Origin of the sequence: Prevotella merdae (genome assembly GCF_900290275.1) — a bacterium.
GTDB classification, from domain to species: Bacteria; Bacteroidota; Bacteroidia; order Bacteroidales; family Bacteroidaceae; genus Prevotella; species Prevotella merdae.
This window is the reverse complement of sequence record NZ_LT985326.1, coordinates 115,344-173,014: the sequence shown is the minus strand read 5'-3', so window position 1 is coordinate 173,014 and position 57,671 is coordinate 115,344. Positions and strand designations below refer to the sequence as shown.

Genomic DNA, 57,671 nt, shown 5'->3' with positions numbered 1-57,671 from the left:
GCCGACAAGCCGTTGGTGTTGAAGGGTAGTGTAGTAGATGATGAGGGCAAGGGTATTGCCGGAGTTGTGGTGAACAATGGACGTGAGTTCTGCCGAACCGACCGTAATGGTATGTGGCAACTTGCTACCGATACGGCGGTAAGCAAGTTTGTATCCATATCTACACCTTGCGAGTATGTACTGCCGCAGACTGATGGTATAGCATGTGGATATTATATGCCAGTGGCCAAGGTAATTGAGGAGGGACGTAAGGCAAGCTTTGTGCTGCATCGCCGCGACTCTGTATCCAACCGCTTTCACTATATAGCCATAAGCGACCCTCAGATACTTAATGCGCACGATATGAAACGCTGGCGTCAGGAGACGGTTACAAGTATAATGCACACGGCATCCAACTTGCGCAAGACGGGAGATGTGATTGGCATGACGTTGGGTGATGTGGTGTTCGACAACATGAAGTTGTATGCACAGTACAAGCAGTCGATAAAGAATAGTCGAATGACCTTCTTCCAATGCATAGGCAACCACGACTTTCAGAAGGCATACGCCGACCTTCACAACTCGCAACTTGGTGCACCGCATTATGCCGAACAGATGTTCGGTGAGTTTTTTGGTCCGACGTGCTATTCGTTCAATATAGGCAAGTGCCATGTTGTTACTATAAAGAATATCAACTATCGTGGTTCGTGCAAGTATGAGGAGGAGATAACCGAGGAGGACTTGCGCTGGCTTGAGCGCGACCTTAGTTATGTGCCCAAGGATGTAATGATAATTCTCAATATGCATGCGCCTGCATGGAACTCCATGGAAACTATCGACAATATACTCAATGCACAGCGTCTTGCTGAAATATTAGAGCCTTACGAGGCGCATGTCTTTGCCGGACACACCCATTTCTTCGAGAATGTGGAGGTAACGCCACGTCTTTATCAGCACAATATAGCAGCTGCCTGTGGTGCATGGTGGACAAGCAATCTAAATCGCGATGGTGCTCCTAACGGTTATATGGTTGCAACAATAGATGGCACATCGATGAAGTGGCAGTATAAAGCTACCAACTCTAAGTCGGTATTACAAATGCGAGTATACAAGCCAGGCGAGTTTCGCACGCAAAAGAATTATGTGGTTGCTAATGTATGGGAGTGGGACCCCCATTGTCGTGTAGTGTGGTATGAGGATGGAAAGTACAAGGGACGTATGCAGCAGTTTACAGACAACGACGAGGCTTTCTTGCTGACCAAACCTCTTAAGCATCAGCTTGCCAAGACACGTCACCTCTTCCGTGCCCGTCCTTCGTCTAAGAAGTATCGCACAATAAAGGTTATCTTTATTAATAGGTTCAACCAAACCTATACTTATACTATCGTTAACAGAAACAACCGTCCGTTCTTGCTGGAGTAAAACTGTTCTACTTTTTAGCAAGGTGTACTGCCTAGGTAATAGTGGTAAAGTGTCAGTTGTTAAGTTATTGCGTAAATAAGCAATAGCTTAACAACTGACATTTCTGTTAGTCTACATTTGTAAATGTCAAAATATTATTGTAGTTTTGCACTCGCATTATTTTGTAAAAATTTCAAATTACGTAATTCGACAAATGGAAAATAAAAAAACATACACTTACGACGAGGCTTTCAACGCCTCGTTACAGTATTTCGCTGGCGACGAACTTGCTGCACGCGTATGGGTGAACAAGTATGCCATGAAGGATAGCTTCGGCAATATATACGAGAGTTCGCCTGAAGACATGCACTGGCGTATAGCCCGCGAGATAGCGCGTATTGAAAAGAAATACGCCAATCCGATGACCGAGCAAGAGGTGTTCAATTTGCTCGACCACTTCCGCTACATTGTTCCGGCTGGCAGCCCAATGACTGGTATAGGCAATAGTCATCAGGTGGCATCGCTTAGCAATTGCTTTGTGATAGGTGTTGAGGGAGATGGTGACTCGTATGGAGCTATCATGCGACTTGACGAGGAGCAAGTGCAGCTTATGAAACGTCGTGGTGGAGTAGGACACGACTTATCACAGATTCGCCCGAAAGGTTCGCCTGTTAACAACTCGGCACTTACCTCTACCGGACTTGTACCTTTTATGGAGCGTTATAGCAATTCTACACGCGAGGTTGCTCAAGATGGTCGTCGTGGCGCATTGATGCTCTCTGTAAGCATAAAGCATCCTGAAAGCGAGGCTTTTATCGATGCCAAGATGACAGAGGGAAAGGTTACCGGCGCCAACGTTAGCGTAAAGATAGACGATGAGTTTATGCAGGCTGTCGTTGACGATAAGCCATACATACAGAAGTTTCCTATCGACTCAGACAAGCCGTTGATGTCGCAGGAGATATCTGCCAAGCAGTTGTGGAAGAAGATTGTGCACAATGCATGGAAGAGTGCAGAGCCTGGCGTTCTGTTCTGGGATACAATTCTGCGCGAAAGTATTCCCGACTGCTATGCCGACCTTGGCTTCCGTACAGTTAGCACCAATCCTTGTGGCGAGATACCGCTCTGCCCTTACGACTCATGCCGTCTGCTCTCTGTAAATCTCTACTCTTACGTGGAGAATCCATTTACGCCTGAGGCAAGCTTCAACTTCAATCTCTTCCGCGAGCATGTAGCTAAGGCACAGCGCATGATGGACGATATCATCGACCTGGAACTTGAGAAGATTGACCTCATAATGGATAAGATAAAGCACGACCCACAGTGCGACGACATCAAGCATGCCGAATATCATCTATGGGAGAAGATAAAAGACAAGAGTTCAAAGGGTCGTCGCACAGGTGTAGGCATAACAGCCGAAGGCGACATGATTGCTGCTATGGGCTTGCGCTATGGCACACAGCAGGCAACCGACTTTAGTGTTGAGGTGCATCGCACATTGGCTCTTTCGGCCTATCGCTCATCTGTAACAATGGCACAAGAGCGTGGAGCCTTTAGCATATTTGATGCCCAGCGCGAGAAGAACAATCCATTCTTGTTGCGTATAAAGGAAGCCGATGAACAGCTCTACAACGATATCATGACCTACGGACGCCGCAATATTGCATGTCTTACCATTGCTCCTACCGGTACTACATCGCTTATGACGCAGACTACAAGTGGTATTGAACCTGTATTTATGCCCGTATACAAGCGCCGCCGCAAGGTAAATCCAGGCGACCCTGAGGTGCATGTCGACTTTGTGGACGAAGTAGGCGACTCGTTTGAGGAATATATTGTATATCACAAAAAGTTCCTTGAATGGATGCGCATCAACGGCATTGATACCGATAAACGATATACTCAGGAAGAGATTGACCAGCTTGTGGCACGTTCGCCATACTATAAGGCAACAGCCAATGATGTAGACTGGTTGATGAAGGTGCGTATGCAGGGAGCCATACAGAAGTGGGTCGACCATTCTATCAGCGTAACCGTAAACCTACCAAATGATGTAGACGAGGATCTTGTAGACCGTCTCTATGTTGAGGCTTGGCGTTCTGGTTGCAAGGGATGCACTATATATCGCGATGGCAGTCGTTCGGGTGTACTTGTTTCTGCATCTAAGAAGGACAAGAAGAAGACCTCGGCTCCTGCCGTTAAGGAAAAGCATGTTGTTCAGGTAGATGGACGTGTTGTTACCGAGACTCGTCCTAAGGAACTTGAGTGTGATGTTGTGCGTTTCCAAAACAATAAGGAGAAATGGGTGGCATTTATAGGTTTGCTCGATGGCTATCCATACGAGATTTTTACTGGTTTGCAAGACGACGAGGAAGGCATTGCATTGCCTAAGACAGTTACCAAAGGTCGCATCATCAAGCAGACTGGACCTGATGGCAAGAAGCGTTACGATTTCCAGTTCGAGAACAAGCGTGGCTATAAGACTACGGTTGAAGGTCTGTCAGAGAAGTTCAACCCTGAGTATTGGAATTATGCTAAGTTAATCTCCGGCGTATTGCGTTATCGTATGCCAATCGACCACGTTATTAAGTTGGTTGGTTCGCTTCAGCTTAAGGACGAAAGTATCAATACCTGGAAGAATGGTGTTGAACGCGCCCTAAAGAAATATGTTGTCGATGGTACCGAAGTCAAGGGACAGGTTTGCCCAGTATGCGGACAGGAGACTCTTGTATACCAGGAGGGTTGCCTTATCTGCAAGAACTGCGGCACGTCGCGCTGCGGATAAAGTCATGTTTATTTTTAGTGTCTACAGCTTACCCCAAGCCGACACTGCTCTATATAATGCGGACACCGCAAACCAGACAATATTGGTTGTTTGGTTTGCGGTGTCCGTGTTTTTTATACTCGTATCACTTGCTCCAAGCGGTGTATACACAAAAAGCATAACTTTTACCTGCTCATTTATTTTGCATTACCGATTTTATTCATTAGATTTGCAGTATGGAACACGTAAAGATTGCTTTTATAGGATTCGGCTACCGTGGCAAACAACTGTTTAAGCTAATGAGTGGCATCGATTTCTACAATATAGTGGCGATTGCCGATAAGTGCGCTATACAGTATCCGCACAACGTTGCTTTCTATCAAGGCAGCGATGCCTACGTGCGTATGATAGACGAGCATCGACCCGACCTTGTGGTTGTCACATCGCCGTGGCATCTGCATGTAGAGCAGTCTATGGCATGTGTTGAGCGTGATTGCGATGTGGCGTTGGAGATAAAGGGAGGCTTGGCAATGGGCGAGTACGACCCTCTTATACGCCTTGCACACCAAAAAGGACGCAAGATATATCCTATGGAGAACACGCTGTTTATGCGTGAGATTCTTGCCGTTAAACGCATGGCCGACGAAGGCGTGTTGGGCGACATTATATATATGCGTGGCGGCTATCGTCACGATTTGCGCAATATAATGCTCGACGACCACGGTAATCTCGGTGGACGCATTGGTACAGAGAGTGTATGGCGTAGCCGATTCTATACTAGTAGGAATGGCGACCTATATCCCACGCACGGACTTGCCCCGCTTTGCCTTATACTTGGTGTTGGCAAGCGCGACCGACTTGTTGCTCTGACGTCGTTTGCAACCAAGGCTGTTGGTATGCGACAGCGTATGATCGAGCTTGGCAATGGCGATAGCCCCGATGCCGCAAACATATGCCTTGGCGATGTCGTGTCTACACAGATAGAGACCCAATGCGGATCGCTTATATCCTTAACCCACGATACTTCGCTGCCACGTCCACGCAGTTTGGACTTTGAGGTACAAGGCACACGTGGTGTATGGGATGGAGTTAACCGTCGCATATATATCGAGGGCTTGAGCAAGCACGAAACGTGGGAGGACGATGCCCCTTACATAGCCCGTTACGAAAGCGCTTACTGGCAAAGATGGGGCACTGAGGCCATTGTGCAAGATTGCCACCACAAGGGTATGGACTATGTTATGCTGCGTGCTATCGAGGACGACATGCTTGGCAACAGCATATTTCCTGCCTCTATTGACGACCTCGCGCTGTGGACATCCATATCGGTACTGTCTGAGCAATCGATAAAAGAGCAAAGAAGAATTGAAATGAAATAGTAGAACCTTTAAAAATCAGGAGCCATTATGAACCAGAAAGTTATTGTGTCAGGAAATCTCGAGCGCGACCTCGTTAATGCTATAGCCGAATGCGAGCACGACAAGATATTTATTCTTACCGACCAGACCACACACGACATGTGTCTTCCAAAGCTTCAGAACTTTCTCTGCCTTAAAGGGGCACAGTCTATAGTGATAAAGGCAGGCGATACTAACAAGACACTCGACTCGCTTGCCGAGGTATGGACGGCTCTTAGCCAGGGTGGCGCAACACGCCATTCGCTGATGATTAACCTTGGTGGCGGCATGGTTACCGACCTTGGTGGCTTTGCGGCATCTACCTTCAAGCGTGGCATCGACTTTATAAATATCCCTACCACGTTGCTTGCCATGGTCGACGCATCGGTGGGAGGAAAGACTGGCATCAACTTTGGCGGACTGAAGAACGAGATTGGTGTGTTCTCCGACAGCAAGTTTGTCATCATCAACACACAATTTCTTGATACTCTAGACCACGACAACATCTGCTCGGGCTATGCCGAGATGTTGAAGCATGGTCTTATCTCGGACAATAAACATTGGGCAGAGCTTGTGGGCTTCAACCTTGCCCAGCCCGACCTTGCCCAGTTGCAGCGTATGGTAGCCGAATCTATAAAGGTCAAGGAGCGTATTGTTACCGAAGATCCTCATGAGCACGGCATACGAAAAGCATTAAACTTAGGCCATACTGTGGGCCATGCACTCGAGTCGTTTGCCATGAAACACGGTCGTCCCGTATTGCATGGATATGCCGTGGCTTACGGTATGGTGTGCGAGTTGTATCTTAGTGCGCGCAAGACAGGCTTCCCTACCGACAAGATGCATCAGACGGTGAGGTTCATTCTCGACCATTATGATCGTCTGCCTTATACATGCGACGACTATCCCGAACTGCTCGAACTGATGCGTCACGACAAGAAGAACACGTCGGGCATTATCAATTTCACGCTGCTCGGAGGTATTGGCGACATCCGCATCAACCAGACTGCAACTAAAGAAGAGATAGAAGAAGCTCTCGACTTTTTAAGAGAAGCATAACAATAAATCAACAACTATGGATATAGAAAGAATTAAAGAGATACGACTGAAGCAAGACGGACTGTCGAAGACTCTCGGTATGGAGTTTCTCTCTACCGACGATCCCGACACTTGCCAGGCCAAAATGAAGGTTGACGAGCGCAATCGTCAGGTGTTCGGATTCCTTAGTGGTGGTGCCACACTTGCACTTGCCGAGAACTTGACTGGTGTGGGTTCTATGGCTTTATGTCCTAATAAAATATGTGTGGGGGTAAATGTAAGTGGCAGTCATGTCAAGGCTGTGCTCGAAGGCGACACCGTTACCGCCACTGCACGCATACTGCATAAGGGCAAGACATTGCACCAGTGGCATGTGGAAATTTGCAATGAAGAGGGCGAACTTATTTCGTCGGTTGAGGTTACAAACTTTGTAATGAACCCGTCAAAATGAGTTTCGTATACTTCCGACTGCCACATACAACGCAAGTCTACCGCAATCGACTCAACAATGAGCCTGAAGAAATAGCGTCGCTCGCCGAACTCAACGGGCGGCGCGGTTTTGTTATTGCCCCTTTCGATACATCTGCCCAGTGTCCTATATTGCTTCTTGATGCCGAATGGGAGCCCGTTGACATTGCCGACGATTGCAAGCAGGAGGCTCATCTAATTGATGCCGACTACGAGGCTGAGCGCGACAGATATGCCATCGACTTTGAGAACTTTCATGCTCAGTTGCGTGATGGAACGTTCCAGAAGATTGTTTTGGCACGAAGTGCACGCCTAAAGGCCACTGAGCACATACCGGCATTGTCGCTCTTTGCACGTGCCTGCAATAAGTATCCTCGATTGTTCGTGGCCTTGTTCAGCACAAAGCGTAGCGGCACATGGCTTATTGCTACACCCGAGATTCTTGTAAGCGGCAAGTGTGGCAACATGCAAACAATGGCGTTGGCAGGTACTATGCGCTTGAGTGGCAGCCAATTGGGGTTTGACGTTTCGGGCAGTGGCATAGGCAAGGACGATATCCACTGGAGCACTAAGAATATTCAGGAACAACGCTATGTCGAGACCTACATCACCGAGTGTATAGAGCACTACACTTCCGACTTCTCGGTATTTGGTCCCTACACCTCGCGGGCCGGCGACCTTGTGCATCTTAGGTCGGACATAAGCTTCTGTCTTAACGACACAGCCCATATAGGCAACTTACTTAATGCTCTTCATCCTACGCCTGCTGTATGCGGTATGCCCAAGGCCGATACACGCGACTTTATTACACACAACGAGTCGGCTCCGCGCGATTATTATAGCGGATTTGCCGGAACACTTGACCCCGACGGCGACACCAACTTGTTTGTTACGTTGCGCTGTATGAAGATAGACGGGCAAGACAATACCCAGTCTGACCAATACACATTATATGCTGGTGGCGGATTGCTTAAGGACAGCACGTGCCAGTCGGAATGGGAGGAGACGGAAGCCAAGATGAATACTATGCGACAGACTTTCAAACTTTGAATCAATATATGTTCAGCAATAAAGATAATATCAACATACTAACATCCCTGCTTATAGAATATGGGGTTAGCGACGCTGTGGTGTGCCCAGGCAGTCGCAACGCTCCTATTGTACATAATCTTAGCCAGTGCCAGTCTATCCGATGCCATCCCATAACAGACGAAAGGTCGGCTGGCTTTTATGCTTTGGGCATAGCCCAAGCAACGCAACGTCCTACCGTAGTGTGTGTTACATCGGGTACTGCTTTGCTAAATCTGGCTCCTGCTGTTGCCGAGGCTTATTATCAGCATGTACCTCTTGTAGTGGTGTCTGCCGACCGCCCATCTCAGTGGATAAACCAACTTGATGGTCAGACTCTTCCACAACCAGATGCTCTTGGACGTTTTGTACGCAAGGCGGTGTCGTTGCCTGAGCCTCACATCATGTCTGATATTGATGACGGGCTAAACACGTCTGATAGTGATAAGCGTTGGGAGGAAGAGTGTTGGATGTGTCGTCGTTTGGCAAACGAGGCACTTCATAGTGCCACTTGTCGTCAGTCGGCTCCAGTACACATTAACGTGCCTATCACCGAACCGTTGTTTACGTTTGATGTGGCAGAGCTGCCTGTTGCCAAGCGGTTCCGACTTATGGAGAAAGTGAATCTCCTTAATCAGCAACGCCAATTGTTCGAACGCTTCTTTGGTGCCAACCGTCCTATGATTGTAATAGGACAGTTGGCTTATGGCATTATTAGTCCAGAGACAATACGCTCGCTGTCACAGCACTATGTGGTTATGGCCGAACCGCTGTCTAATCTCTATTATCAGACCATACACTTTGATGAGGCTGTTAGGGTGGTTGATGGTCTTGGACAAGACCAAAGTGCCAAGTATGCTCCCGACTACATCATATATATTGGCGACACTCTTGTTAGTAAACCCACACGTCGCTGGCTGCGTTCCACCAAAGCCGCATCGTGCTTCATCACTCCTGATGCTCTCGACCTTCACGACCCAATAATGACTCTTGAGGATATTGTGGAATGTCAGCTTGAGGATGTAGATCTGCTCTTGTCAAGCTTCTGCGATATATACGACAATCCCGAGGACTTTGAGGACGACGAGGATATTATGGCGCACGAGGATAGTAGACATGCTTTCTACTTGCTGTGGCAACAATTGCTCGACAATTGTGCCGAGCATGCCGAGGCTTACGAGCCTGCCTTCTCGCAAATGGCTACGGTGAAGTATTTTGAGGAGCAACTTGCCGACCTTGATACTGATATCTGCGTTCATTATGCCAATAGTTCGGCTGTGCGGCTTGCATGTATATATGCCCAGCATTATGTATGGTGCAACCGTGGTGTAAATGGCATAGAGGGATCGCTATCTACTGCGGCTGGTTTCTCGCTTGCTACCGATGCTCTGACGGTTTGTGTTATTGGCGATCTCAGCTTCTTCTACGATCAGAATGCTTTGTGGAACAGCTGTATCGGAGGTAATCTGCGCATTGTTCTGCTTAACAATAACGGCGGAGGTATATTCAGACAGCTTAAGGGGCTGGACAAGAGTCCGGTAGCAAACTCTTTTGTGTCGGCTCATCATGAGACAACAGCACAAGGCATATGTACACAGAACGACATTGGATACATATCGGCCAAGGACATGAACGAGATGCAAATAGGTATCGTCACGCTGTTGACAAGAGAGACAGATAGACCGATGCTGCTTGAGGTGTTCACGGATGCCGAGGAGGACATGAAGGCCATGGCGAACTACTTTGCTTCGTTGACATAAGGCCATGTTTTTGTTTTAAAGACATAAGGACATGAGGACATGTTTTTTGTTTTAAGACATAAGAACATAAGAACATGTTTTTTGTTTTAAGACATAAGGACATGAGGACATGTTTTTTGTTTTAAGACATAAGAACATAAGGACATGTTTTTGTTTTAAGACATAAGGATATGAGGACATGTTTTTTGTTTTAAGACATAAGAACATAAGGACATGTTTTTGTTTTAAAGACATAAGAACATGTTTTTTGTTTTTAAAGACATAAGAACATGTTTTAAGACATAGAATTATAATAACAAAAACCTGTTCTTATGTTCTTATGTCTTATAAAAACTGTTCTTCTGTCTTCAAAAGATGTTCACGTGTCTAACAAAAAATGGGAGTTTATTATATATAAAAAATGGAATACTATGGATATAAATAAGCTTGTAAAAGAAGTGATAGATTGTGCTTATAAGGTAAGGATGGAGCTTGCACCTGGTTATCTGGAGTCTGTCTATAAAAACGCAATGTTGGTGGAATTAAAATTACGTGGACTAAAATATGAAACGGAGAAGCTGATAAAGGTGAATTATAAAGGTTTTGTTGTTGGTGACTTTAAAGCTGATATTGTCGTGGAGGACTGTCTTATACTTGAGCTTAAGTCTGTACAGTGTCTTCAAACTGTTCATTCTGTTCAGCTCGTCAATTATCTTGTGGCAACTGGCATTGATGATGGACTTTTGATTAACTTTGGAAGTGAGAAAATAGAAATAAAACATAAATACAGAACTTATACACCACAATTCAAATGACCAAATCCGAATGTTGGACATGAGGACATGTTTTGAAGACATAAGAACATAAGGACATGTTTTTTGTTTTTAAGACATAAGGACATAAGGACATGTTTTTTGTTTTTAAGACATAAGAACATGAGGACATGTTTTTTGTTTTAAGACATAAGGACATGAGGACATGTTTTTTGTTTTAAAGACATAAGAACATAAGGACATGTCTTTTGTTTTAAAGACATAAGAATATGTTTTAAGACATAGAATTTTAAGAATAAAAACCTGTTCTTATGTTCTTATGTCTTTAAAAAAAATCTGTTCTTTTGTCTTCAAAAAAACTGTTCTTCTGTCTTAAAAACAAGTTCTTCTGTATAAAAATGTAGAATATAAATATCAATAAATACGTCAAAATATGGAAAAAAGAAAATGGTCTCCCGTACAGGGATTTGACTTTAAGGAAATCCTCTTCGAGGAGTACAACGGCATTGCCAAGATTACCATTAACCGTCCGCGTTACCGCAACGCCTTCACTCCTCGTACCACATGGGAGATGTCGCAGGCTTTTGCATGGTGTCGCGAAGCACAGCACATAAGTGTAGTGATACTTACTGGTGCAGGCGACAAAGCATTCTGTTCGGGAGGCGACATGCATGTAAAGGGCAGAGGCGGATATGTAGGCGACGATGGCGTGCCACGTCTTAATGTGCTCGATGTACAGAAGCAGATACGCTCACTGCCCAAGCCTGTCATTGCCATGGTTAATGGCTATGCCATTGGAGGTGGTCATGTGCTGCATCTGATGTGCGATCTTACCATTGCCAGCGAAAATGCCATCTTCGGGCAGACAGGTCCTAAGGTTGGCTCGTTTGATGCAGGTTTCGGCGCAAGCTATCTTGCCCGCATCGTAGGACAGAAGAAGGCACGCGAGATATGGTTCCTTTGTCGTCAGTATTCTGCTGCCGAGGCAGAGCGCATGGGAATGGTAAACAAGGTCGTTCCATTCGACCAACTTGAGGATACATGCGTAGAGTGGGCCGAGATAATGATGGAACGCTCGCCACTCGCACTACGTATGATTAAGGCAGGACTTAATGCCGAACTCGACGGACAGGCTGGTATTCAGGAACTTGCAGGCGATGCCACAATGCTGTATTATATGCTCGACGAGGCACAGGAGGGTGGACGCGCTTTCCTCGAGAAGCGCAAGCCCGACTTCAGCAAATATCCTAAGTTGCCGTAATAGGCAATATACAAGTCAGGGTGTCTTACCCTGATTTTTCAACATGTTTGATGCTATCCCAAAGTATATTATATTAAATGGTCAAAGAATATATATTAAATGGTCAGAGAATATATATTAAATTGGCATTTAATATAATATACTTTGGGAAGCTAATCTGCCAAGGGACTCATCACATAAAGAAAAGTAATTAAAGACATGGCAGTTTGAGGAAATAATCGTAAATTAGCACTTGAAAACCAAAGCAAAGGAATTATGGTAGAGATAAACGATAGAAAATTGCCTGTAGGCATCCAGTCTTTTGAGGAAATCAGAAAGCAAGGATGCCTGTATGTTGACAAGACAGATATTATTTGGCAACTTGCCAACAGGGGGAAAAAGTATAATTACCTAAGCCGCCCACGCCGCTTTGGCAAGTCAGTGCTGGTAGATACACTCGAATCCTACTTCTTGGGAAAGAAGGAACTGTTCGCGGGATTGAAGATAATGCAGCTGGAGACAGAATGGGTGAAGCGTCCTGTCATAAGGCTGGATATGAGTCGTGCAGGAGCAGAGCCTGAAACATTGCGCTCTTATCTTGATAATGCTTTCAGACAATATGAAAAAGAATATTCATTGATTCCTAATCCTACAGATAGTCTTACCGACCGCTTCAATGCCATAATTGTTGGTTCGTATGAGCAAACCGGACATCAGGTTGCCATTCTCATCGATGAATACGACTCTCCATTGCAGCATTCTTGGAAGACTCCTCATCACGAAGCATGCACCTCTATCTATCGTGAGGTTTTTGCCATTCTCAAGGCAGATGACAAATACGAAAAGTTTGTCTTTATCACCGGCATCACCAAGTTTACGCAAATCTCTCTCTTCTCTGTGCTAAATAATCTGAGCAACATCAGTTTTGACCCTGAGTATGCAGCCATCTGCGGTATAACGAAGGAAGAAGTGCTCCGAGATTTCAAACCCGAAATCAGCAGATTGGCATCAAGAAATGGATGGACTACAGATGAAGCCGTAGCACAGTTGACTGCCTATTACGACGGCTATCATTTCTGTTATGAGAATATGGTGGATATATTCAATCCGTTCAGTCTTATCAATGCCCTCGCTGATTCCAAACTTAAGAACTACTGGGCGTCGTCGGGCGCAACCTCTTTGCTTCCAAAGTTTGTGGATGATATAGAAATAAGACTGAAAGATTTTGATAATTGTCCGATAGATAGCGACACCATAGAGACTTCAGATGTAACCGGTGGCGGAGCGGAACTATTTCTTTATCAGTCTGGTTATCTTACGATAAAGGGGTATATCGAAGGGATTTATTTGCTTGGCATTCCAAACTATGAAGTTCGAAAGGCTCTATATAAGATAGTATTGCCAGCCTTGACATTGCAAACGAATGCACAAGTAATATCAACCCAAAATATGTTGTTGTATTCCCTAAAGCTTGGTAATCTGCCCGAAGCCATGAAATGCTTGAAGGCTCTTATAGCTGATGTGCCTTACAGTAACAAGAAGCTTGCCAGCATGGATATGGAGGAGCGCTACCGCCTTATTATGAGCACCATATTCAATGCCATCGGTTGCCGTGTTGAAGTAGAAAAGATGATAGCTACGGGTAGGATAGATATGGTGGTAGAAACCACCAACTTCGTTTATGTTCTCGAACTGAAGCTTAGCAATAACGGTGGCATAGATGCTGCCACAGAACAGATTAGAGCAAAGCAATATGCCGAACCTTTCAAGGCAGACAAGCGAAAGGTGATAGCCCTTGCCATTGAATTGGATGATAAGGGAAAGGGATTGGTTGATTGGAAGGAAGTGTAAAGAAATACAGCCAACTGAGGAAACAGTAGGAGGGTATGGCATCCTTGCCATACCCACTAAATAAATCAGCTTGGCAATCATGGCAGAGAGGATATGGCAGGGATGCCATATCCTCCTACATTTAGTCTGCATAGATGCAGTCTTCTTCTATATACTCGTCTAAATTTCTGTAATCATCTTCCGTAGCCTTTATGATATAAGAACCAGCGAGTATAGCCTGTATCTCCATTTGTAAGACCTTCATCTCGGGCTTTATATATTCTTTCTTTTTTATAGCGTTCAAAGTGTCGTGTTTTATATAACATCACGCCAAAGACTGTTCGCCTGCAGATAATAAAACTTTATATTCTGTTTGCTTTTTCTCGCTAATTTAAATCTTACAAATATTAAAACGTTGGAAATATATTGTTTATATGCAATCATTTCACTATTTTTGCATTTTATTTGATTTAATAGGAGGATTAGTATATGAGTACAATTACCATAAACAGTGATATCTATCAAAAAGCTGAGAAGATACTAATTACATTATGGTTAAAAACAGTTAATAACCGTTGATAATCCTATACCTTATACGTTAGTATAATAAAACCCCAAGGAAAGATATCTGGTTGAAACAAAAATTTAGAATGCTTATGAAATATCTCTTAACCCAAATAGCGCTCTTGCTATTCGTTTGCTTAGCACCGCTATCAGTATGCCATGCCGACACCTTCAAGGGAAAGGTTGTTAATGCCGAGACGGGAGAACCTCTTGTCGGGGCTAATATTAACAGTGAGATTAATCCACAGCCTGGTTGGTCGGTGCAAAATTCTACTGAGACCGACAGCACTGGTTGCTTCTATCTCAATAGTGGTTGGGAAGGTAGAATAATGTTCAAGTTCAGTATGATTGGCTATAAGAGCACCCGCAAGGTAGACTATTCGTATGGCGAGGAGGTGAAAGACACAACCGACCTTGGCACAATACGCTTGCAACCTACAGCACTTATGCTTCAGGAGGTAGAGGTTAAGGGACATATTCCGCGCATAACAATGTCGGGCGACACCATTGTGTTTAATCCAGATGCTTTTAAGCTGAAGGAAGGAGCACGCCTTGACGAACTGATTAAGAAGTTGCCTGGTGTGCAAAATCGTGACGGCAAACTATATTGGAACGATAAGCCTATTCGTCTTATGATGAATGGCAAGGACTTGTTTGGGGGCGACCAGATAGTGGGAGAACTTCCTGCTGAGGTGGCTAACAAGATTAAGTTGTACGACCGCAAGTCGGAACTGGCGCGACATACTGGTAGCGATGAGGGAGAAGAAGACCAAGTGCTTGACATACAGGTAAAGCCTGGATTCCTCGACAAATGGTATGGAGAGGTTGAGGCGCAATACCAAACAAAGAAGCGATATATGTTTGACGTGAGGGCAAGCAAGCTTAGCGACCACGACCCGCAGATGATATATGCCCAAGCCAACAATGCCAACCGATATATCGACCGAACTATGCGACAGACTATGAACCGTAATATTGACGGCGATGGCAAGAGTCAGTATGGCTCGTACAACTATCAGCACAACTGGAAGACAAAGGGAGCCGAGAACTTCGACAACAACCGTATCGACTTTAGCGCAAACCTCGGTCATAGCGATGGTTGGAACACCTTTAACCAGTCTACCGAGACATTCTTCCCTGATAAAGACCGCACATTTGCCTTGTCGCGTAAGCATCGCAACAAGCATAATGTTACGCCGCAAATCCAAGCGAACCTCTTTGCCTATACCGACTCGCTCAACACCATAACCGTCAAGGCGCATGCCACATACGCAAAGAGTCGCACTACGAACCAAACAGATGCAGCATCATACGGATATGAGCCAGACAAGTTTAAGTATCATACACTCGATGCCGCACTTGCAGCAAAGCCTGGCGATGCTCTGTACAACCAGCTTATAACACGCAGTCGCAACTATCAGACAGACGATGAGCAGACACGCCAACTCGTTGTCGACTATGCCTGGGTTCATTATCTTGGCAAGAAAGGCTCGTTCTCGTTGTCGGGCAGAACAAATCTCAACGGCAACAATAGCGATACATATATCAACCGCAACCTGGAGTATCTGCGCGAAGGCAGCAGCGAGAAGCAGTGGCAGTACTACGATTATACCAAGCGTAACGTAAGCACATCGCTTAAAGCCGGGGTTGACTATTGGTTTGGCAAGAAGGTGTACGTCAACATAGCCGACAACCTTATGTATACACGCACACGTGTGGGTCGAAACTTCTATGCCGACACCGACGAGCACAACGTAAGCAATAATATGCCAACAACACTCGACGCCAACAATGCTTTGCATTATCTGCTGCATACATGGACCAATACCGTGACGTTGAAGTCGACCATAACACCGTCGAAGAAGCTGATGATTATGCCTAAGCTCGATTGGACAGTGAACCGCGAGAGTACCGACTATCAATATGGTAGACTCGACACCGCAGTCGTGCGCATAAGCCATGCCATAGAGCCGTCTATCTTCCTAAAGTGGAAGATGAACCGGGTACGCAGTATGGACCTATCGTTTGCCTATAACACCACGGTGCCCGATCTTATCAGTACCTTTGGCTATCGCAACACAATAGACCCATTGCAGATATCAGAAGGCAACCCATTGCTGCACAACTCGCATAGTCATACCACAACCTTTGGCTATCATCGTATGTGGTTGCGCAAGCAGATAGTACTTGGCGTTAGTGCGTCGTACCGCAAGGATATCAACCCTACGGCAACACTTTATAGATACAATTCTAATACAGGTGTGTACGAGTCGAAGCCAATGAATGTAAGGGGAGGAGACGAGTGGAAGTTTGGTTTCAATTACGACCAAGGTCTTGGTGTCTACTTCCGTATTATGAACAAGTTTGCCTTGTCTAAGTCGCAGTCGTACGGATTCCTCACAATCGTCGACAATGCCGACCCACAAGCCAAACCTGATTTGAACCATCAGCGTCTGCTTGGTGTAAACGAGAATTTGGAGTTGACGTACGAGACGGAGAAGCTTAGTTTGACTCTCTTCAACGACCTTACGCTCAACCGTTATCGTTACGACGACGCCTCGTACAATAGTCGTCCAGTATACAATAGTGCAGGAATAATCGCCCGTATCAAGCTCTCGCCGGTAGAGTTGTGGATAAGATTGGCAGACGATTTCCGTTCGGGATATCAGACGGCAGAGATGAACGGACATAAGTTGATGTCGAACGCAAGCATCAACTACAGTTTCTGCAAGAACAAGTGCCGTCTCTCGTTGTGGGTAGACGATATATTCAATAAGGATATATACTACGAAAGTGAATACTCGGCATATCAACGTGTGGAAAATTCGGCTAACTATTTGCATCATTACATGAACCTGACGTTTACGTATAGGTTTGATGCAAAGGGGAAGAAGAAGTAAAAAGAAACAAAGCCCCACCCCTAACCCCTCCCCCATAGGGAGGGGAATGAAATGTATTTGTAAATAAAAACTTGGCGTGTTAGACCAGAAAAGCATACTACTCCCCTCCCTATGGGGGAGGGGTTGGGGGTAGGGCTTTTGGGTCTTTTTCTTTTATTCTTCATCCTCATCCTCATCATCAAACCCAAACATTGCAGGATCAACAAATGCATCAAGGGCACGGCGTTCCTTCTTAGTAGGTCTGCCAGTACCGCGTGCACGGTCTACAAATCCACTAATGCGACTCATTTCAAGCAATTCGTATTGCTTGGCATCAGTCACATTCTCGTAAACCTCAGGAATAAGTTTGGCACCTACACGTTGCTCTATAGTCTTCAATATCTTGAACGAGTAGGTTATAGGCGGTTTCTTTACACTAACCACCTCGCCAGCCTTAACCGTATGACTCGGTTTGACGTTTACATTATTAATAGTAACCCTGCCATTCTTGCAGGCATCGGCAGCTATGGAGCGAGTCTTATATATGCGCGCTGCCCATAGCCACTTGTCTATACGTGCTACTTCAGCCATAAGCCTTATTGTTTTTTAGCCTTCTTTCCCAGTTTGTTATACTGATTCATTGTGATATTCAGTCCGGCAAGCACAAAACTCTTTATAATATCAACAGTCTGGTCGATAGAAGGCTGTAGTGTATTCATATCCTCCTCATCGTATTTGCCAAGCACCCAATCTACCTGCTGACCCTTTGCAAAGTCGGCACCAATACCCATACGCAGACGTGCATACTGTTGACCAATGAGTTGCTGTATATTGCCAAGTCCGTTGTGTCCGCCATTAGAACCATTACCCTTCAAGCGGAAATCGCCAAGCGGAATAGACAGATCGTCTACAACAACAAGCAAGCGTTCCTGATCTATATTCTCCTTTTGCAGCCAATAGCGCACAGCGTTGCCGCTAAGGTTCATATATGTTGTGGGCTTTAGTATAAACACCTTACGACCCTTTATTGATGTCTCAGCCACAAAGCCATAGCGCTTGTCCTCAAAGGTAGCGCCTACAGAACGAGCAAACTCGTCAACCACCATAAATCCGGTATTATGTCGAGTGTTTTCGTATTCGTAACCAGGATTGCCAAGACCAACTATTAAAAACTTATCCATTGTCTAAAAGAAATAGTAAGGGCTTATAAGTACCCAAATGTCTTATAAGCCTAAATGACAAAAAGCGCACGTGTCAATGCAGACTCGTGCGCTTTTCTTATTATTACAATTTGCTAATTGTTTGCTATTTATTAATCCTGAGCGGCAGCAGCAGCCGACATAGCGGCACGTGTCATCTTGATAGAGCATACGATGACCTCCTTGCTTGTAGCAATCTCAAGACCCTCGAAGCTCAACTCGCCAACCTTGATGCTCTTACCAATCTTAAGGGCAGTAACATCGATCTCGAGGTGCTCAGGAATCTGCTGATAAGGAGCAGTAACGTTGATCTTACGGATAGAGAGGTTCATACGACCACCATCGCGTACACCCTGTGCAAGACCTGTGAGCTTAACTGGGATACCAATTGTGATAGGCTTCTGATCGTTAACCTCGAGGAAGTCTACGTGAAGAACAGCGTCAGTTACTGGGTGGAACTGAATCTCCTTAAGGATAGCTGTGTGTGACTCGCCGTCGATAACGAGGTTGATAACGTAGATGTGAGGAGTGTAGATAATCTTGCGAAGCTCAGCCATAGCGATAGCAAATGACATAGCTACTGGCTTGCCATCCTGCTCGGCGAGACCATAAAGGTTGCAAGGTACAAGACCTTCCTTACGCAATGCTTTAGAAGCTTTCTTTCCAAGGTTTTCACGCTTCTGACCTGTAACGTTAATTTCTTTCATAATTGTGTTACTCTAAATTAAGTTGAATAAATAATGTTTATGCCTTAATTCGCCATCACACGAGAAATATTGAATTTTCTCAAATTCTGTATAGATGTGCTCAAAAAAGCGGTGCAAAGGTACTGATTTTATATGGAACTAACAAAGTTTATAGAAAAAATGTTTATTATTGCCGTGTTTTTTTGGTAGTTCACCCATTTTTGTCTATTTTTGCAGAACGAAATGTAAAGCGAACCACAATAAATCGAAAATAGAGACACATTATAATAATATAGAAGGATGATTAATCGAGAATTGATAAGAATAAAGATAGTTCAGTTGACCTACGCATACTATCAAAATGGTAACAAGCTAATGGACAGTGCCGAAAAAGAATTGCTCTTTAGCTTGTCTAAGGCATACGACTTGTACAATTACCTCTTGGAATTAATCGTCGCCATAACTCGTGAAGAACGTCGAAGAGTCGAGGTTGCATCGCAGCGAGCACAGCGTGATGGTTCTACTATGCCATCACAGAAATTCGCTTACAACAAGTTTGCCGTTCAGCTTGAAGAGAACAAGCAGCTTGCAGAGTTTGCCGAGACACAGAAACAATCGTGGGACACAAGTATCGAGTTTGTGCGCAATCTGTGCAATCAGATAGAGCAGAGCCAGACATATGCTGACTATATGGCCGACAAAGACAGCTCGTATGAGGCCGACCGCGAGGTGTGGCGCAAGTTATACCGTCAACTCATTCGGGAGAATGAGGATCTCGACCAACTGTTAGAGGAGCAGAGCCTCTATTGGAACGACGACAAGGAAATTGTAGACACTTTCGTGCTTAAGACTATCAAGCGTTTTGACCCGAGTACAAATTCTAAGCAGGAACTATTGCCTGAATACAAGGATCAGGAAGACAAGGATTTTGCACAGAAGCTATTCCGTGCCACCATTCTCAACGCCGACCAGTATCAGCGTTATATGAGTGAGACATCACGCAACTGGGACTTCTCTCGTCTTGCATATATGGATGTCATTATCATGCAGATAGCCATTGCAGAGATGCTGACTTTCCCAAACATACCTATCAGCGTAACCATCAACGAGTATGTTGAGCTTGCAAAGCTATACTCTACACCTAAGTCGGGTGGCTACATCAATGGTATGCTCGACGCTATTGCCCGTTATCTAGTATCAACAGGCAAGCTTATGAAGACTATAGAGGATCGTCCACAGCGTCGTCCTGCTCCACGTCGTCAGTCAACACCGCGTCTTAACCGTGCTCAACAAGCTTTAGAGGATGGTGAGGTTTTGCGTACACGTTATGCAGAGCAGCGTGCTGAAGAGGAGGCTAATGCTAAAGAGGATATCTCGGAGGAATAATAATCAGGAACTTTAAGTTTACGTGGTGGTGCCATATGCTCCACCTTATTATATAGTAATAACAAACTAAAACAACAATAATAAAATGAATGTAATGTTACTGCAGGCCCAGGCTCAGGGCGGAGGATATGGTATGTTGATAATGATGGTTGCTATCTTTGCAATCATGTATTTCTTTATGATTCGTCCTCAACAGAAACAGCAGAAGAAAATTCGTGAGTTTCAGAACGCTCTTAAGGAAAATGATAAGGTTGTTCTTGGTGGTGGTATTCACGGTACAGTACGCCGTGTAGACCTTGCCAATGGCGTTGTTGAGGTAGAGATAGCACGTGGTGTTGTCGTTACTGTCGACAAGAATGGTGTTTATGCCGACTCGGCATCACAGCCACAGAAGTAATATATAAGCCGTTTTGATGGAAAATCGCTTGACGCAAATATACAGGTTGGTCAGGAACTTCTTGTTCAGTTCGGTGAACAAGGAGTTTCTGATTTTTTTGTTCTTTCTCGTATTGAGCTCTATCTTCTGGTTGATGATGACGCTCAATGAGACGTTTGAACAAGAGGTTGGTGTGCCCGTGCGTCTAGTCAATGTGCCAAAGAATGCTGTCATTACTACCGAGATTGAAGATACGGTACGTGTTACTGTACGCGACAAAGGCTACTCGCTTGTAATGTATATGTATGGCGACCGATTGCAGCCAATAAATATTAACTTCTCTACATACGCCAACCGTCAGACTGGTTATGGCATCGTGCCTGCTGCCGACTTGCTTAAGATGGTTAACCAGAAGTTTACCGGAGCCTCTAAGGTGCTTCAGGTAAAGCCCGACCGTCTTGACTTCTATTTCAACTTTGGTATATCTCGTCGTGTACCGGTACGTATGTCAGGTCAGGTTGTTCCTGGACGCTCTTATTATTTGGCACGTACAAAGTTCTGGCCTGATGTAGTTACGGTTTATGCCTCAAAGCGTGTGCTCGATTCGCTGAGATACGTTAAGACTGCGCCTATAAACATAGTCAACTTTGGCGATACCGTTATACAGAATGTGGCGCTTGAGAAAATTAAGGGTGTTAAGATTGTGCCAAATATGGTGCGCATAGGTCTTTATCCCGACATCTTGACCGAAGAGAGCATCGAGGTTCCTATAAAGTCAATTAATATGCCCGAGGGTAAGGTGCTGCGCACTTTCCCGTCAAAGGTTAGAGTTAACTTTACTGTAGGCGCAAGTTTGTTCCGTCATATCAATGCCGATCAATTCTCGGTAGTTGTCGACTATAACGAACTAATTGCAAATCCATCTGACAAGTGCTCGATTATACTTAAGACGAGTCCGCATAGTGTACGCAATGCGCGCTTGCAGCGAAGTCAGGTAGACTATCTTATCGAACAGCAATAAAACTATGAAGATAGCAATAACTGGTGGAATAGGCTCAGGCAAGAGTTATGTATGCCGTCTGCTTGAGCAGCATGGTATAAAGGTATACGATTGTGATGCAGCTGCAAAGCGCCTTATGCGCACTTCGCCACAACTGCAACACAACCTTAAGCAACTTGTTGGCGATGATGTATATTCGGCTGATGGACAGTTGCAGAAGCGTGTGCTTGCCGACTTTTTACTTGCAAGCGAGAGTAATAAGATAGCTGTTAACAATGTGGTGCATCCTGCCGTAGCCGCCGACTTTAACGCTTCGGGAATGGAATGGCTTGAAAGTGCCATTTTGTTTGAGAGCAAATTCGATCAACGTGTTGATTTCGATAAGGTAGTTTGTATAGCTGCACCACAATATGTGCGCATTCAACGTATAATGAATCGCGACAACATATCAGCCGAAAGGGCAGCAGAATGGATTGCAGCACAGATGCCGCAAGAAGAAATGCAACGTCGCAGCTCCTTCGTTATTAATAATGATGGGGTAGGCGATTTAGAGCAGCAGATAAGCCAAGTGCTTGCACAATGCAAGCTATAAGAGAGAGCACGTCTCGACTGGGCAGAAGTGCATTCAGCCTCTCTCGAGTTTTGCTTCCACCAAGCAAAATGGCAATAAAGAATAAAATAATTAATAACTAATAATAAAATTAAGAACAAAAAATGGAAACAATTCTTTCAATAGCAGGAAAACCAGGACTCTACAAACTTGTGTCTCGTGGCAAGATGAACCTTATTGTTGAGGCTATCGACCCAACACATCGCCGTATGCCAGCATTTGCTTCAGACCGTGTTACATCACTTGCCGACATCGCTATGTATACCGATGCTGAGGATATTCCATTGTGGCAAGTATTGAAGAATCTTGGCGAGAAGGAGCAGTCGAAGGAATGCTCACTCAACTACAAGAAGTGTTCGGCAGATGAATTGCATACTTTCTTTGCTGAGGTATTGCCTGCATACGACCGCGACCGTGTTCACGACTCAGATATCAAGAAGCTTATCCAGTGGTACAACATCCTCGTAAACAACGGTATTACCGATTTCGAGGCAACGCTTGCTCCTACAATGGGCGACAATGTTGACGACCGTAAGGAGGCTGAATAATAAGAATATAGAATATAAGGAGTCAGGAGTTTGGTGCTTCTGGCTCTTTTAATACTCAATTCATTAATATCAACGAATGATAAAATCCGTACGACCAAAGAAGAATCTTGGCCAACACTTCCTTACCGACCTTGGTATTGCCAAGGCCATTGCCGATACTGTTGACGCTTGTCCTGATATCCCTGTGCTTGAGATAGGACCTGGTATGGGTGTTATGACACAGTTTCTTGTTACAAAGCCACGACCAGTAAAGGCAGTGGAAATAGATAAGGAGTCGGTGGCTTACCTTAACGAGAAGTTCCCTAAGTTGCAAGAGAACATCATAGGTGAGGACTTTCTGCGTATGGACCTCAACGACATCTTTGAGGGTAAGCAGTTTGTGCTTACTGGCAATTATCCTTATGATATCTCATCGCAGATATTCTTCAAGATGCTCGACTATAAGGAGCTAATACCTTGCTGTACGGGTATGATACAACGAGAGGTTGCTTTGCGCATAGCATCGGCTCCTGGCAATAAGGCCTACGGTATATTGTCTGTGCTTATACAGGCTTGGTACGATGTAGAGTATCTGTTTACTGTAGACGAAACAGTATTCAATCCACCTCCAAAGGTAAAGAGTGCGGTTATACGTATGACACGCAACGAGGTTATGGACCTTGGATGTGACGAGCGATTGTTCAAGCGTGTTGTCAAGACTGTGTTCAATCAACGTCGCAAGATGTTGCGTGTGTCTTTGCGTCAGATTTTTGGTAGTTCAGCATCTGCCGATTTCTATGCACAGGACATAATGACAAAGCGTCCCGAACAGCTCTCTGTACAGCAGTTTGTTGAATTGACAAATATGGTGGACGAGGAGATGAAGCGTTGCGGACTAAAGCAGTAAAAGAATTATATTGCAAGGCCATAACAAAAACAAATGTATATGGCGATAAACATAAAAAAACATTTGGATGTTCAAACAGTAGCGAACATCCAAATGTTTTTTTTATGTTTATCGTCGTATTGTCTTATTATACCAAGTGAGCGATAAGCTCCTCGCGGTCACCCTCCAACATATCGATAACCGGAACCTCAACCATTGTGTAGCAACCAGGCTGCTGACGCATAGAAGCACGGGCTACATTAACAAGTACCTGACCAGTAAGAGCAGGGTTGTTGATGCTCATAGTAAACTCCATGCGCTGGTTCTGTGTCTTGCCGCTAACACCCTTGCGGATAAGATGAACACCATGACCCATATCGCGTACAGCATCTACCGATGGAACAGCAAATACATGAGTCTCGTCGTTGGCAAAGTAAGGGTCGGCCTTAATGGCAGCTGTAACGTCTTCAAGGTTGGCACCATCCTCAAGCTCAACGTATACCATACGGCGATGCAATCCCTCGCCCTTAGGAATAGTCATTGAAAGAGCATTCTTTACACCATCCTTAGAGCGTACACATACAGAGTGTCCCATAGACATACCCGGACCAAAGTTGGTGTAGCTCAAACCCTTAGGTGCCAAGCTCTGCATAAGAGTGCGCACGATAGAATCAGAACCCGGATCCCATCCAGCAGCAATAATGCTCACAGCCTTGTGTTCCTTGCATATAGGCATAAGTGTGGCGCGATAGTCTATAATAGATGTATGAATGTCGAAGCTGTCAACGGTGTTGATGCCGAGAGGCAGAATCTGCTTAGCATATTCCTCGCATGAGCGCGAAGGAGTAGCAAGGATGGCAACATCTACATCCTTCAGTTCGCGGATATCCTTTACCACGTCATACTGTGCAAGTTCGGCTGGCTTGTTGTCAGCACCATTACGGCGTACGATACCAGCAATTTCGAAGTCGTTGGCTGCTTCGAGAGCCTGGACAGCATACTGTCCGATGTTGCCGTAGCCCACTACGGCTGCTCTGATTTTCTTCATAGTCTTAATAATGTCTTATTTCTTTTATTGTTGTATCTGTATTCTTCTGTTACGTATGCGGCTTTAGGCTTTGTGTACGAAAAAGAAGAATTGGTTGTTCTTGGATGCAAAGTTACAGAAAAAGCGCAAAACCCAATACTATAACCTGCCATTTTTTTATTATGCCTTACAAGATTACCTACATATAAGTAGAATAATGCCCGATGTTTTGTTAAATTGTAAGGGTTTTTGAACGTAATGCTTACAAATCGTAGATGTTGATACGGGCAAGTACTCAAGTTGGTATTCTCAATCCTACAATATTGTTGTTGTGCTTGAAGTATATTGTTGTGTTCGAAGTATATTATTGTTGTGCTCTAAGTATATTAATTGAAAGTACAGTACCAGTTAGTTGGTACTGCAGTACCAGTTATATGAAACTGCAGTACCATACAATATAAACTGCAGTACCAGTTATATGGTACTGAAATAGGTACTGGGGTATTTGGGGGAGTAATATAGTTTAACGTTTAAAGCATACTATCATGCTTGCGAATTCAACATTCTTACCAAATTCATCCGCAACATGCCCTTTAATAGTCTTGTTTGCTGCAACACATGCTAAAGACATCAACTGGGAAACAATTAGAATAAATATAAATCTCCTCATATTCATAGCTTTACTTTAAAAACGAAGTTTGTAATACGGTAGCAAAGTTAACAAAGAATTCTGAGAAATTATTCTTGGATGTAATGTTTTTATTTGGCAATAGAAACTGCAACTAAAATACAATCACCCTAAATATTGTGTGAAACCTAAATTGGATTAATACAATATTTAGGGTGATTCGATATTGAGGTCGAACAACCTTCTTGTCGTATATCAGGCTTTATTGTTCTTTCGCCTCATGGTTGTCCTTGGCATTGTAAAGCCAGTAGCCAGCAACAAGCGCCACAAATACAACTAATACACCAACCATTTCTGCCACATGGTGCATAGGGTCAACCCAAATCTCCTTGAACATGCCATTGCGAGCCGCCACCTCAACAAATGTCCAGAACACAATAACTGTGGCATAAGCCATGCGTATGCTTCTGCCCCAATTGGCTATGCGCAACTGTTTCTTGAACATCAATGCCGAACCTATGAGGCATATAGCCGCAATGATGTAGGTAACGGGATGATGGTCGCCAAGGAACACAGGGTCGTAGCAGAACATAAGCAACAGATATAGGCCCCACATCATAATGTTCCATTCCATGAACATAACTATGCTTGGATGGTATGCCATTGGGCGCAACTCAACATTGTTGTTAATGCCGCAATGCTTTTGTATCCAATGTAGGAATAGGCAACCGTTGCGTGTGCAGAACAGATACAACACTACGAACATCATCCACATGCCAAACGTTGCAGGCATGATGAGGTATTCGGGACGCGAGCCTCGCAGCTCCTTTAGTTCGGCACGCGAGAAACTTTCGAGTGGAGAGCCATTGATAGTAAAGCTATGGTCTACAGCCACACCATTTACATATCTGCTAACAGTCTCCACAATGCCATTGCCCACAAGGTCGCAATGTACGCCATAGCGTTGGGCATAATAGGCAAGTAGAAATTCCACCCAACCTGTCCAGAATAGTACCGAGCCTGCAAGACCAAAACAAGTCTGTCGAGTGTCTCCCTTGACAAATACTCCCCATATGGTAATGACGAGTCCAAGGAATCCCATGGCAAATGCCGAATAGTGAAGTACTGTAGGAGCGAGATAGTGCTCCATAAGAATCATAAGCGCATGACCAAGAGGCATGAGGAGCAAGACGATGAGCAATGTGCCGATGGTCTTGCCAGGATATGTTTTAGTTTTCATATATCTAAGGATATGTATTTATTATAATATGTATATATAATATAATGTGTAAGTAGCTATTTAATGTATATATGCCTATTTGCGATTATAGCTGCAAAATTATATAAAAAGAAGAAATATGGCAATACCTAATAATGAGGATTGTGCGAAAAGTGGCAATATCATCATTTATGAGTATTGTGAGAGTTGCAAATTGTTGCGACCTTTGCAATCGCTAAAATATAAGTAAGGTATAATCCTTGAAAAAAGAAAAAATCAATAGAAAATGAAGAAAATCTTTACTCTCCTCGTTGCCGCTTTCTCGGCAACAACAATGATGGCTCAGATGCACGGCGCAATGAAGTTTGTTGGTGCCTCAACGATGCAAGTGTCTAATGTGAACCTCTCAAACGCAAGCGACACAATATCGTTTGTCATGAATAATATGACATCAGGCGATATAACCCTGCCCGAAATGAATGGTATGTCAACCATTCCATCGTTCACCATCAAGGGAGCTACATTCTCTATGGGGGCCAATCATGTGGTTGAGTTTGCCAACCAGCAGTTTACATCTACTGTTAAGGTGAATGGTGCCGAGAAGACAATTACCGGAACATCGCTCACTGGTACTTATAATATGGCCGACAACTCGTTCTCGCTTACAGCTGTGTTCAAGTTTGGCGCCATGCCTATGCCTATGACATACAACGTAAAGGGCTATTATGTAAATGGTGTATCGGGTGCTATCAGCGTAAATGTAGGCGGACAATTTAAATACGACAACTCAAGCGTTACGTACAGCGTGCGCAAGTATAAGGAGGATGATGTAGAGAAGCTTGATGTTGAGGTGCCTTACTACACACTCGATAATACCATTATGGGCAATCTTGGTTTGGGCAAGTATGTGGTAAAGGGACTTGTTTACGATGAGTCAAAGGGAGGCTTCTATCGCGACTATGCTAATGACGGACTATTGTTCCACTTTACAGCCGAGAAGGGTGGCACAAAGACAATGGATGCCGACTATACCTTCAATAGCGACAAGCCAAACAATATTCTTGTTAAGTACAACGGTTCAACAGTAGAGCAGATTGTAAATACATTCCAGATAGGTGCCATGCCTTTTGGTATTGTTTCTACTTTTGGCAACAGCGCTACAGGCATCAACGGTGTACATGTAGCCAACAAGCATAACGACGGCAAGATGTACAACCTTGCTGGTCAGCGTGTAGGCAATGACTATAAAGGCATTGTGATAGTAAACGGAAAGAAATATATTAAGAAATAAAGTCCCATTTCGCATGCCGTTTATTCGGCTATTGTCCCTCCCCGTAGGAGAGAGAGGAGTTGCATCTATTCCCTCTCACCTACGGGGAGGAGCAATAAAGCATATGGCTTTAAATTATCTAACTACTTTAAATACTTTAAATTCCACACTTCAGAAACTTAAGTAAGGGATAAATCAATTAGATATAAATGAACAATAATACATTTGCCCACGCTCTGTCTGCAACATTGGCTTGTCTCGGCATGTTTGTGCTGACTTCATGCACGGGAATATTTGACGATATATACGACGAGCCACAAAAGGAGTTGGTGCCAGCAAAGGGGCAGGTTGTTGTTGATGCTACAAGTTGGACCGATTGGTACTATATCGACCTAAAGCAACTGCAGCAACTAACAGAGGCAGGTGATGATGATGCCTTGCTTAAGGCACAAACCGAGCACGAGTCTTGGCCTATACCAATGACACTTACTGGCGAGAGCGATGGCCATTCGGGACAATATCTCTATTGGTTTGATGTGCTTGGTTCGGGTATTGAAAATAATGAGTTTAGATCTTATACACCATGCGACTCCCAGCCAGAACCAACCGAATGGACCTTTGCCGTACATCGCAACAACGTACGCACTAATGGCGGAGCTGTATTTAAGACACAGTATACGTCGATGGATCAGTTGCCCGAGTCGAGCGATGCATTCAAGAACGAAACGTTTGTTGAAGACGAATGGACAGAGAAGGAAGTGTGGGACAACAAAGACCAAATGCTCTTGGGACTCGTTCCGTCGCAAGGTATAAAGATTAATAAAGTGTTGTCGTCGTGGCTAAGCTTTAAGTTTAATATTCCGCCAGATTATATTCCCGACAGTCACGTCTTTGTTTTGCGTCTTAATGATGGCACTTATGCTGCGCTTCAGCTTGCCGACTATCTGTCGCCTGCAGGCAAGAAGTGCTGGTTGACAATTAATTACAAATATCCGTATTAATAGACACATATGGTCAAGAGATATTCTTTGCTCTTTATATCAGGTTGCTTGCCTCTACTTGCAACGGCACAAATACAGCACAGCGCAGTTGTAGTGGAAAGCCAAACCGACTCAATCTTCCGCCAATATGACTTGGATGAGATTGTTGTTACAGGCACACGCACACCTAAGTTTCTAAAGGACACCCCAATACAGACACGTGTCATAACATCTGCAGACATAGCCAAAATAGATGCAACCAACGTGCAAGACTTGCTTCAGCAGGAGTTGCCAGGTGTAGAATTCTCGTTCTCTATGAACCAGCAGACACATCTCAACTTCTCGGGATTTGGAGGTCAGAGCATACTGTTCCTTGTTGACGGCGAGCGTCTTGCAGGAGAGACAATGGACGATGTCGACTTTACGCGCCTGATGATGGACAATGTTGAGCGCATAGAGATAGTAAAGGGAGCTGCTTCGGCACTTTATGGCAGTAGCGCATCGGGTGGTGTTATAAACATCATCACAAAGAAAGCGTCGAAGCCATGGACGCTAAACCTTAACGGACGACTTGCCAAACATGGCGAGCAACGATATGGCGGAACATTTGGACTAAGCAGCAAGCATTGGAGCAACATGCTGTCGGCCAACTACAACACAACAGATAACTACACGGTAAATAGTGGACCCAATCCCGTTACGCGTGTTATATCTACCATCTATGGCGATAAAACCATAAACACACGCGAGCAACTGACGTGGAAACCTTCTACGGCATTGAGCTTTACCGGAAGAGCAGGCTACTTCTTTCGCGAGACAACTCGCACCGTAGGACAACCCGAACGCTATCGCGACTTTAGTGGCGGATTGAGAATGAATTGGACTATGTCGGCTTTCGACCAGTTGCGTGTAAACTATTCATTCGACCAATACGACAAGTCGAACTATCAAACCGTTCGTCGCTTGGACATTCGCTCGTACAGCAATGTGCAGAATACTGTGCGTGCATTGTATAGTCATGAGTTTGAGAGGGGAGATGTGTTGACCCTTGGTTCCGACTATATGCACGATTATCTATACAATAACAACCTTGATGGTTCTATACGCGAGCAAGACTGTTTTGACGTGTTTGCGCAATACGACTGGATGGTAAGCGACAAGGTAGAGCTTGTAGGAGCTTTGCGTTACGACTATTTCTCGGACGGAAGTCAGTCTAACCTTACACCAAAGCTTAATCTGCGCTATCGTCCAACAAGCCGTCTCACTCTGCGTGCCGGATATGGCATGGGCTTTCGGGCTCCAACACTTAAGGAGAAGTATTACAACTTTGATATGGTAGGCATATGGATTGTGGAGGGTAACAAGGACCTTAAGTCGGAATTGAGTCACAACTTCAACCTCTCGGCCGAATATATCCATGGTCATTACGACTTTACTGCATCTGTCTACTACAATCTTGTGCACAACAAACTTGCCACTGCTGCGCCTTACTTCAAGACAGCTACTGACAAGCTGCCTTATCTTCCATATGCCAATCTCGACAATTATAGTGTGTGTGGAGGCGAGATAGGAGCACAGGCACGTTGGGACAATGGATTATCGGCACGTATAACATATGCTTACACAAAAGAACATTTGCCCAAGGACAAGGAGGGTAATACTATAAACAACCAGTATATTCCGTCAAGAGAGCATGCGCTCAATGTGCGTGCCGACTACGACCATCGATTCTCAAAGAACTATGCCTTGAGTCTGGGTATCAACGGTCGTGTGATGTCAGGCACAAGCAATGTGGAGTATAAGAACTACTACGATGTGAGCGAGGGCACAATAAAGGTAGACTATCCCGCTTATACTATGTGGAAGCTGTCGGCTACACACAATATCGGCAAAGCAATAAAGTTGACAACAGCATTGGACAATCTCTTCAATTATCGTCCAAAGTATTATTATCTTAATTGCCCATTGACCGATGGTATCAACTTTCAGGTAGGCGTGTCGATAGACATAGACAAGTTCTAATTTTTCTTTTTTTTCTACAATAATAGCCTCATTGGTGCGTTATAAATAATGTAATATTACAACAATACATTATTAGATAACGCACCAATGATTGATTATATAAAAGGCGAACTGGCAGAGCTTACTCCAGTTCAGGCAGTGGTAGAGGCATACGGCGTAGGTTATGCCATGAACATATCCCTAAATACTTACGAGGCAATACAGGGCAAGAAAGACGTAAAGCTGTATGTACACGAGAGTCTTGTAACAGGTGGTCGCGACGACAGTTACACCTTTTTCGGATTTGCCTCAAAGCAAGAGCGCGACCTTTATCGATTGCTTATAACCGTATCGGGTGTAGGTGCCAATACAGCACGTATGATTCTTTCTTCGGCTTCTCCAGCTGAGCTTGCCAATGCCATATCTACAGGCAACGAGCGTCTGCTTAAGGGTGTAAAGGGCATTGGACTGAAGACGGCACAGCGTATCATCGTTGACCTTAAGGACAAGATACTGTCACTTGGTATAGCACAAGAAGTGTCGGCAGGTACAGCTGCGGGTTCTACTATCCCAGTTGATGTGCGCGACGAGGCAGTTGCAGCACTTACAATGCTTGGCTTCTCGCCAGCTCCTACAGCCAAGGTAGTAACAGCCATACTTACAGACGACGCATCGCTTACGGTAGAGCAAGTGGTTAAGTTGGCGCTTAAGCAGATAAAGTAGGGGCGCTTACACAATAATATATATACAAATACGTTATAATATAAGTAATTGTATACGAACAATAGCGTCAGTAAAGGATTGATGAATTTGCTTAAAAAGATATATAAAACATTTCTTAATTTACATATCCGTGTCTTTTCGGCTCGTGCTTTTGTCGTCATGCTTGTCATGTCGACCATAGTTGCGTATGCCATGAAACAGACACCTCTGCGTAATGCGCAACAACGAAGACGTGCGGCAATAGAGCAACGTAATGCTGCCAATGCTGCACAGAAACAAACCGATAACAATAAAAACAGCAAGGATTCGCTTGCTATCATAGCGCAACCGTTGCTGGCAGATGACGACTCCATACCCGATTCGCTTTTACATCCACGTTGGCAGATACAACGCACGTTGCCAATAACACTCGACGACCTGTCTCAGGGCGCCGCCGACCTTAAACGTCCAGACAATCTTAAGCAGCAAGTAGAATACAACGACTCTATCGACCGATATATTATTGGCTCAAAGATATCCGACACTTATATCAATGCTCCGGTAATGATGACGGCACAGGAGTATATGAAGTGGAGCGAGCGTAAGCTAATGCAAGACTTCTTCCGCAAGAAGAACGACGAGATTTACCAAGCCAAAGGCAAGGAGAAGTTCGACTTTACTGATATGCACTTCGACCTTGGTCCGGCCGAGAAGATATTTGGTCCTGGTGGTGTGCGCATTAAGACTCAGGGTACTGCCGAGCTTAAGTTTGGCGCGACAATGAAGAATATTGACAATCCTTCTTTGCCCGTGCGCAACCGCAAGACAACTACAATGGACTTTGACGAGAAGGTTAACCTAAACCTCAACGGACGTGTTGGCGATAAGGTTAACCTTAACCTCAATTATAATACCGATGCAACCTTCGACTTCGACGCACAGAGCCTTAAACTTAAGTACGACGGTAAGGAAGACGAGATTGTAAAGCTTGTAGAAGCAGGCAATGTGTCGTTTCCTTCAAACTCGTCGTTGATAAAGGGAGCATCGTCACTATTTGGATTGCGTACCGACTTGCAGTTTGGCAAGCTTAAGTTGCAGCTTGTTGCATCACAGAAGAAGTCGTCTACCAAGAGCGTATCGTCTAAGGGTGGCAAACAGTTTACCCCATTTGAGATTGATGCCGCTAATTATGAGGACAACCGACACTTCTTCTTGGCACAGTATTTTCACGATCGTTACGACGATTGGATGCGGTCGTTGCCAAACCTTACATCAGGAATTAAGATTAACCGTGTTGAAATATGGGTTACCAACAAGACTGGAACAACCGCTAACACACGTAACATAATCGCCCTTACCGACTTGGGCGAGAACCGCACCGTGTCCAATCAAGCATGGGGTTTGACCGGACAGCCTGTACCATCTAATGCAGCCAACTCAGAGTACTCGTCAATGACATCGCAGTATGTAGCTGCACGTAATATTGACGAGACATCAACTGTGTTCGATGGAATACCCGGATTTCATGGCGGTAGCGACTATGAGAAACTCGAGAAGGCAAGATTGCTCAATTCGTCTGAGTATACGGTCAACACCTCACTTGGATATGTATCGCTTAAGACACAGTTGCAAACCGACCAGGTGCTTGCCGTAGCTTACGAGTATACATATGGCGGTGTAACCTATCAGGTGGGCGAGTTTGCCAGCGATGTTACCGATGCTTCGCAAGCCATCTTTGTTAAGTCGCTTAAGAACACGTCAAACAATCCGCAGCAAGGCAATTGGGGCTTAATGATGAAGAATGTATATTACTTGGCCTCGTCGGTTGAGAAGGAGAAATTCCGTCTCGACGTTAAGTTCCAAAGCGATACAGCAGGCGTATATCTTACATACATCCCAGAACCACAGGTCAAGGACCAGACAATTATAAAGGTTCTTGGTGCCGACCGACTGGATAACAACAGCAAGGCTCATCCTAATGGATACTTCGACTATGTAGAGGGTTATACGGTTTCTAACGGTCGTGTGTTCTTCCCCGTTGCCGAACCATTCGGCAAGTATATGTACAACTATCTTGTGGGTAGGGGAGTTGCTGCCGATCAAGCAACAAAATATGCCTTTACCGAATTGTACGACTCTACCAAGACTGTTGCAAAACAGATAGCCGAGAAGGACAAGTATGTGCTTATGGGCCAGTTCCGCGGTACTTCTGCCAACGTAATATCTACTGGAGCCTACAACATTCCGCAAGGTTCGGTGGTGGTAACTGCAGGTGGTATAACACTTGCCGAGGGTACCGACTATTCTGTAGATTATTCAGGTGGCGAGGTTACTATCCTTAACCAGAGCATTATCGATGCAGGAACACAGGTCAATGTGTCGCTTGAGAGCAATACAGATTATGCCCAACAGCGCAAGACAATGTTTGGCGTGAACTGGGAATACGACTTCTCGAAGGATTTTCAATTGTCGGGTACATTGCAGCATCTGTCTGAACAGGCCCTTACAAACAAAGTGAATATGGGCAGCGAACCGCTGAACAATACACTTTGGGGTCTTAACATCAACTGGAAGAAGGAGAGTCAATGGCTTACAAATATGCTCGACAAGTTGCCGTTCTTGCACCTTACACAGCCTTCGCAGATATCATTCACGGGCGAGTTTGCCCAGCTTATAGCCGGACAAAGTAGTGGCACGCAGGACAATGCATCGTATATAGACGACTTTGAGGAAGCCAAGAACACAATAGATGTAAGCACTCCTACATCTTGGATATTGTCATCTGTGCCGTCGATGTTCCCCGAATCGTCCGACAAAAGCACGTTACGATCAGGCTTTAACCGCTCAAGAATGGCGTGGTATTATATCGATCCTTTGTTCACACGACGCTCTTCATCGCTAACTCCTGGTCATATAAAGAGCGATTTAGACCAGCTTAGCAATCATTATGTGCGCGAGATATACGTAAGCGAGCTGTTCCCAAACCGCGACCAAAGCGCATACAACGGCTCTACATCGACAATCAATGTGCTCAACCTTGCTTATTATCCTAACGAGCGAGGCCCGTACAACTTCAACCCAGACCTCAATGCAGACGGTACACTTAACAATCCGCAGCAACATTGGGGTGGTATGATGCGCAAACTTGATACCAACGACTTTGAGGCTGCAAACATAGAGTATGTTGAGTTTTGGATGCTCGACCCATTTATATATACTCGTCAGCAAGGACAGGCATCCGATTATGGTGGCGATTTCTATATCAACCTTGGCGAAATGAGCGAGGATATATTACGCGATGGCAAGAAGTTCTACGAGAGTGGAATGCCTGTTGATGGCTCAACCAATTTCACCACAACCCAATGGGGTAAGGTGCCCAACCAAGCAACTGTAACTTATGCCTTTGCAACAACCAAGGGAGCACGTGCTTTGCAAGATGTGGGTTTCAACGGACTTAATGATGAGGAAGAACAGAAGTGGGAGTCGTATCAGGACTTCTTGACCGAGATACAAGGCAAGGTGAGTCCTGCTGTATGGGATTCGATATGGGCAGACCCGGCTGGCGATAACTATCACTATTTCCGTGGCTCTGATTATGATCGTATGCAAGCTCCTATTCTGCGTCGATATAAGTATATTAATAATCCTCAGGGCAACTCGCCAGACAGCGATTCGCGTACCGAGAGCTACGACACATCGTATAAGTCAACTCCAGATGTGGAGGATATCAACCAGGACTATACTCTTAACGAGTATGAAAAATACTTCCAGTATCGTGTGTCTATTCGTCCCGAAGACCTTGAGGTGGGCAAGAACTATATTGTAGACAAGCGCACCACAACCCGTCCTTTGCGTAATGGCAACAAGGAGACGGTAGACTGGTATCAGTTCCGTATACCATTGACCGAGTATGAGAAGAAGGTGGGTTCTATCAACGACCTTACATCTGTGCGCTTTATGCGTATGTTTATGACAGGCTTCAAGCATCCAATTGTGCTGCGTTTTGCAACACTCGACCTTGTTAGAGGCACATGGCGTGTATATCAGCAGAATCTTGACAATTCTGCCAATACATCAGGTAGACTGTCTGTCAGCGCTGTTAATATTGAAGAGAACAACGACAAGATGCCGGTTAACTATATCTTGCCTCCTGGTATAAACCGTGGTCAAGATCCTACTCAGCCGCAGCTTGTAGAGAACAATGAGCAAGCTCTTGCCCTTACGGTAAACACGCTTGGTTCGGGAGAAGCCAAGGCTGTATATAAGAACACGTCGCTTGACCTTCGACAGTATAAGCGTATGCAGATGTTTGTGCATGCCAACTCGTTTGAGCAGAACACAACAAATCTTGAGGATGGACAGCTTTCGGTATTCATCCGATTGGGTTCCGACTATAAGAGCAACTACTACGAGTATGAGATTCCTCTTAAGCTAACACCGCATAGCAACCAATACAGCCGCTATTCGGCTGAGGCTGCATGGGCGGTATGGCCTAAGGACAATATGCTCGATATTCCGTTGTCGCTCTTTACCGGATTGAAGAAAGAACGCAACAAGGCTAAGGCTATAGGACAGGCTTCGTATAATAGGGCTTACTCGGCCTACGACTCTGACAATCCTAAGAATCGCATCACGGTTATGGGTAATCCTACATTGGGTGAGGTTAAGACGTTGGTTATTGGTATACGCAATAACTCTGGTCAGGAGAAGAGTGGCGAGGTATGGGTAAACGAGCTGCGACTTAAGGAGTTTAACAATTCTGGGGGTTGGGCTGCACAAGGCAACTTCAATGTTCAGCTATCAGACCTTGGCTCGTTTAATGCTCAAGGACGATATACATCGTCAGGATTCGGCGGACTGGAAGAAGGTGTAGCCGAACGTAGTACAGACGATCAGTCTAACTATACTGTTACTGCAAATATCGACCTTGGTAAGTTCTTCCCGGACAAGGCTAAGGTTAGTGCGCCATTGTACTACTCGGTGACAAAGGAGAAGACATCGCCTAAGTATAATCCACTTGATACCGATATGGAATTGAAGGATGCTCTTGACGCGGCTGGGTCACGACAAGAGCGCGACTCAATAGAGAATATAGCCGTTACAAAGGTAACGCAGACCAACTTCTCGTTGTCTAACGTTCGTGTTGGAATACAGAACAAGCGTCATCCTATGCCATACGATCCAGCCAACTTCTCGTTCTCGTATTCGCATAGCCACTCTTACACAACGGGTGAGACTACGGTATATGAACGTGAGGACAACTGGCGTGGTGCACTCAACTACTCATGGACTCCGGTATACAAACCGTATGAACCATTCAAGAAGATAAAATCGAAGTCGAAATGGCTTGACTTGCCAAAGAGGTTCGCCTTGAATTGGTTGCCGCAGAATGTGGGCTTTAATACGGAGATAACTCGCAACTATTACGAATTGCAAGAGCGTGATATGGAATCGACGGAGAATCAGAATCTGCCGTTGACATTCTCGTCACAGTTCTTGTGGAATCGTGAGTTCAACTTGCGTTGGGATTTAACGAAAAATCTGCATATGAACTTCCAGAGTGCAACCAATGCCGAGATTGAGGAACCTTATGTACCTGTTAACAAGGACCTTTATCCTGACCAGTATTCGGTTTGGAAGGATTCTGTGTGGACATCAATAAAGCATATGGGTACACCGCTTAACTACAATCAGTCGTTCCAAGCATCTTATAAGTTGCCTATCAACTTGCTGCCAGTATTCGACTGGATAACATCTGATGCGTCGTACAATGCAACCTACAATTGGGTGAGAGGTACCGACCTTGAAGATGGAACATCGCTTGGCAATACTATTGCCAACAACCGCCAGATAAATATCAACGGACAGTTTAATCTTGAGAAGTTGTACAACCATGTGCCGTTCCTTAAGAAAACTAACGAACGATTCAAGAAGAACAACTCGGTGAAACCTAAGGCAACATCGCTGAAAACAAATTTGCGTAACAACAAAAAGAAAAAGGATGGCGGCAAGAACAAGCCAGGAGATAGGGATGAACAATTGCGCAGTAAGTTGCCAAAGAACAAGCGTGCCTTTGAGAAGGAGATAACACTTATGCCGGACACTACGATAAAGGTGGTGCACAGCAAGAAGACACGCCGCATCATTGTATCGGCAAAGACTCAGGACGGACATGCGTTTAAGTTGAAGTATCGCCGAATGGACGATAACAGTATACGTATATTAAATAAGGTGGACTCGGCAACAAAGATAAAGGTATCTGTTATTGCCAAGCAGCCGCTTGATGAACAGAGCTGGTATCGTACCGCACAATCGGTGGCACGTGTGTTGATGATGGTTCGCAATGTAAGTGTAAGCTATCGCAACCAATATGCAATGTCGTTGCCTGGCTTTAAGCCTATGATAGGCAATGCTTTTGGACAGGGACATGGTATGGGAGCAATGTCGCCAGGTCTTGATTTTGCCTTTGGTTTCATTGGTGATAGTTATATCGACAAGGCACGTGAGAATGGTTGGCTTATGATGAGCGACTCTTTGGCAACGCCGGCAACAACCAATAAGACAGAGGACTTGCAGCTTAAGGCAACGTTGGAGCCTGTTCGTAACTTGAAGATAGATCTTAATGCATCGCGCACAATGACAACAGCGCGTTCAGTACAATATATGTACGAGGGTAATCCTACAACGCAGAGCGGTACGTTTACAATGACAACACTATCGCTTCGTAGTGCGTTTGAGGGTTCTGGCAATGCCAATAACGGATATCATTCGGCTTCGTTCGAGCGTTTCTGCAATTCGCTTGAGGGATATCGTCAACGTGTTGAGGCTAAGTATGCGGGTGCAGTATATCCTGCAGGAACATCGCTTGCAGGCAAACCATTTAATGCAGAGAACGGTGGTGTAAACAAGTATAGCGCTGACGTAATGGTGCCTGCCTTCCTTGCTGCATATACCAATATGGGTGATGGAGGCTTGTCGCTGTTCCCGTCGCTGTCTAAACTGTTGCCCAACTGGACTATCAAATACAGTGGATTGTCTAAGTTGCCGTGGTTTAGAGATGTGTTCAAGAGTGTAAACATCAACCACTCGTACAAGAGTATATATGCTGTGGGCTCGTACTCGTCGTATAGTACGTATATGGAGTATATGAATGGACTTGGTTTTATAACCGATGCTACAAGCGGAGCGCCAATACCAAACTCGATGTACAATGTCTCGACGGTGAGCATCAATGAGGCATTCTCGCCATTGCTTGGTGTAGATGTAACGTTGAATAATAACATGACAATTAAGGCCGAGTATCGTACAACGCGTGTGTTGAGTCTTAGTATGACTTCGGTACAGATTAACGAGTCTTCTTCGCACGACTGGGTTATTGGTGCAGGTTATACGCTTAACAACTTCAATTTATTTGGAGGTGGTCGTAATAGGCATCGTCAGGTTAAGTCAAGACAGAAGGGTGGAGCAAAGGGTGACTCTAACTCTTCATCGCGCCGCTCAACGGGTGGTGTTAATAATGATTTGAAGTTAAGGCTTGATCTTAGTGTACGCAAGCAAGCTGCTATAAGCCGCGATATTGCCACAATGACATCATCGGCAAATAGCGGCAATACAGCGTTTAAGCTGTCTTTCTCTGCCGACTATACGTTGTCAAGAATGCTTACTATGAGCTTCTACTACGATAGACAAACTAATACACCGTTGCTGTCGTCAAGCTCATATCCAACGACAACACAGGACTTTGGATTGAGTATGAAGTTCTCGTTGACAAGATAGAGAATATATAGGGCTAGTAGTTCTAGAATTACTAGAATAACTAGAATTACTAGAATAACTAGAATTACTAGAATAACTAGTCTTAATAGAATAACTAGTACTACTAGAATTACTAGCCTCTCTATTCTCTCTCAATACCCATCTCCATCATCCTTCTCCTTCTCCTAGTTTTTCCTTAAGCCTCTTAATCTCTTCTTGCTGCGAGTAGTATGCCTTTAGGGCGCGCTGCTTAAGGTCGTTGTATGCAGCTTTCCACTTTTCGGCTTCGGTGCTGGCTTCTTTAAGTGCTTGTTCAAGCCTTGAACATTCGGCTTCGAGTTGCTTGAGCTTTTCGTCCTGCTTCTGCCGATATCCGGTGCGAGCCTTGTGCATACGCTCTTTAATACCGCCTTCGGTAATAAACTCACGCTCTAATGTCTTAAGAAACGACATCATCATCTTGTCTATGAAGTGGCAGAGTGTAAGAGCATAGTTGCACATCTGCTCATCGGTCCATTGTAGGAAATAAGGATCATAATCTATAAGCTTATTGTGCCAACGGCAATAGTCAACCATAACATTATATCTGCTATCACCAGGCATATACATTTGGAGATGGCGCGACTTTAGGTAATCCTGCCTGTATAATTTGGTCGCGTGTTCGGTCTTTATATAGATGAATAAACCTATTGCAAAACGCAAACGATAGCTGATATATAACATCCGACTTCTGGTAAAAATACAATTCGTCCCACTTGTATTGTTTGCCGAAGATGCTTTGATTATTACCTTTGGCATCTTTGTTGTCTGTATTGTTAGTGATGTCTGTCATAAAGGAAAATTAGGTTAATGGTTTAACAAGGGCAAATATAAGCAAAATAATTGATACAAAAAAACAAGCAAACAAGAAGTAAATGGATTAAGACCTATTGCTTCTTGTTTGCTTGTATTGAATATAGCCAAAGCAACCTTACTTCTTGTTTGCTTTAGCTCGTTTCTTACTTCTTGTCGTAAGCATGTAATGGATAGTCGGTGGTGTAGTGGAGACCACGACATTCCTTACGCTCAATGGCCTGGCGTGTTATGAGATAGCCCACGTTAATCATATTGCGAAGTTCGCAGATGTCACGACTTGCCTTTACGCGCTTAAATAGAGCTTCAGTCTCCTCGTACAGCAAGTCAAGACGGTCCCATGCACGTTTGAGTCGAAGGTCGCTTCGAACAATCCCCACATAGTTAGACATAATCTCGCCAACCTCCTTAACACTTTGTGTTATTAGTACCTGTTCCTCGTTAGTCATTGTACCTTCATCGTTCCACTCAGGTACCTTTTCGTTGAAGTCGTAATCATCAACGTGTGCCAACGAGTGCTTGGCTGCTGCATCTGCATATACCACAGCCTCAATAAGTGAATTGCTTGCAAGACGGTTGCCACCATGCAGACCAGTGCAAGAACATTCGCCAATAGCATAAAGACGCTCAATAGACGACTGTCCGTTAAGGTCTACCTTAATACCGCCACACATATAGTGGGCTGCTGGGCGAACAGGGATATAGTCGGTAGTTATATCTATGCCAATCGACTTGCACTTGTGATAGATATTCGGGAAATGTTTCTTTGTCTCTTCAGGATTCTTATGTGTAACATCGAGACAAACATGATCAATACCATGAATCTTCATCTCCTTGTCAATTGCACGTGCCACGATATCACGTGGAGCCAACGATAAGCGTTCGTCGTACTTCTCCATAAACGACTCGCCGTTAGGCAAGCGCAGTATGCCGCCATATCCACGCATAGCCTCTGTAATAAGGAATGCAGGATGAGTTTCGCCTGGATGATAAAGAGCTGTTGGATGGAATTGTACAAACTCCATATCCTTAACAGTGCCCTTGGCACGATATACCATAGCCTCGCCATCGCCGGTGGCAATAACAGGATTTGTAGTAGTTTGGTATACAGCACCGCAACCTCCAGTACACATCAGCGTAACCTTACTAAGATATGTGTCCACCTTCTCGGTTTCAGGATTAAGCACGTATGCGCCATAGCAGTTGATATACGGAGTACGGCGAGTTACGCGTGCGCCAAGATGATGCTGAGTGATAATCTCCACAGCAAAGTGGTTCTCCTTAATGTCAATGTCTGGACAAGCACGAACAGCAGCCATAAGTCCACGTTGAATCTCGGCACCAGTGTCATCTGCATGGTGCAGAATACGGAATTCAGAGTGTCCTCCTTCGCGATGAAGGTCAAACTCACCATCTTCTTTACGGTCGAAGTTGACACCCCATTTTACAAGCTCTTTAATCTGTTCAGGGGCATTGCGTACAACTTGCTCAACGGCACGACGGTCGCTGATAAAGTCACCGGCAATCATAGTATCCTCTATATGCTTGTCGAAATTGTCAACTACAAGATTAGTAACTGAGGCTACGCCACCTTGGGCAAACGATGTGTTTGCCTCATCAAGCGAAGTCTTGCAAATCAAGCACACCTTACCTTTGTGTGCGCGAGCTACCTTCAGGGCGTAGCTCATGCCGGCAACACCGGCGCCGATAATCAGAAAGTCGTATTTGAAAACCATCTTTTCTGTTTTTTTCTTAGACGATGCAAATTTAGAGAAAAAAATGAAGACATTGCATAGTTTCGTTCACTTTTTTATTGCTTTCCCATAATTCCCTATAATAATGTCTATCATATATACTATATAATAAGGTGTATATATAATATTTTCAGTATTTTTTGTCTACTTACTTAAAAATTTGTACTTTTGCACCAAATTTGAGTATACTTAAAAATCATTATAATGGAGATTTCATATAAATGGCTTAAGGAGTATGTTGATTTCGACCTTACTCCCCAAGAAACAGCCGACGCGCTGACTTCTTGCGGACTTGAAGTTGACGCTCTTGAAGAAGTACAGACCATTAAGGGTGGACTGAAGGGACTGTACGTGGGCAAGGTATTGACTTGCGAGATGCACCCTAATTCAGACCACTTGCATATAACAACCGTTGACTTAGGCAAGGGCGAACCACAGCAGATAGTATGTGGCGCACCAAATGTTGCTGCTGGTCAGAAGGTTATAGTTGCCGATCTTGGTTGCGTGCTATACGACGGCGACAAGGAATTTGTTATCAAGAAGTCTAAGTTGCGTGGTGTTGAGTCGAACGGTATGATTTGTGCCGAAGACGAGATAGGTGTAGGAACAAGTCACGATGGTATAATCGTATTGCCAGAAGACGCACCCGTAGGACAGCCTGCAGCAGAATATTATCATTTGGAAAGCGACTGGGTTATCGAGATTGATATCACAGCCAACCGTTCGGATGCGCTAAGCCACTGGGGTGTAGCGCGCGACCTATATGCTTGGCTCAAGCGCAATGGACATAATACATCGCTTCATCGTCCCGACTGCTCTGAGTTTACAGTCGACAATACCAACCTTCCTATCGATGTTGAGATTGAGAACACCGAGGCTTGCAAGCGTTATGCTTGCGTTAGCATTACTGGTTGCGAGGTTAAGGAGAGTCCGGAGTGGTTGCAAGACAAGCTCAAGGTTATTGGCTTGCGTCCTATCAACAACATTGTCGACATCACCAACTATGTGATGATGGCATACGGTCAGCCTATGCATTGCTTCGATGCAGATATGGTTAAGGGCAACAAGATAGTAGTGCGCACTCAGCCAGAAGGTACAAAGTTTGTGACACTTGACGGTGAGGAACACACTCTTGGCGAGCATGACCTTAGTATTTGTAATGCTGAAGAGCCAATGTGTATTGCCGGTATATTCGGCGGCAAGGGTTCTGGTACATACGATACTACAACCAACGTGGTACTTGAGAGTGCATATTTCCATCCTACATGGATTCGTAAGAGTGCACGTCGTCATGGACTTAGTACCGACGCAAGCTATCGTTTCGAGCGTGGTATCGACCCTAACGGCATAATATATGCATTGAAGCAGGCTGCTATCCTGTGCAAGCAGTTGGCAGGTGGCAAGGTTAGCATGGAGATAAAGGATGTTTATCCAACACCGATTGCCGACGCACGTGTACAGCTCGACTATGAGTATGTAGACCGTCTTATTGGCAAGAAGATTGGCAATGATATGATACGCTCAATTGTTGAGAGTCTTGATATGAAGGTGATTTCGGAGACAGATACTGGCTTGGAGCTTGATGTGCCAGCTTATCGTGTAGATGTACAGCGTCCATGCGATGTGGTAGAGGATATCCTCCGTATCTACGGATATAATAATGTGGAGATACCTACACAGCTTAAGAGTTCGCTCACCATTCTTGGCGACGAAGACAAGGCATACCATCATCAGAATGTCATCAGCGAACAACTTGTTGGTTGTGGATTCCGCGAGATCTTGAACAATTCGCTTACTAAGACAGCCTACTATACAGAGCTTAACCACTACACAGAGGATACAACAGTAAAGGTGATGAATCCTCTAAGCTCCGACCTTGGCGTAATGCGTCAGACCTTGCTCTTCGGCGGATTGGAGAGCGTATGTCGTAACGTAAACCACAAGATGCCTAATCTACGCTTCTTCGAATTTGGCAATTGCTACCACTTCTCACCTGAGAAGAATAACGACGAGGACCCTATAAAGGCATATACAGAGGAAATGCACCTTGGTATGTGGCTCACAGGCAAGCGTGTCGAAGGTTCGTGGGCACACGCCGACGAGCAGTCTAATTTCTACGAGCTCAAGGCATACGTTATGAACATATTCACTCGTCTGGGTGTTAACCCTGGCATTGTAGTAGCCGAGAAGTCGGACAACAACGTCTTTGGTAAGGCTCTCGCCTTGAAGGCTCGCAGTGGTAAGTTGCTTTGTGAGATGGGTACCGTAAGCCACAAGCTTCTTAAGAAGATGGACATTGACCAAGATGTGTTCTATGCCGACATCAATTGGAACAACATCATGCGTGCCATCAAGAAGAACGAAACCTTGTATCACGACATCAGCAAGTTCCCGTCTGTAAGTCGCGACCTTGCCTTGCTTATCGACAAGAGCGTAGAGTTTGAGCAGATAGAGCAGATAGCTCGCCAGACCGAGAAAAAACTTCTCAAGAGTGTTGAGCTGTTCGATGTATACGAGGGCAAGAATCTTCCGGAGGGCAAGAAGAGCTACGCTGTAAACTTTATCTTGCAGGACGAGACCAAGACTCTAAATGACAAGCAAATTGAGGCCATTATGACCAAGCTCATCAATAACCTCAAGCAGAAGTTGGGCGCAGAGTTGCGTTAATGTCAATCTGTAATTGCCGAACATAATAATGGTGCAAAACCAGAATAAATTCAAAATATTAAATAAGAAATATTAATAACAAAAATGGGAAGAGCATTTGAGTATCGTAAAGCTACAAAGCTGAAGCGTTGGGGCCACATGGCTAAGACATTCACCCGTCTGGGCAAGCAGATTGCTATTGCTGTTAAGGCTGGCGGTCCAGAACCAGAAAACAACCCTTCATTGCGTTCTATCATCGCTACATGTAAACGCGAGAACATGCCGAAGGACAACATCGAGCGTGCAATCAAGAACGCTATGGGCAAGGATCAGAGCGAGTATAAGGAAGTAACCTACGAGGGATATGGCCCTCACGGTATCGCTATCTTCGTTGACACACTTACCGACAACACCACACGTACAGTAGGCGATGTACGCTCGGTATTCAACAAGTTCAACGGTACACTTGGTACAACAGGCTCGCTGTCTTACCTCTTCGACCACAAGTGTGTATTTACATTCAAGAAGAAGGACGGCATCGATATGGAAGAGCTTATCCTTGAGCTTATCGACTTCAATGTAGAAGACGAGTTTGACGAGGATGAGGAAGAGGGAACAATCACAATCTACGGCGACGACGTTAAGGCGTATGCTCAGATTCAGAAGTTCCTTGAGGACCAGGGCTTCGAGGATATCGGTGGCGAGTTTACTTATGTTCCTAACGATTTGAAGGATGTTGACGCCGACCAGCGTGCTACTATCGACAAGATGGTAGAGCGTCTTGAGGAGTTTGACGATGTTCAGAACGTATATACCAACATGAAGCCTGAGGAGGGCGAGTAAATAATAAATAACCAAAGCCCCACCTCCTTGCCCTTCCCAAGTAGGGATGAGCAAAGGGGTGGGGCTTTTTTAATATACAGCATTATGAATCACTTGGACTACACTACTTGCGGTACATGCAGCCGTCTTATCTCTATTGATGTTGATGCTGATGGCATTATACGCAATCTATCATTCGTGGGTGGATGCAATGGCAATCTTAAAGGCATCTGCGCTCTTGCTATCGGCAAGAAGGCATCAGACATAAAGCATACTCTTAAGGGAATTAGCTGTAACGGCAAGCCTACCAGCTGCCCCGACCAGCTTGCTACAGCATTGGAGCAAATGGGATATTAATATATGCCGATGGTAACGTATTCATCTGCCGATGATATTTGAAGCCTACGGGCTTAAGCTTTTCGAATCCACAGAATGGCCTACGCTTCGCGAGGCAAGAATCCACAGAAATGATTTCTTGCGCCGCCATAGGCGGCGAACCATGCTAACCTCGGCGACGCTACACAAGCAATCAATTCTGTGCCTTCTGTCGTATGACGCGCAGCGTCTATACGCTCTGTGGATTCCAAACCTTAATCCCGTAGGCTTCTGTGTGGTCTGTGCGTTCTGTGGGATAAAGACAAAACAATAAACATTATATACCCAAGCTAAATTTGACAATATTATTATTTTAAAATGTTTTAATAGTCAAAATTCTTTTTTTTTGTTCGTAGTTAGAAAAATATATGTAACTTTGCTGCTTGAATCTACTAATGAACTTAAAGAGCCTTGCACATATCTACTAAATGCTTATACTGCAGCTTGGCGAGTTTTACAAAACTAATCATACAATTATGCTAAAACAAATTATTAATGGTCGTGTCCTTACTCCTGAGGGCTGGCTCGAAGGCGGTTCTGTAATCATTGATGGCAATAAGATTAAGGCCGTATCTAACAGTGATCTCTACATTGTTGATGCTCAAATAATTGACGCCAAGGGATGCTATGTAGTACCTGGTGGTGTAGAGTTGCACGTGCATGGTGGTGGTGGACGCGACTTTATGGAAGGCTCTGAAGAAGCTTTCCGTGTAGCCATTAAAGCACATATGAAGCATGGCACTACATCTATCTTCCCAACACTTTCGTCTTCTACTGTGCCTATGATTGAGGCAGCATGCGAAACATGCCAGAAGCTTATGGAAGAGGAAAACAGTCCGGTACTCGGACTTCATCTTGAAGGTCCTTACTTCAACCCTAAACAGGCAGGCGCTCAGATACCTGAATGGATCAAGGCACCTGTAGCCGAGGAATACGAACCATTGCTTGACAAGTATCCATGTATCAAGCGTTGGGACGAGGCACCCGAACTTCCTGGTTCAATCGACTTTATTAAAGCATGTTGCAAGCATGGTGTATTGGCTTCAATAGGTCATACTCGTGCCACATACAATGATGTGGTAGCTGGTCACAGAGCCGGCATGATGCATGCCACCCACTTCTACAACGCAATGCCGGTAGTGTACAAGGAGCACGAGTTTAAGGTGCCTGGCACAGTAGAGAGTGTTTATGCACTTCCCGATATGAGTGTAGAGGTTATTGCCGATGGTATACATGTGCCTCCAGTAATGCTTCGCGTAGTTTATCAGATAAAGGGTGTTGAGAAGACAGCTCTTATTACCGACTCTTTGGCTTGTGCCGCAAGCGATGAGGGTGTAGCATTCGATCCACGCGTTATTCTCGAGGATGGCGTGTGCAAGCTTGCTGACCATTCGGCTCTTGCAGGTTCAATTGCCACCATGGACCGACTTATCCGCACATGTGTGCAAATGGCTAATATTCCGATGGAGGACGCATGTCGCATGGCAAGCGAGACACCAGCAAAGATTATGGGTGTATTCGACCGCAAGGGATCTCTCGAGGATGGAAAGGATGCCGACATCATGATGTTCGACAAAGACCTCAAGCTGACTTACGTTATGCAGATGGGTAACGAAGTAACCAACGAACTCTAAACACATATAATTATGTTAAAGCAAATAGTCAATGGCCACATTCTCACCCCTAAAGGCTGGCTTGAGGGTGGCTCTGTAATTATCGAAGACAATAAGATTAAGGCTGTCTCAAATATAGATCTACATATCGTTGATGCCGAAATCATCGACGCTAAAGGTTGTTATGTAGTGCCTGGAGGTATCGACTTGCATACACATGGTGGTGGCGGTCGCGACTTTATCGAGGGTAGCGAGGACGCTTTCCGTGCTGCTGTTAATGCGCATATGAAGCATGGTACAACAACAATTTATCCTACACTCTCGTCGTCTACAATCCCGTCAATTGAGGCTGCTTGCCAGGTATGCCAGAAGTTGATGGCCGAGGAGAACAGTCCGGTGCTTGGTTTGCATATCGAAGGCTCGTACATCAATCCTAAGCAGGCTGGTGCACAGAACCCCGTGCTCATCAAGGCTCCGCTTCCTGACGAGTACGAGACATTGCTCAACAAGTATTCGTGCATCAAACGCTGGGACGTAGCACCTGAGCTTCAGGGCTCGGTAGAGTTTATTACAGAGTGTCGCAAGCACGGTGTTCTTACAGCCCTTACCTGTACACGTGCCACATACGAGGATGTTGTTGCTGCCCATGATGCCGGATTGTCGCATGCGGCCCATTTCTACAATGCCATGCCAGTGGTATACAAGGAGCACGAGTTTAAGGTTCCTGGCACCGTAGAGAGTGTATACGCTCTTCAGGATATGACCGTAGAGGTAATAGCCGACGGCATACACGTGCCTCCAGTTATGCTCAATGTGGTTTATCAGATTAAGGGTGTTGAGAAGACAGCCCTTATCACCGACTCTTTGGCTTATGCCGCAAGCGAGGGCAACGTATCGTCTGAGCCCAGCGTAATTCTTGAGGATGGTGTGTGCAAGCTTGCCGACCATTCGGCTCTTGCCGGTTCTATCGCCACAATGGATGTACTCATCCGCACATGTATCCACAGGGCAGAAATACCTATGGTAGATGTATTCCGTATGGTTAGCGAGACACCTGCCAAGATAATGGGTATCTTCGACCGCAAGGGTTCTATCGAGGAAGGCAAGGATGCCGATATCATGATGTTCGACGACGATATCGACCTGACCTACGTTATGCAGATGGGCAACGAGGTAACCAACGTTCTGTAACTAACGTATGTTTGCAGCCTTGGTTGTGCCTGCAAATAACGAGATATACAATAAAACAAGGGCTGGGCTCCATATTTGGAACCCAGCCCTTTTGGCTATATTGTCTAAATCCATAAAATAATGCAGTTTTTTATGGCTCTTATGTAGCTTCCGCGGCTTGCCTAGGCAATTTTTTAAGTAATATATATTAAAATGGCAAAGTAATATAATTAAAATGGCAAAGTAAATTATATTAAATGGCAAAGTAATATATATTAAAATGGCAAAGTAATATAGGTTGGTATAAACTTTGACACCGAGAAGCCTATTGGCGACCGGACTATTGGTTAGACGTTTGGTTAGTTGTAGTCCTTCGGTGTAAATCTCTTGTCAAAATATACAACATTCTTGTCCTTGTCCGAACGCAGAGTCCACTGAAAGGCAAATCCTTCCTCCTTGTAAGGTCTGAAGGCAGTATTGTCCTTAATATTGGCAAGAAGAGCCTCGCTTATCTTGTCGCGGTTTAGGTCGAACACCTTTCTGTCGTCGAGAGCATCTGTAATAGAGCAGTAGTAGTGGTATGTTTTAGTCTTGATATCAAATGCCACACTATCTGTACGGGTGTAGTTCTGTACAGGTGTAGGGCAGTATTTCTCTGTGTATTCTTGTGCTTCGCGCTGGGCTCTTTTCTCCAAATTTTCGTGACAACTGCATAGCAGCAAAGAGCATGCAATGATACCAAATATTAAATGTTTCATTTTGATTAAATTAAATTCTAAATTTTTTCTTTTGCAAAGTTACCTATTTGTCAGAAAAAACAAGTAACTTTGCACGTAAAACTGATATATATCAATGGACAATATAAGGAATTTCTGTATTATTGCCCACATCGACCACGGCAAATCAACACTTGCCGACCGATTGTTGGAGCGTACACAAACAATCAAGATAACTGAGGGTCAGATGCTTGACAATATGGATCTGGAGCGCGAGCGCGGTATAACCATCAAGAGCCATGCTATCCAGATGGAATATAAGCACAACGACCAAACATACATATTGAATCTTATTGACACTCCGGGACATGTCGATTTCTCGTATGAGGTATCACGCAGTATTGCAGCATGTGAGGGAGCGTTGCTTGTTGTAGATGCCACACAGGGTGTTCAGGCACAAACCATATCCAATCTGTATATGGCTATAGAGCACGACTTGGAGATAATACCAGTGCTTAATAAGATAGATATGCCAAGCGCAATGCCCGACGAGGTAGAAGACGAGATTATAGAGCTTATAGGCTGTAAACGTGAGGACATCTTGCGTGCCTCTGGCAAGACAGGCGAAGGTGTTGACGATGTGCTGCGTGCTATTGTAGAGCGTGTACCACATCCTACGGGCGATACCAATGCACCTTTGCAGGCTCTTATCTTCGACTCTGTGTTCAACTCATTCCGTGGTATCATTGCCTACTTCAAGATAGAGAATGGCCAGATACGCAAGGGCGACAAGGTTAAGTTCTTTAATACCGGTATGGAGTATGTGGCCGACGAGGTTGGCGTACTCAAGATGGATATGGTACCACGTGATGTGCTTGGCACTGGCGAGGTGGGATACATCATATCAGGCATCAAGGATGCTACTGAAGTAAAGGTGGGTGATACAATTACACAAGTGGCTCGTCCATGCGAGAAGGCTATTTCTGGATTCCAGGAAGTAAAGCCTATGGTGTTTGCTGGTGTTTATCCTATAGACCCGAGCGAATACGAAAACTTGCGTTCATCGCTTGAGAAATTACAGCTCAATGATGCTTCGCTAACATTCTCGCCTGAGTCGTCTGTGGCTCTTGGCTTTGGTTTCCGTTGCGGATTCCTTGGATTGTTGCATATGGAGATTGTGCAAGAACGTTTGGACCGCGAGTTTAATATGGACGTCATCACTACCGTGCCCAACGTTTCGTATATGGTATACGACAAGCAAGGCGGTGTTAAGGAGGTGCACAATCCGTCAGGACTGCCCGAGCAAACTCTTATCGACCATATCGAGGAGCCGTATATACGTGCTTCTATCATCACAACCACCAACTTCATAGGGCCTATCATGACGCTTTGTCTCGACAAGCGCGGCGAACTGATAAACCAAGAGTATATTAGTGGCAATCGTGTTGAGTTGCATTTCATGTTGCCTTTGGGCGAAATCGTGATCGACTTCTACGACAAACTTAAGTCTATAAGCAAGGGTTATGCATCGTTCGACTATCACATAGATGGTTTCCGTCCTTCACGTCTTGCCAAACTCGACATATTGCTCAATGGCGAACCCGTTGACGCTTTGTCGGCATTAACTCATCAAGACAATGCTGTGAGCATGGGTCGCAAGATGTGTGAGAAGCTAAAGGATCTTATTCCGCGTCAGCAGTTTGATATAGCAATACAGGCAGCCATTGGCGCTAAGATTGTTGCACGCGAGACTATAAAGTGTGTGCGTAAGGATGTTACAGCCAAGTGTTATGGTGGTGACGTGAGCCGTAAGCGCAAGTTGCTCGAGAAGCAGAAGAAGGGCAAGAAGCGTATGAAGCAAATTGGTAACGTCGAGGTGCCGCAGAAGGCATTCCTCGCAGTATTGAAACTCGATTAAATTATACTAAATACTAAGAAGCATTAACTGAAAAGAAAGGAAGGTATCTTATGAAAGAGATAGTCAGCACCAACACCCGCGACATAGCTCGAGAGTTGGCAAGACGCTACAGTACAATGACTCACGAGGAACTTGATGTATTGGAGAGCATCCTGGTTCCTATTAAGTATGCAAAAGGTGAGATCGTACTAAAGGAAGGCGAAGTGTGCCGTCAGTTCCTTTATATAGACAAGGGACTTATGCGCCAGTTCTATTTCAAGCACGGCAAAGAGGTTACCGAGCATCTTGCTCAGGACCATACTATTGTGATGTGTATCGAGAGCCTGTTCAAGGAAGAGCCAACACACTTGCAGGTAGAGGCACTCGAGCCCACCGTTGTATACGCTTTGCCTAAAGCCGATCTGGAGCGTGTAGCCTTGCATAACGTCAATATACAGATTCTTTACCGCAAGATACTGGAAGAGAGCCTTATACAGTCGCAGGTGCATGCCGATCTTGTGCGTTTTGAGACTGCTCAAGACAGATATAAGAGAATGTGCAAACTAATGCCACAGGTGGTTCTGCGTGCTCCGCTTGTATATATTGCAAGCTATCTGCAGATGACACCCGAGACATTGTCGCGTGTGCGTGCGTCAACACTACTCGACTAATTGGTTGATTAAGACAAAATCGTTTATACTTATTATATGTAGCGGGGGCCTTATAGCCTTCGCTATATTTGTTTGATACTAACGCTTCATTAAAACAATAAACATTGCAAACCTTTGTTCCTGACCATTGCCAGCAAGAAGTGATAGCTGCTTGTGGTGGATTCCATCTTGTACTTGCCCCTCCGGGATGTGGCAAAACCCAGATATTGACCGAACGCATACGCTATGCCCATAACGTAGAGGGTATAGCATATGCCGACATGTTGTGCCTAACATTTACCAACCGTGCCGCACGTGGAATGGTTGAGCGTATTGTCGGCAGTATAGCCGATGATGGGGTAGGCGATGTGTTTGTTGGCAATGTACATAGGTTTTGTTCAAAGTTCCTATTTGCCAACGGACTTGTAGCTGCCGAGTCGAGTGTTATTGACGAGGATGATGCTGTGTCTATACTTGCCCGCTATCTTAATGAGGACGAGTATGTGGTAATGGGCAATACGGCTCGCCGACGCGACTATTCGGATGTCTTCCACCTTGAGGCAATGATGCATCAAATTAGATATAATCATCCCAAGGCCCTGCGTGTACATCCCGACTGTATAAATGCCGACGATATAGGTGCCATGCAACGTATATGCAAAGTTACTGGAAAGACATTCGATGCCGACGCAATGATAGATATTTACGAAAACTCGGATACTTATCGCGACCTTGTTATGTCCGACACTACCGACTATGGCTATCAGCAGCCTTTACTAAAGATGCTTCAGAAGATGTCGCTTGCACGACAGTTTCAACATTATAAGCGCCAGAACCACTTGCTCGACTTTCATGATTTGTTGCTTATGACATATGATGCACTTGTTGCTGATGCCGATAGTCAGGAGTTTAAGCGTTATAAGTGGGTTCAGGTGGACGAGGTGCAAGACCTTAATCCGTTGCAAATGGCAATAGTAAAGTTGCTTACGGCACGTCCTTTCCATACCGTGATGTTTCTTGGAGACGAGCAACAGGCAATATTCTCGTTTATGGGAGCCAAGCTTGATGCACTTTCTGCATTGAAGCAACAGCCTACGTGCCAGTTGCATCATCTGTCGGTAAACCATCGATCACCAAAATATCTGCTTGATGTATTCAATACCTATGCTGCCGAAGTGCTAAAGATTGACCCTTCGCTACTGCCAGAGGTGGGCAAGATAGATGTAAAGAACCGTGTAGGCAACGAGCTTGCAATTCTGTGCAGTCAGACATACGAGCAGGAGGTGCGCGAGTGCGTGCAGTTTGCCAATACGCTTACCCGCAATTTTCCTGATTCTACAACAGCCTTTGTTGTAAACTCAAATCGCGATGCCGAGCTTATAAGTGCCGAACTTAACAGATGTAACATTGGGCACTTTAAGGTGTCGGGCACCGACCTCTTCTCGTTGCCCGAAATAAAGTTGCTGTTTGCTCATCTTGGAGTATTAAACAACGAGTTTAGTTTTATGTCGTGGGCACGACTTATGAAGGGATTGCGTGTGTACGATAATAGTGCTTCAGCACGCAATTTCGTACGTGCGTTGTTCGACCGAGCCATTATGCCATCTGATCTCTTGCGTTTTGACAGCGGCACTTATCTGCAACGCTTTGTCAGCAGTTACGAGAAAGATACTATTGTGGTATTTGATACGGAGACCACCGGACTTGACGTGTTCAATGACGATATTCTGCAGATAGCTGCTGTTAAGATACGTGGTGGCGAAGTGGTGCCAGGCTCCCAGTTTACATTATACATTGAGACCGATAAGGCGATACCGGCTATGCTCGGCGATATAGTGAATCCAATAATCGAGGAGCGTAAGCATCATGAGCTTCTTACGCATGCCGATGCGTTGCGACAGTTTATGCAGTATGCCGATGGATGCGTATTGTTAGGTCATAATGCCGATTACGATTATCATATACTCGATTTCAACCTTCGCCGTTATGTACCTGAGATAATGCTCTCAGCACAGCATCCGTCTTATCTCGATTCTTTGCGCCTGGTACGTTTGTTGCATCCCGAACTTAAGGAGCACAAGCTTAAGTATCTGCTGTCTGTGCTTGGTTTGGAAGGCAACAACTCACATCTTGCCGACGACGATGTCAACGCCACACGCAATGTGGTGATACATTGCTATGATATTGCAAAGACTAAGATTGAGGAGCAGAATAAGTTTCTTAAGGATAGTCGGGTGCGACAGCGTGTGGATACGCTCAGACGAAATTATGGCGAGATGTATAGAGATGCAGTTGGAAGACTATATGAAAGTGAAAAGGGAAAAGTGAAAAGTGAAAAATTTGAGGAAGGGGAAAAGGGAAAAGAGGAAAGTGAAAAGAGAAAAGAGAAAAGTGAAAAATTTGAGGAAGGGGAAAAGGGAAAAGAGGAAAGTGAAAAGAGAAAAGAGAAAAGTGAAAAATACGATTGTTGTGATGGCGGTATTGTTGTAAGGGGAGCATTGGTTGATGAACTAAAGCGCTTTTACGATTACTTGTTGGATGGTGGCTTGATAGTTGAGATAGACGGATTGCGATTTGTTTTGGCTTATCTTTCGGGCGATATGATAGATGCAGATAAGGAGCCATCGTTATATGAGCAACTTTGCAATCATACAATGGAAATAAGTACGCTTAAAGAGGCCGATCTATGTGGCAGTAGCAACATAAACGAGCATATATTTGTAACTACCATACACAAAGCTAAAGGCTTGGAGTTTGACAACGTTATTGTGTTTGATGCTGTTGATGGACGTATTCCCAACTATTACAGTCGCAATAATCCGCGACAGCTTGCCGAGGATGCACGCAAGTTTTATGTGGCACTTTCAAGAGCAAAGGAGCGATTATATGTGGCACAATGCATACAGCGTTTCGACTATCACAACATGCCGCACGATGTGCATCTTACGCCACTTATGCGTTCCATCGCCAAGTACTTCAAGGAGGAACGGTTCGGCAACTAAGGCTTGATTGGTCGGTCATCAAGGCTTCCTTGGTATCGGGGAGAGGCTCTTGTACTTGTATCTCCTTTGCTTGTAGTTCTGTGGAAACTACATACAAAAGAACTACAAGTAAAATTATACGTTCATTACACGAACTTAAGAATGTCTCCCTACAATAAAATTAGTGATAGATTAGTGTTAGATAAGTGACGGGTGGCACTTGGTATATGCCACCCGTCATTAGTGTATATCATTGCTAATCAGTAATATACGATTGTGTGAAAGGCTATAAGTGATAGAATGATAGGTTATTTCTTAACCTTTGTAGCCACTACAAAATAGCCTATCAAGCAGCAGTAAGCCACGAGAGAAGCAACCTGCGACAATGGTGTGGCAAGCCATGATGTCATCCAATCTTCGCTTACAAGATGCACGTTGCAGAAGCGCAATAATGCAGATACAACGCCCATCAACGCACCACCTGCAATAAAGCCACTTGCAAGCAATGTACCCTTCTCGTTGCGCTCACGGTTAACTTCAGCGTTCTTAGAGCGTGTTGAGACAAACCAGCTTACGAAACCACCGACGAGGAGAGGTGTGTTGAGTTCAAGTGGAATAAACATACCCAAGGCAAAGGCAATAGCTGGAATCTTGAAGTAGGTAAGCACAATGGCAATAATAGCGCCAATACCATAGAGAGCCCAAGGAGCACCCACACCATTCATAAGCGGATCGATAACGGCAGCCATAGCATTAGCCTGTGGAGCTGCAAGGCTTCCGCTTGCAAATCCATAGGTATGGTTAAGCAGAATCATTACGCCACCAACTGTAGCAGCTGATACTAATGTGCCGAGGAACTTCCATGTCTCCTGCTTCTTAGGTGTAGTGCCGAGCCAATAGCCAATCTTTAGGTCGGTGATGAAACCGCCTGCCATAGACAATGCAGTACATACAACACCACCCATAATAAGAGCTGCAACCATACCGCCAGTGCCTTTTAAGCCTACTGCTACCAGTACAACAGAGGCAAGGATAAGCGTCATAAGTGTCATGCCAGATACAGGGTTAGAGCCAACAATAGCGATAGCATTGGCTGCAACCGTAGTAAATAGAAAGGCTATTACAGCAACGAGCAAGATGCCAACCACGGCAAAGAGAAGATTGCCATCCATTACGCCAAACCAGAAGAAGAGGAATGTGGCAATGAGAGTAACGATAGCACCAATAGCAATAATCTTGAAAGATATGTCGCGCTGAGTACGCGCGGTATCTTCTGCTACCTGAGAGCCACCCTTCATCTCGTTGGCAGCAAGCGATACTGCACCCTTAATGATGCCCCATGACTTGATGATGCCTATGATACCAGCCATAGCGATGCCACCGATACCAATACTCTTGCCATAATACTTAAATATCTCTTCTGCCGACATCGCGCCAACAGTCTGTGTAATCTCCGGATTCCACATGTTAAGTACTTGGTCGTGGAAGATAATAGACATACCTGGAACAATAAGCCACCACACTACAAACGAGCCGAGACAGATGATAAAGGCATATTTAAGACCGATGATATAGCCCAAACCAAATACAGCAGCGCCAGTGTTAACCTTGAATACAAGCTTTGCCTTATCGGCTGCCATAACACCCCATTCCATAACACGTGTTGTGAAATTCTCGTTCCACCAACCTACAGTTGCTACTATAAAGTCGTACAAACCGCCTACAAGTCCTGCTATAAGCAAAGGTTTTGCTTGCGATCCACCCTTCTCACCACTTACAAGAACTTGTGTTGTGGCTGTAGCTTCAGGGAATGGATACTTGCCGTGCATATCCTTAACGAAGTACTTACGGAAAGGTATCATGAACAAGATGCCCAAGATACCGCCAAGCAAAGACGAGAAGAACACCTTGAAGAACGAAACGCTCATTTCTGGATATTTAGCTTGGAGAATGTAGATAGCAGGCAAGGTGAATATTGCACCTGCAACGATAGTGCCCGAACATGCTCCGATACTCTGAATAATTACGTTTTCGCCAAGGGCTTTGTTGCGCTTTGCGGCTGTAGACACACCAACAGCTATGATAGCAATAGGAATAGCAGCCTCAAACACTTGGCCTACCTTAAGTCCAAGATAAGCAGCTGCAGCCGAGAACAGCATAGCCATGACGATACCCCATGTAACCGACCATACATTAACCTCGGGATAATTCTGGTCAGGCGACATAATTGGCTTGTACTCCTCGCCCGGCTTCAACTCGGTGAATGCGTTGTCGGGCAATTGGATTTGCTCTTTTTCTTTTTTCATTTTATAGTACTATTTGTTATTAATTGTTTTGTTCGTAGTATATAATTGGCAAAGTTACAACTTTTGTGGCGATAAATGTGTGATATCTCCAGTAAATTCTTTTTGAATGTATATATATAATAATGTATATATGCAGAATTGTTGCACATTTGTTTGTAAAATCAAGAAAAATGCATCATTTTATCAAAAAAAACGCTTGATTGTTTGTGAAATAATATTTATTTCTTACTTTTGTAGTCGAAAGAAATATTTAATTACTTTAAAACAGAGACAAATATGAATAATGCACAGTTTATACTTTGGTGGTGGCGTAGCTCAAGATTCAAAAAGTCGTGAGGCGGTATCTCCTACGCATTATTTTCATATGATAAATAAAGCTATAAAAGAAGACCTGTCGTTCACGCGGCGGGTCTTTTTTTTAAATACTTAGTATAAAGAGAAATAACTAAAAAAATATTCAGGCGTATGGTAACGATGAAACTAATTCTTGAAAGAGT

The 57,671-nt window shown here is 44.7% G+C and carries 41 protein-coding genes (2 of these 41 cut by a window edge); 31 read left to right on the top strand and 10 right to left on the bottom strand.

The genetic code is table 11. The features are described from left to right. The 10 genes from C9991_RS14750 to C9991_RS14705 all read left to right on the top strand — a co-directional run. Nucleotides 1-1,401, top strand: the 3' portion of a protein-coding gene (locus tag C9991_RS14750; protein ID WP_198643833.1) for a calcineurin-like phosphoesterase C-terminal domain-containing protein. The gene continues 108 nt to the left of window position 1, outside the view; only the last 1,401 of its 1,509 coding nucleotides appear in the window; its start codon lies off the left edge, out of view; the stop codon is at nt 1,399-1,401. Between the two features lie 193 nt (nt 1,402-1,594). Next, on the top strand, nt 1,595-4,165 hold the full coding sequence (locus C9991_RS14745) for an adenosylcobalamin-dependent ribonucleoside-diphosphate reductase (RefSeq protein ID WP_106813250.1): 2,571 nt from the start codon (nt 1,595-1,597) through the stop codon (nt 4,163-4,165). A 215-nt stretch (nt 4,166-4,380) separates the two neighbouring features. After that, complete coding sequence (locus C9991_RS14740) at nt 4,381-5,523, top strand: Gfo/Idh/MocA family protein (RefSeq protein WP_106813249.1); 1,143 nt, start codon at nt 4,381-4,383, stop codon at nt 5,521-5,523. A gap of 27 nt (nt 5,524-5,550) precedes the next feature. Further along, nucleotides 5,551-6,600: a 3-dehydroquinate synthase gene (aroB, locus tag C9991_RS14735; RefSeq protein WP_106813248.1), complete on the top strand. Its 1,050-nt coding sequence runs from the start codon at nt 5,551-5,553 to the stop codon at nt 6,598-6,600. A gap of 16 nt (nt 6,601-6,616) precedes the next feature. After that, a complete protein-coding gene (locus C9991_RS14730; RefSeq protein WP_106813247.1) occupies nt 6,617-7,030 on the top strand; it encodes a PaaI family thioesterase in 414 nt (137 codons plus the stop codon). After that, nucleotides 7,027-8,097: an isochorismate synthase gene (locus C9991_RS14725; protein ID WP_106813246.1), complete on the top strand. Its 1,071-nt coding sequence runs from the start codon at nt 7,027-7,029 to the stop codon at nt 8,095-8,097. The genes C9991_RS14730 and C9991_RS14725 overlap by 4 nt, the downstream gene beginning before the upstream one ends. An 8-nt stretch (nt 8,098-8,105) precedes the next feature. After that, on the top strand, nt 8,106-9,875 hold the full coding sequence (menD, locus tag C9991_RS14720) for a 2-succinyl-5-enolpyruvyl-6-hydroxy-3-cyclohexene-1-carboxylic-acid synthase (protein ID WP_106813245.1): 1,770 nt from the start codon (nt 8,106-8,108) through the stop codon (nt 9,873-9,875). Nucleotides 9,876-10,285: 410 nt separating this feature from the next. Next, nucleotides 10,286-10,669, top strand: a complete 384-nt coding sequence (locus C9991_RS14715) for a GxxExxY protein (RefSeq protein WP_106813377.1) — start codon at nt 10,286-10,288, stop codon at nt 10,667-10,669. Nucleotides 10,670-11,060: 391 nt separating this feature from the next. Next, the gene (menB, locus tag C9991_RS14710; RefSeq protein ID WP_106813244.1) at nt 11,061-11,888 is read left to right on the top strand and encodes a 1,4-dihydroxy-2-naphthoyl-CoA synthase; all 828 of its coding nucleotides are present in this window, start codon (nt 11,061-11,063) and stop codon (nt 11,886-11,888) included. Nucleotides 11,889-12,143: 255 nt separating this feature from the next. Continuing rightward, a complete protein-coding gene (locus tag C9991_RS14705; protein WP_106813243.1) occupies nt 12,144-13,718 on the top strand; it encodes an ATP-binding protein in 1,575 nt (524 codons plus the stop codon). 121 nt (nt 13,719-13,839) lie between these two features. Here the strand turns inward: C9991_RS14705 and C9991_RS16770 are convergent, their stop codons facing one another. Next, the gene (locus C9991_RS16770) at nt 13,840-14,001 is read right to left on the bottom strand and encodes a hypothetical protein (RefSeq protein WP_157949501.1); all 162 of its coding nucleotides are present in this window, start codon (nt 13,999-14,001) and stop codon (nt 13,840-13,842) included. 352 nt (nt 14,002-14,353) lie between these two features. On the opposite strand from C9991_RS16770, the gene C9991_RS14700 reads away from it, so the two are divergent. Further along, the gene (locus C9991_RS14700; RefSeq protein ID WP_198643832.1) at nt 14,354-17,161 is read left to right on the top strand and encodes an outer membrane beta-barrel protein; all 2,808 of its coding nucleotides are present in this window, start codon (nt 14,354-14,356) and stop codon (nt 17,159-17,161) included. Between the two features lie 153 nt (nt 17,162-17,314). Here the strand turns inward: C9991_RS14700 and C9991_RS14695 are convergent, their stop codons facing one another. From C9991_RS14695 to C9991_RS14685, 3 genes are all read right to left on the bottom strand, one after another. Further along, nucleotides 17,315-17,731, bottom strand: a complete 417-nt coding sequence (locus C9991_RS14695; RefSeq protein WP_106813241.1) for an RNA-binding S4 domain-containing protein — start codon at nt 17,729-17,731, stop codon at nt 17,315-17,317. 5 nt (nt 17,732-17,736) lie between these two features. After that, nucleotides 17,737-18,321, bottom strand: a complete 585-nt coding sequence (gene pth / locus C9991_RS14690; protein WP_106813240.1) for an aminoacyl-tRNA hydrolase — start codon at nt 18,319-18,321, stop codon at nt 17,737-17,739. Between the two features lie 131 nt (nt 18,322-18,452). Further along, a complete protein-coding gene (locus tag C9991_RS14685; protein ID WP_106813239.1) occupies nt 18,453-19,046 on the bottom strand; it encodes a 50S ribosomal protein L25/general stress protein Ctc in 594 nt (197 codons plus the stop codon). Between the two features lie 279 nt (nt 19,047-19,325). Between C9991_RS14685 and nusB the strand changes: the two genes are divergently transcribed. The 6 genes from nusB (at nt 19,326) to rsmA (ending at nt 23,831) form a co-directional block, all read left to right on the top strand. Next, nucleotides 19,326-20,411, top strand: a complete 1,086-nt coding sequence (gene nusB, locus C9991_RS14680; protein ID WP_106813238.1) for a transcription antitermination factor NusB — start codon at nt 19,326-19,328, stop codon at nt 20,409-20,411. A gap of 85 nt (nt 20,412-20,496) precedes the next feature. Then, complete coding sequence (gene yajC, locus C9991_RS14675; protein WP_106813237.1) at nt 20,497-20,808, top strand: preprotein translocase subunit YajC; 312 nt, start codon at nt 20,497-20,499, stop codon at nt 20,806-20,808. A 16-nt stretch (nt 20,809-20,824) separates the two neighbouring features. After that, nucleotides 20,825-21,808, top strand: a complete 984-nt coding sequence (locus C9991_RS14670; RefSeq protein ID WP_106813236.1) for a CdaR family protein — start codon at nt 20,825-20,827, stop codon at nt 21,806-21,808. Nucleotides 21,809-21,812: 4 nt separating this feature from the next. Further along, complete coding sequence (gene coaE / locus C9991_RS14665) at nt 21,813-22,379, top strand: dephospho-CoA kinase (protein WP_106813235.1); 567 nt, start codon at nt 21,813-21,815, stop codon at nt 22,377-22,379. Between the two features lie 122 nt (nt 22,380-22,501). After that, nucleotides 22,502-22,945 (top strand): DUF5606 family protein, encoded by a 444-nt coding sequence (locus tag C9991_RS14660; protein ID WP_106813234.1) that lies wholly within the window; start codon nt 22,502-22,504, stop codon nt 22,943-22,945. Nucleotides 22,946-23,024: 79 nt separating this feature from the next. Beyond that, complete coding sequence (gene rsmA, locus C9991_RS14655) at nt 23,025-23,831, top strand: 16S rRNA (adenine(1518)-N(6)/adenine(1519)-N(6))-dimethyltransferase RsmA (protein WP_106813376.1); 807 nt, start codon at nt 23,025-23,027, stop codon at nt 23,829-23,831. 127 nt (nt 23,832-23,958) lie between these two features. Here rsmA and C9991_RS14650 read toward each other — a convergent pair whose 3' ends face one another. After that, the gene (locus C9991_RS14650) at nt 23,959-24,858 is read right to left on the bottom strand and encodes a diaminopimelate dehydrogenase (protein ID WP_106813233.1); all 900 of its coding nucleotides are present in this window, start codon (nt 24,856-24,858) and stop codon (nt 23,959-23,961) included. An 869-nt stretch (nt 24,859-25,727) separates the two neighbouring features. Then, on the bottom strand, nt 25,728-26,705 hold the full coding sequence (locus tag C9991_RS14645) for a hypothetical protein (protein ID WP_106813232.1): 978 nt from the start codon (nt 26,703-26,705) through the stop codon (nt 25,728-25,730). Between the two features lie 265 nt (nt 26,706-26,970). Between C9991_RS14645 and C9991_RS14640 the strand changes: the two genes are divergently transcribed. The 5 genes from C9991_RS14640 to sov all read left to right on the top strand — a co-directional run bounded on the left by C9991_RS14640 (nt 26,971) and on the right by sov (nt 39,413). After that, nucleotides 26,971-27,975: a calycin-like domain-containing protein gene (locus C9991_RS14640; RefSeq protein WP_106813231.1), complete on the top strand. Its 1,005-nt coding sequence runs from the start codon at nt 26,971-26,973 to the stop codon at nt 27,973-27,975. A gap of 188 nt (nt 27,976-28,163) precedes the next feature. After that, nucleotides 28,164-28,955 (top strand): HmuY family protein, encoded by a 792-nt coding sequence (locus C9991_RS14635; protein ID WP_232823362.1) that lies wholly within the window; start codon nt 28,164-28,166, stop codon nt 28,953-28,955. Between the two features lie 9 nt (nt 28,956-28,964). After that, complete coding sequence (locus C9991_RS14630) at nt 28,965-30,956, top strand: TonB-dependent receptor plug domain-containing protein (RefSeq protein ID WP_106813230.1); 1,992 nt, start codon at nt 28,965-28,967, stop codon at nt 30,954-30,956. An 87-nt stretch (nt 30,957-31,043) separates the two neighbouring features. Further along, on the top strand, nt 31,044-31,658 hold the full coding sequence (gene ruvA, locus C9991_RS14625; protein ID WP_106813229.1) for a Holliday junction branch migration protein RuvA: 615 nt from the start codon (nt 31,044-31,046) through the stop codon (nt 31,656-31,658). A gap of 159 nt (nt 31,659-31,817) precedes the next feature. Next, nucleotides 31,818-39,413 carry a T9SS outer membrane translocon Sov/SprA gene (sov, locus tag C9991_RS14620; protein ID WP_198643835.1) on the top strand — a complete coding sequence of 2,532 codons (7,596 nt, stop codon included), beginning with the start codon at nt 31,818-31,820 and terminating at the stop codon, nt 39,411-39,413. 147 nt (nt 39,414-39,560) lie between these two features. Here sov and C9991_RS14615 read toward each other — a convergent pair whose 3' ends face one another. Both C9991_RS14615 and nadB read right to left on the bottom strand, forming a co-directional pair. Continuing rightward, the gene (locus C9991_RS14615; protein WP_232823361.1) at nt 39,561-39,995 is read right to left on the bottom strand and encodes a four helix bundle suffix domain-containing protein; all 435 of its coding nucleotides are present in this window, start codon (nt 39,993-39,995) and stop codon (nt 39,561-39,563) included. A gap of 395 nt (nt 39,996-40,390) precedes the next feature. Then, nucleotides 40,391-41,980, bottom strand: a complete 1,590-nt coding sequence (nadB, locus tag C9991_RS14610; RefSeq protein ID WP_106813228.1) for an L-aspartate oxidase — start codon at nt 41,978-41,980, stop codon at nt 40,391-40,393. A 222-nt stretch (nt 41,981-42,202) separates the two neighbouring features. Here nadB and pheT point away from each other — a divergent pair, with 222 nt between their 5' ends. From pheT to nagA (C9991_RS14585), 5 genes are all read left to right on the top strand, one after another. Next, nucleotides 42,203-44,665 carry a phenylalanine--tRNA ligase subunit beta gene (pheT, locus tag C9991_RS14605; protein WP_106813227.1) on the top strand — a complete coding sequence of 821 codons (2,463 nt, stop codon included), beginning with the start codon at nt 42,203-42,205 and terminating at the stop codon, nt 44,663-44,665. 84 nt (nt 44,666-44,749) lie between these two features. Beyond that, nucleotides 44,750-45,487, top strand: coding sequence for a YebC/PmpR family DNA-binding transcriptional regulator (locus tag C9991_RS14600; protein WP_106813226.1), 738 nt, complete (start codon nt 44,750-44,752; stop codon nt 45,485-45,487). 84 nt (nt 45,488-45,571) lie between these two features. Next, a complete protein-coding gene (locus C9991_RS14595) occupies nt 45,572-45,823 on the top strand; it encodes a TIGR03905 family TSCPD domain-containing protein (protein WP_198643831.1) in 252 nt (83 codons plus the stop codon). A gap of 494 nt (nt 45,824-46,317) precedes the next feature. Further along, a complete protein-coding gene (nagA, locus tag C9991_RS14590; protein WP_106813372.1) occupies nt 46,318-47,475 on the top strand; it encodes an N-acetylglucosamine-6-phosphate deacetylase in 1,158 nt (385 codons plus the stop codon). Between the two features lie 12 nt (nt 47,476-47,487). Beyond that, nucleotides 47,488-48,645: an N-acetylglucosamine-6-phosphate deacetylase gene (nagA, locus tag C9991_RS14585; protein ID WP_106813225.1), complete on the top strand. Its 1,158-nt coding sequence runs from the start codon at nt 47,488-47,490 to the stop codon at nt 48,643-48,645. A gap of 338 nt (nt 48,646-48,983) precedes the next feature. Here nagA (C9991_RS14585) and C9991_RS14575 read toward each other — a convergent pair whose 3' ends face one another. Then, nucleotides 48,984-49,382 carry a DUF8479 domain-containing protein gene (locus C9991_RS14575; RefSeq protein ID WP_106813223.1) on the bottom strand — a complete coding sequence of 133 codons (399 nt, stop codon included), beginning with the start codon at nt 49,380-49,382 and terminating at the stop codon, nt 48,984-48,986. Between the two features lie 94 nt (nt 49,383-49,476). Between C9991_RS14575 and lepA the strand changes: the two genes are divergently transcribed. From lepA to C9991_RS14560, 3 genes are all read left to right on the top strand, one after another. After that, nucleotides 49,477-51,258, top strand: a complete 1,782-nt coding sequence (gene lepA, locus C9991_RS14570) for a translation elongation factor 4 (RefSeq protein ID WP_106813222.1) — start codon at nt 49,477-49,479, stop codon at nt 51,256-51,258. A 50-nt stretch (nt 51,259-51,308) separates the two neighbouring features. Beyond that, on the top strand, nt 51,309-51,908 hold the full coding sequence (locus tag C9991_RS14565; protein WP_106813221.1) for a Crp/Fnr family transcriptional regulator: 600 nt from the start codon (nt 51,309-51,311) through the stop codon (nt 51,906-51,908). 104 nt (nt 51,909-52,012) lie between these two features. Beyond that, nucleotides 52,013-54,889 (top strand): 3'-5' exonuclease, encoded by a 2,877-nt coding sequence (locus C9991_RS14560; RefSeq protein ID WP_106813220.1) that lies wholly within the window; start codon nt 52,013-52,015, stop codon nt 54,887-54,889. A gap of 287 nt (nt 54,890-55,176) precedes the next feature. Here the strand turns inward: C9991_RS14560 and C9991_RS14555 are convergent, their stop codons facing one another. Then, entirely contained in the window at nt 55,177-57,174 is a 1,998-nt protein-coding gene (locus tag C9991_RS14555) for an OPT family oligopeptide transporter (RefSeq protein WP_106813219.1), read from the bottom strand. A 474-nt stretch (nt 57,175-57,648) separates the two neighbouring features. On the opposite strand from C9991_RS14555, the gene trpD reads away from it, so the two are divergent. Further along, nucleotides 57,649-57,671, top strand: partial view of an anthranilate phosphoribosyltransferase gene (gene trpD, locus C9991_RS14550; RefSeq protein ID WP_106813218.1) — the start only. Its footprint extends 976 nt past the window's final position; only the first 23 of its 999 coding nucleotides appear in the window; it begins with the start codon at nt 57,649-57,651; its stop codon lies off the right edge, out of view.

Coding starts and splice junctions, on each gene's coding strand:
- C9991_RS14745 (WP_106813250.1), top strand. CDS start 1,595: ATGGAAAATAAAAAAACATACACTTACGACGAGGCTTTCAACGCCTCG.
- C9991_RS14740 (WP_106813249.1), top strand. CDS start 4,381: ATGGAACACGTAAAGATTGCTTTTATAGGATTCGGCTACCGTGGCAAA.
- aroB (WP_106813248.1), top strand. CDS start 5,551: ATGAACCAGAAAGTTATTGTGTCAGGAAATCTCGAGCGCGACCTCGTT.
- C9991_RS14730 (WP_106813247.1), top strand. CDS start 6,617: ATGGATATAGAAAGAATTAAAGAGATACGACTGAAGCAAGACGGACTG.
- C9991_RS14725 (WP_106813246.1), top strand. CDS start 7,027: ATGAGTTTCGTATACTTCCGACTGCCACATACAACGCAAGTCTACCGC.
- menD (WP_106813245.1), top strand. CDS start 8,106: ATGTTCAGCAATAAAGATAATATCAACATACTAACATCCCTGCTTATA.
- C9991_RS14715 (WP_106813377.1), top strand. CDS start 10,286: ATGGATATAAATAAGCTTGTAAAAGAAGTGATAGATTGTGCTTATAAG.
- menB (WP_106813244.1), top strand. CDS start 11,061: ATGGAAAAAAGAAAATGGTCTCCCGTACAGGGATTTGACTTTAAGGAA.
- C9991_RS14705 (WP_106813243.1), top strand. CDS start 12,144: ATGGTAGAGATAAACGATAGAAAATTGCCTGTAGGCATCCAGTCTTTT.
- C9991_RS14700 (WP_198643832.1), top strand. CDS start 14,354: ATGAAATATCTCTTAACCCAAATAGCGCTCTTGCTATTCGTTTGCTTA.
- C9991_RS14695 (WP_106813241.1), bottom strand. CDS start 17,731: ATGGCTGAAGTAGCACGTATAGACAAGTGGCTATGGGCAGCGCGCATA.
- pth (WP_106813240.1), bottom strand. CDS start 18,321: ATGGATAAGTTTTTAATAGTTGGTCTTGGCAATCCTGGTTACGAATAC.
- C9991_RS14685 (WP_106813239.1), bottom strand. CDS start 19,046: ATGAAAGAAATTAACGTTACAGGTCAGAAGCGTGAAAACCTTGGAAAG.
- nusB (WP_106813238.1), top strand. CDS start 19,326: ATGATTAATCGAGAATTGATAAGAATAAAGATAGTTCAGTTGACCTAC.
- yajC (WP_106813237.1), top strand. CDS start 20,497: ATGAATGTAATGTTACTGCAGGCCCAGGCTCAGGGCGGAGGATATGGT.
- C9991_RS14670 (WP_106813236.1), top strand. CDS start 20,825: ATGGAAAATCGCTTGACGCAAATATACAGGTTGGTCAGGAACTTCTTG.
- coaE (WP_106813235.1), top strand. CDS start 21,813: ATGAAGATAGCAATAACTGGTGGAATAGGCTCAGGCAAGAGTTATGTA.
- C9991_RS14660 (WP_106813234.1), top strand. CDS start 22,502: ATGGAAACAATTCTTTCAATAGCAGGAAAACCAGGACTCTACAAACTT.
- C9991_RS14650 (WP_106813233.1), bottom strand. CDS start 24,858: ATGAAGAAAATCAGAGCAGCCGTAGTGGGCTACGGCAACATCGGACAG.
- C9991_RS14645 (WP_106813232.1), bottom strand. CDS start 26,705: ATGAAAACTAAAACATATCCTGGCAAGACCATCGGCACATTGCTCATC.
- C9991_RS14640 (WP_106813231.1), top strand. CDS start 26,971: ATGAAGAAAATCTTTACTCTCCTCGTTGCCGCTTTCTCGGCAACAACA.
- C9991_RS14635 (WP_232823362.1), top strand. CDS start 28,164: ATGAACAATAATACATTTGCCCACGCTCTGTCTGCAACATTGGCTTGT.
- C9991_RS14630 (WP_106813230.1), top strand. CDS start 28,965: ATGGTCAAGAGATATTCTTTGCTCTTTATATCAGGTTGCTTGCCTCTA.
- ruvA (WP_106813229.1), top strand. CDS start 31,044: ATGATTGATTATATAAAAGGCGAACTGGCAGAGCTTACTCCAGTTCAG.
- sov (WP_198643835.1), top strand. CDS start 31,818: ATGCTTGTCATGTCGACCATAGTTGCGTATGCCATGAAACAGACACCT.
- C9991_RS14615 (WP_232823361.1), bottom strand. CDS start 39,995: ATGCCTGGTGATAGCAGATATAATGTTATGGTTGACTATTGCCGTTGG.
- nadB (WP_106813228.1), bottom strand. CDS start 41,980: ATGGTTTTCAAATACGACTTTCTGATTATCGGCGCCGGTGTTGCCGGC.
- pheT (WP_106813227.1), top strand. CDS start 42,203: ATGGAGATTTCATATAAATGGCTTAAGGAGTATGTTGATTTCGACCTT.
- C9991_RS14600 (WP_106813226.1), top strand. CDS start 44,750: ATGGGAAGAGCATTTGAGTATCGTAAAGCTACAAAGCTGAAGCGTTGG.
- C9991_RS14595 (WP_198643831.1), top strand. CDS start 45,572: ATGAATCACTTGGACTACACTACTTGCGGTACATGCAGCCGTCTTATC.
- nagA (WP_106813372.1), top strand. CDS start 46,318: ATGCTAAAACAAATTATTAATGGTCGTGTCCTTACTCCTGAGGGCTGG.
- nagA (WP_106813225.1), top strand. CDS start 47,488: ATGTTAAAGCAAATAGTCAATGGCCACATTCTCACCCCTAAAGGCTGG.
- C9991_RS14575 (WP_106813223.1), bottom strand. CDS start 49,382: ATGAAACATTTAATATTTGGTATCATTGCATGCTCTTTGCTGCTATGC.
- lepA (WP_106813222.1), top strand. CDS start 49,477: ATGGACAATATAAGGAATTTCTGTATTATTGCCCACATCGACCACGGC.
- C9991_RS14565 (WP_106813221.1), top strand. CDS start 51,309: ATGAAAGAGATAGTCAGCACCAACACCCGCGACATAGCTCGAGAGTTG.
- C9991_RS14555 (WP_106813219.1), bottom strand. CDS start 57,174: ATGAAAAAAGAAAAAGAGCAAATCCAATTGCCCGACAACGCATTCACC.